This is a genomic window from Nocardia sp. CNS-044 (genome assembly GCF_059570515.1).
In genome coordinates this window covers 868,711-925,116 of record NZ_JCANSX010000005.1, presented here as the reverse complement: position 1 = coordinate 925,116, position 56,406 = coordinate 868,711, and the positions used below count along the sequence as shown (strand labels likewise).

General features: G+C 69.0%; 55 protein-coding genes and 1 pseudogene (2 of these 56 cut by a window edge). 18 read left to right on the top strand and 38 right to left on the bottom strand.

Features of this window, described 5'->3' with window-relative positions:
* The 3 genes in view from ispF to carD are tightly spaced (at most 13 nt apart) and all read right to left on the bottom strand, a layout consistent with a single transcriptional unit that may run on beyond the window.
* Positions 1–418, bottom strand: the 5' portion of a protein-coding gene (gene ispF, locus T333_RS05215) for a 2-C-methyl-D-erythritol 2,4-cyclodiphosphate synthase (protein WP_355000564.1). 50 nt of this gene lie to the left of the window's left edge; only the first 418 of its 468 coding nucleotides appear in the window; it begins with the start codon at positions 416–418; its stop codon lies off the left edge, out of view.
* A 13-nt stretch (positions 419–431) separates the two neighbouring features.
* Positions 432–1,124, bottom strand: coding sequence for a 2-C-methyl-D-erythritol 4-phosphate cytidylyltransferase (gene ispD / locus T333_RS05210; protein WP_496423792.1), 693 nt, complete (start codon positions 1,122–1,124; stop codon positions 432–434).
* 2 nt (positions 1,125–1,126) lie between these two features.
* Entirely contained in the window at positions 1,127–1,615 is a 489-nt protein-coding gene (carD, locus tag T333_RS05205; RefSeq protein WP_011206964.1) for an RNA polymerase-binding transcription factor CarD, read from the bottom strand.
* Positions 1,616–2,036: 421 nt separating this feature from the next.
* Between carD and T333_RS05200 the strand changes: the two genes are divergently transcribed.
* The 3 genes from T333_RS05200 to disA all read left to right on the top strand — a co-directional run bounded on the left by T333_RS05200 (position 2,037) and on the right by disA (position 5,538).
* Positions 2,037–2,678 (top strand): copper chaperone PCu(A)C domain-containing protein, encoded by a 642-nt coding sequence (locus tag T333_RS05200; protein ID WP_496423791.1) that lies wholly within the window; start codon positions 2,037–2,039, stop codon positions 2,676–2,678.
* 101 nt (positions 2,679–2,779) lie between these two features.
* Positions 2,780–4,180 carry a DNA repair protein RadA gene (radA, locus tag T333_RS05195; protein WP_355000449.1) on the top strand — a complete coding sequence of 467 codons (1,401 nt, stop codon included), beginning with the start codon at positions 2,780–2,782 and terminating at the stop codon, positions 4,178–4,180.
* 89 nt (positions 4,181–4,269) lie between these two features.
* Complete coding sequence (gene disA, locus T333_RS05190; RefSeq protein WP_496424147.1) at positions 4,270–5,538, top strand: DNA integrity scanning diadenylate cyclase DisA; 1,269 nt, start codon at positions 4,270–4,272, stop codon at positions 5,536–5,538.
* A 9-nt stretch (positions 5,539–5,547) separates the two neighbouring features.
* Here the strand turns inward: disA and T333_RS05185 are convergent, their stop codons facing one another.
* Entirely contained in the window at positions 5,548–6,210 is a 663-nt protein-coding gene (locus T333_RS05185) for a DUF7974 family protein (RefSeq protein WP_496423790.1), read from the bottom strand.
* A 124-nt stretch (positions 6,211–6,334) separates the two neighbouring features.
* Positions 6,335–6,958 carry a carbonic anhydrase gene (locus T333_RS05180; protein WP_355000451.1) on the bottom strand — a complete coding sequence of 208 codons (624 nt, stop codon included), beginning with the start codon at positions 6,956–6,958 and terminating at the stop codon, positions 6,335–6,337.
* Between the two features lie 99 nt (positions 6,959–7,057).
* Here T333_RS05180 and T333_RS05175 point away from each other — a divergent pair, with 99 nt between their 5' ends.
* Positions 7,058–7,984 (top strand): HhH-GPD family protein, encoded by a 927-nt coding sequence (locus T333_RS05175; RefSeq protein ID WP_355000452.1) that lies wholly within the window; start codon positions 7,058–7,060, stop codon positions 7,982–7,984.
* Between the two features lie 27 nt (positions 7,985–8,011).
* Here T333_RS05175 and T333_RS05170 read toward each other — a convergent pair whose 3' ends face one another.
* On the bottom strand, positions 8,012–8,755 hold the full coding sequence (locus T333_RS05170; protein WP_355000453.1) for an alpha/beta fold hydrolase: 744 nt from the start codon (positions 8,753–8,755) through the stop codon (positions 8,012–8,014).
* 71 nt (positions 8,756–8,826) lie between these two features.
* On the opposite strand from T333_RS05170, the gene mhuD reads away from it, so the two are divergent.
* From mhuD to T333_RS05155, 3 genes are all read left to right on the top strand, one after another.
* Complete coding sequence (gene mhuD, locus T333_RS05165; RefSeq protein WP_141807677.1) at positions 8,827–9,144, top strand: mycobilin-forming heme oxygenase MhuD; 318 nt, start codon at positions 8,827–8,829, stop codon at positions 9,142–9,144.
* A gap of 307 nt (positions 9,145–9,451) precedes the next feature.
* A complete protein-coding gene (locus T333_RS05160) occupies positions 9,452–9,646 on the top strand; it encodes a CbtB domain-containing protein (RefSeq protein ID WP_067790036.1) in 195 nt (64 codons plus the stop codon).
* Complete coding sequence (locus T333_RS05155; RefSeq protein ID WP_357246554.1) at positions 9,637–10,455, top strand: CbtA family protein; 819 nt, start codon at positions 9,637–9,639, stop codon at positions 10,453–10,455. The genes T333_RS05160 and T333_RS05155 overlap by 10 nt, the downstream gene beginning before the upstream one ends.
* Before the next feature lie 67 nt (positions 10,456–10,522).
* Here the strand turns inward: T333_RS05155 and T333_RS05150 are convergent, their stop codons facing one another.
* From T333_RS05150 to T333_RS05135, 4 genes are all read right to left on the bottom strand, one after another.
* Complete coding sequence (locus tag T333_RS05150; protein ID WP_496423789.1) at positions 10,523–10,963, bottom strand: OsmC family peroxiredoxin; 441 nt, start codon at positions 10,961–10,963, stop codon at positions 10,523–10,525.
* Between the two features lie 90 nt (positions 10,964–11,053).
* Positions 11,054–11,509 (bottom strand): SRPBCC family protein, encoded by a 456-nt coding sequence (locus tag T333_RS05145; protein WP_355000455.1) that lies wholly within the window; start codon positions 11,507–11,509, stop codon positions 11,054–11,056.
* Positions 11,510–11,569: 60 nt separating this feature from the next.
* Positions 11,570–11,890, bottom strand: coding sequence for a DMT family transporter (locus T333_RS05140; protein ID WP_355000456.1), 321 nt, complete (start codon positions 11,888–11,890; stop codon positions 11,570–11,572).
* Positions 11,891–12,116: 226 nt separating this feature from the next.
* Positions 12,117–12,764, bottom strand: coding sequence for an FMN-dependent NADH-azoreductase (locus tag T333_RS05135; protein WP_496423788.1), 648 nt, complete (start codon positions 12,762–12,764; stop codon positions 12,117–12,119).
* A gap of 177 nt (positions 12,765–12,941) precedes the next feature.
* On the opposite strand from T333_RS05135, the gene T333_RS05130 reads away from it, so the two are divergent.
* The 3 genes from T333_RS05130 to T333_RS05120 all read left to right on the top strand — a co-directional run bounded on the left by T333_RS05130 (position 12,942) and on the right by T333_RS05120 (position 16,603).
* Positions 12,942–13,550, top strand: coding sequence for a TetR/AcrR family transcriptional regulator (locus T333_RS05130; protein WP_496423787.1), 609 nt, complete (start codon positions 12,942–12,944; stop codon positions 13,548–13,550).
* Between the two features lie 386 nt (positions 13,551–13,936).
* Entirely contained in the window at positions 13,937–15,943 is a 2,007-nt protein-coding gene (locus tag T333_RS05125) for a sensor histidine kinase (protein ID WP_496423786.1), read from the top strand.
* A gap of 198 nt (positions 15,944–16,141) precedes the next feature.
* The gene (locus tag T333_RS05120) at positions 16,142–16,603 is read left to right on the top strand and encodes a YfbM family protein (RefSeq protein ID WP_357257209.1); all 462 of its coding nucleotides are present in this window, start codon (positions 16,142–16,144) and stop codon (positions 16,601–16,603) included.
* A gap of 61 nt (positions 16,604–16,664) precedes the next feature.
* On the opposite strand, the gene T333_RS05115 is transcribed toward T333_RS05120, so the two are convergent.
* From T333_RS05115 to ftsH, 19 genes are all read right to left on the bottom strand, one after another.
* Positions 16,665–19,223: an ATP-dependent Clp protease ATP-binding subunit gene (locus T333_RS05115; RefSeq protein WP_355000461.1), complete on the bottom strand. Its 2,559-nt coding sequence runs from the start codon at positions 19,221–19,223 to the stop codon at positions 16,665–16,667.
* A 392-nt stretch (positions 19,224–19,615) separates the two neighbouring features.
* The gene (locus T333_RS05110; protein ID WP_496423785.1) at positions 19,616–20,560 is read right to left on the bottom strand and encodes an esterase/lipase family protein; all 945 of its coding nucleotides are present in this window, start codon (positions 20,558–20,560) and stop codon (positions 19,616–19,618) included.
* A gap of 107 nt (positions 20,561–20,667) precedes the next feature.
* A complete protein-coding gene (locus T333_RS05105) occupies positions 20,668–21,282 on the bottom strand; it encodes an anthrone oxygenase family protein (RefSeq protein WP_496423784.1) in 615 nt (204 codons plus the stop codon).
* A 130-nt stretch (positions 21,283–21,412) separates the two neighbouring features.
* Positions 21,413–21,973 (bottom strand): FHA domain-containing protein, encoded by a 561-nt coding sequence (locus tag T333_RS05100; protein ID WP_245910550.1) that lies wholly within the window; start codon positions 21,971–21,973, stop codon positions 21,413–21,415.
* Between the two features lie 316 nt (positions 21,974–22,289).
* Positions 22,290–22,649, bottom strand: a complete 360-nt coding sequence (locus tag T333_RS05095) for a histone-like nucleoid-structuring protein Lsr2 (RefSeq protein ID WP_355000464.1) — start codon at positions 22,647–22,649, stop codon at positions 22,290–22,292.
* 155 nt (positions 22,650–22,804) lie between these two features.
* Positions 22,805–24,310, bottom strand: a complete 1,506-nt coding sequence (gene lysS, locus T333_RS05090) for a lysine--tRNA ligase (protein WP_496424146.1) — start codon at positions 24,308–24,310, stop codon at positions 22,805–22,807.
* A gap of 415 nt (positions 24,311–24,725) precedes the next feature.
* Positions 24,726–25,148, bottom strand: a complete 423-nt coding sequence (locus T333_RS05085) for a rhodanese-like domain-containing protein (RefSeq protein WP_141811520.1) — start codon at positions 25,146–25,148, stop codon at positions 24,726–24,728.
* An 8-nt stretch (positions 25,149–25,156) separates the two neighbouring features.
* Positions 25,157–25,753 (bottom strand): cysteine dioxygenase, encoded by a 597-nt coding sequence (locus tag T333_RS05080; RefSeq protein WP_496423783.1) that lies wholly within the window; start codon positions 25,751–25,753, stop codon positions 25,157–25,159.
* Positions 25,754–25,941: 188 nt separating this feature from the next.
* On the bottom strand, positions 25,942–26,736 hold the full coding sequence (locus T333_RS05075; protein ID WP_067790002.1) for a type III pantothenate kinase: 795 nt from the start codon (positions 26,734–26,736) through the stop codon (positions 25,942–25,944).
* A 29-nt stretch (positions 26,737–26,765) separates the two neighbouring features.
* On the bottom strand, positions 26,766–27,185 hold the full coding sequence (gene panD, locus T333_RS05070) for an aspartate 1-decarboxylase (RefSeq protein WP_355000466.1): 420 nt from the start codon (positions 27,183–27,185) through the stop codon (positions 26,766–26,768).
* Positions 27,186–27,201: 16 nt separating this feature from the next.
* Positions 27,202–28,128 carry a pantoate--beta-alanine ligase gene (panC, locus tag T333_RS05065; RefSeq protein ID WP_496423782.1) on the bottom strand — a complete coding sequence of 309 codons (927 nt, stop codon included), beginning with the start codon at positions 28,126–28,128 and terminating at the stop codon, positions 27,202–27,204.
* Positions 28,128–29,060 (bottom strand): Rossmann-like and DUF2520 domain-containing protein, encoded by a 933-nt coding sequence (locus T333_RS05060; protein WP_496423781.1) that lies wholly within the window; start codon positions 29,058–29,060, stop codon positions 28,128–28,130. Before T333_RS05060 ends, panC begins: the two co-directional genes overlap by 1 nt.
* 310 nt (positions 29,061–29,370) lie before the next feature.
* Positions 29,371–30,411 (bottom strand): DUF6779 domain-containing protein, encoded by a 1,041-nt coding sequence (locus T333_RS05055; protein ID WP_496423780.1) that lies wholly within the window; start codon positions 30,409–30,411, stop codon positions 29,371–29,373.
* Between the two features lie 70 nt (positions 30,412–30,481).
* On the bottom strand, positions 30,482–30,937 hold the full coding sequence (locus tag T333_RS05050; protein ID WP_355000568.1) for a DUF3180 domain-containing protein: 456 nt from the start codon (positions 30,935–30,937) through the stop codon (positions 30,482–30,484).
* 17 nt (positions 30,938–30,954) lie between these two features.
* Positions 30,955–31,503, bottom strand: a complete 549-nt coding sequence (folK, locus tag T333_RS05045; RefSeq protein ID WP_355000470.1) for a 2-amino-4-hydroxy-6-hydroxymethyldihydropteridine diphosphokinase — start codon at positions 31,501–31,503, stop codon at positions 30,955–30,957.
* A complete protein-coding gene (folB, locus tag T333_RS05040; protein ID WP_355000471.1) occupies positions 31,500–31,937 on the bottom strand; it encodes a dihydroneopterin aldolase in 438 nt (145 codons plus the stop codon). Before folB ends, folK begins: the two co-directional genes overlap by 4 nt.
* A complete protein-coding gene (folP, locus tag T333_RS05035) occupies positions 31,934–32,761 on the bottom strand; it encodes a dihydropteroate synthase (protein WP_496424145.1) in 828 nt (275 codons plus the stop codon). Before folP ends, folB begins: the two co-directional genes overlap by 4 nt.
* A gap of 56 nt (positions 32,762–32,817) precedes the next feature.
* Positions 32,818–33,432: a GTP cyclohydrolase I FolE gene (folE, locus tag T333_RS05030; RefSeq protein WP_355000570.1), complete on the bottom strand. Its 615-nt coding sequence runs from the start codon at positions 33,430–33,432 to the stop codon at positions 32,818–32,820.
* 143 nt (positions 33,433–33,575) lie between these two features.
* A complete protein-coding gene (ftsH, locus tag T333_RS05025; protein WP_357256590.1) occupies positions 33,576–35,984 on the bottom strand; it encodes an ATP-dependent zinc metalloprotease FtsH in 2,409 nt (802 codons plus the stop codon).
* Positions 35,985–36,540: 556 nt separating this feature from the next.
* Here ftsH and T333_RS05020 point away from each other — a divergent pair.
* On the top strand, positions 36,541–37,458 hold the full coding sequence (locus T333_RS05020; protein ID WP_496423779.1) for a hypothetical protein: 918 nt from the start codon (positions 36,541–36,543) through the stop codon (positions 37,456–37,458).
* Between the two features lie 37 nt (positions 37,459–37,495).
* Here T333_RS05020 and T333_RS05015 read toward each other — a convergent pair whose 3' ends face one another.
* Positions 37,496–38,332: a DUF1266 domain-containing protein gene (locus T333_RS05015; RefSeq protein WP_357256587.1), complete on the bottom strand. Its 837-nt coding sequence runs from the start codon at positions 38,330–38,332 to the stop codon at positions 37,496–37,498.
* 132 nt (positions 38,333–38,464) lie between these two features.
* On the opposite strand from T333_RS05015, the gene T333_RS05010 reads away from it, so the two are divergent.
* Entirely contained in the window at positions 38,465–38,713 is a 249-nt protein-coding gene (locus tag T333_RS05010; protein WP_355000475.1) for a DUF2277 domain-containing protein, read from the top strand.
* A 6-nt stretch (positions 38,714–38,719) separates the two neighbouring features.
* Here T333_RS05010 and T333_RS05005 read toward each other — a convergent pair whose 3' ends face one another.
* Positions 38,720–40,018 carry a PucR family transcriptional regulator gene (locus T333_RS05005; RefSeq protein ID WP_496423778.1) on the bottom strand — a complete coding sequence of 433 codons (1,299 nt, stop codon included), beginning with the start codon at positions 40,016–40,018 and terminating at the stop codon, positions 38,720–38,722.
* 145 nt (positions 40,019–40,163) lie between these two features.
* Between T333_RS05005 and T333_RS05000 the strand changes: the two genes are divergently transcribed.
* Complete coding sequence (locus tag T333_RS05000; protein WP_357256584.1) at positions 40,164–41,771, top strand: aldehyde dehydrogenase family protein; 1,608 nt, start codon at positions 40,164–40,166, stop codon at positions 41,769–41,771.
* The gene (locus tag T333_RS04995) at positions 41,768–42,601 is read left to right on the top strand and encodes an SDR family oxidoreductase (RefSeq protein ID WP_355000478.1); all 834 of its coding nucleotides are present in this window, start codon (positions 41,768–41,770) and stop codon (positions 42,599–42,601) included. Before T333_RS05000 ends, T333_RS04995 begins: the two co-directional genes overlap by 4 nt.
* Position 42,602: 1 nt before the next feature.
* Here T333_RS04995 and T333_RS04990 read toward each other — a convergent pair whose 3' ends face one another.
* From T333_RS04990 to T333_RS04980, 3 genes and pseudogenes are all read right to left on the bottom strand, one after another.
* Positions 42,603–43,646 carry an FAD-dependent oxidoreductase gene (locus T333_RS04990; protein WP_496424144.1) on the bottom strand — a complete coding sequence of 348 codons (1,044 nt, stop codon included), beginning with the start codon at positions 43,644–43,646 and terminating at the stop codon, positions 42,603–42,605.
* Between the two features lie 153 nt (positions 43,647–43,799).
* Positions 43,800–43,979, bottom strand: a pseudogene (locus tag T333_RS04985) (4Fe-4S dicluster domain-containing protein); the annotation flags it as partial.
* A 13-nt stretch (positions 43,980–43,992) separates the two neighbouring features.
* A complete protein-coding gene (locus tag T333_RS04980; RefSeq protein ID WP_496423777.1) occupies positions 43,993–44,874 on the bottom strand; it encodes an AurF N-oxygenase family protein in 882 nt (293 codons plus the stop codon).
* Positions 44,875–45,658: 784 nt separating this feature from the next.
* Between T333_RS04980 and T333_RS04975 the strand changes: the two genes are divergently transcribed.
* Positions 45,659–46,549: a LysR family transcriptional regulator gene (locus T333_RS04975; protein ID WP_355000480.1), complete on the top strand. Its 891-nt coding sequence runs from the start codon at positions 45,659–45,661 to the stop codon at positions 46,547–46,549.
* Positions 46,550–46,568: 19 nt separating this feature from the next.
* On the opposite strand, the gene T333_RS04970 is transcribed toward T333_RS04975, so the two are convergent.
* Positions 46,569–47,888, bottom strand: a complete 1,320-nt coding sequence (locus tag T333_RS04970) for an amidase (RefSeq protein WP_496423776.1) — start codon at positions 47,886–47,888, stop codon at positions 46,569–46,571.
* Positions 47,889–48,225: 337 nt separating this feature from the next.
* Here T333_RS04970 and T333_RS04965 point away from each other — a divergent pair, with 337 nt between their 5' ends.
* From T333_RS04965 to T333_RS04955, 3 genes are read left to right on the top strand one after another with little or no spacing between them, the layout of a single operon-like run.
* Positions 48,226–50,925, top strand: a complete 2,700-nt coding sequence (locus T333_RS04965; protein ID WP_496423775.1) for a serine/threonine-protein kinase — start codon at positions 48,226–48,228, stop codon at positions 50,923–50,925.
* Complete coding sequence (locus tag T333_RS04960; protein WP_496423774.1) at positions 50,922–53,165, top strand: protein kinase domain-containing protein; 2,244 nt, start codon at positions 50,922–50,924, stop codon at positions 53,163–53,165. The genes T333_RS04965 and T333_RS04960 overlap by 4 nt, the downstream gene beginning before the upstream one ends.
* Before the next feature lie 54 nt (positions 53,166–53,219).
* Complete coding sequence (locus T333_RS04955) at positions 53,220–53,927, top strand: cyclase family protein (protein WP_496423773.1); 708 nt, start codon at positions 53,220–53,222, stop codon at positions 53,925–53,927.
* Positions 53,928–54,030: 103 nt separating this feature from the next.
* Here the strand turns inward: T333_RS04955 and hpt are convergent, their stop codons facing one another.
* The 3 genes from hpt to T333_RS04940 all read right to left on the bottom strand — a co-directional run.
* Entirely contained in the window at positions 54,031–54,588 is a 558-nt protein-coding gene (gene hpt / locus T333_RS04950) for a hypoxanthine phosphoribosyltransferase (RefSeq protein WP_355000485.1), read from the bottom strand.
* 54 nt (positions 54,589–54,642) lie between these two features.
* The gene (tilS, locus tag T333_RS04945) at positions 54,643–55,749 is read right to left on the bottom strand and encodes a tRNA lysidine(34) synthetase TilS (RefSeq protein ID WP_496423772.1); all 1,107 of its coding nucleotides are present in this window, start codon (positions 55,747–55,749) and stop codon (positions 54,643–54,645) included.
* A gap of 235 nt (positions 55,750–55,984) precedes the next feature.
* Positions 55,985–56,406: the 3' portion of a zinc-dependent metalloprotease gene (locus T333_RS04940; RefSeq protein ID WP_355000487.1), read on the bottom strand. It continues 694 nt past the right edge of the window; only the last 422 of its 1,116 coding nucleotides appear in the window; the start codon falls outside the window, past its right edge; the stop codon is at positions 55,985–55,987.

Genomic DNA, 56,406 nt, shown 5'->3' with positions numbered 1-56,406 from the left:
CGCGACCCGTGAGACCCAGTCCGTCGGTGGTGGTTCCGGACACCGAGACCGGCGCTCCGAGCAGCTCGCCGAGCACCTTCTGCGCCTCCGCGCGGCGCGGCCCGATCTTGGGTCGATTGCCGATGACCTGCACCGCGGCGTTGACGATGTCGAATCCGGCCTCGTCGAGCAACCGGCGGACCTCGGTCAGCATCGCGGCGCCCGAGACGTCCTTCCACTCGGGGCGGCCGGTGCCGAACACCGCGCCGACATCGCCGAGCCCGGCCGCCGACAGCAGTGCGTCGCACAGTGCGTGCGCGGCCACGTCGCCGTCGGAATGGCCGGAGCAGCCGTCGTCACCGTCGAAGAGCAGTCCCGCCATCCAGCACGGACGACCGGGTTCGATGGGATGCACGTCGCTGCCGATACCAACTCGCATGGTCACGACGTTCTCATACGCTCCGCGCCGCGTTGCACACCGTCTCGGCGAGCATCAGGTCCAGCGGAGTGGTGATCTTGAAGGCCATCGGGTCGCCGGGAATGGTGTGCACATCGGCGCCGAGCCGCTCGACGAGTCCGGCGTCGTCGGTGGCGAGCACGTTCGTCTCGTAGGCGGCGCGCAGGAGATCGGCCGCGAAGCCTTGCGGTGTCTGGATCGCGCGAAGCGCCGCGCGGTCGGGGGTGCCGGTCACCACGCCGTGCGCGTCGACGGACTTGACGGTGTCGACCACCGGGAGGGCGGGAACCACCGCGCGATGACCCGCCCGCAACTCGGCCGCGACCCGGGCGATCAACGCGGGCGGGGTGAGCGCGCGGGCGGCGTCGTGCACCAGGTAATAGCCCGCGTCCGGCGCGGCGGCGATACCCGCCCGCACCGAATCGGTGCGTTCGGCGCCGCCGACGACCACGCGCACCGCGTCCGAGGGCGGCAGCAGGGCGACTGCGCTCTCGACCAGTTCGACGGGGACCATCACGATGATGCGGTCGACCGCCCCGGAGGCCAGCAGGCCGTCCACGGCCAGCCGGACCATGGGTGTGCCGCCGACCGCGACGAACGCCTTGGGCGTGTTCTCACCCAAACGGACGCCGCGACCGGCGGCAGGAACCAAGGCAACGACAGGACTGTCGCTGTCAGAGTTGTTCACGGTCAGGAAGCCGCTGCGAGGACCTCGTCGAGCAGCGTCTCGGCCTTGCCGTCGTCGGTACCCTCGGCGAGTGCGAGTTCACCGACCAGGATCTGGCGAGCCTTGGCCAGCATGCGCTTCTCACCGGCGGACAGCCCACGATCCTGCTCCCGACGCCACAGGTCGCGGACGACCTCGGCAACCTTGTTCACATCGCCGGAGGCGAGCTTCTCCAGGTTGGCCTTGTAGCGGCGAGACCAGTTGGTCGGCTCCTCGGTGTGCGGCGCGCGCAGCACCTGAAAGACCCGGTCGAGACCCTCCTGGCCCACGACGTCGCGCACGCCGACGTATTCGGCGTTTTCCGCGGGTACGCGAACGGTCAGATCGCCTTGGGCGACCTTCAGGACCAGATACTCTTTTTGCTCACCCTTGATGGTGCGAGTCTCGATTGCTTCGATCAGCGCCGCTCCGTGGTGGGGGTAAACGACGGTGTCTCCGACCTTAAAAATCATGTGTCCCGTGCCCCTTTCGATGTTCACAGTTTAACATGCGACTCGGTAACGGCGCGATCAACTGTGCAGGTCAGGGCCACAACGAGCGGACCGAGGGGGTTGACAGAACCCGGACGGTGTGCATTACGTTGTGCCAGAACGAGTTATCCGACGGCGCCACCTCGCCCGTGTCCCGCGAGGTACCGCGGCACTCGGCCCGCAACCGCACCCCCGGGCCACCGAACCGTTATGCAACGGTTGCCGACCGACAGCGGTGTCGCGGGGCGGACACCCCGGCCCGACCGACGGGTCCCCGGTGTCGACTACTACGCTGCCTAGTTACTACTCTCCGTAGCGGAGTGATCCCGGTCGACATGGAGGACAACCCGTGACTGCCCTGAATGCTGTGACCGCCTCGTCGGGGGCGCGGAAGCCACGTCTCATGGTGACTGTTGCCGCACTCGCCGCGGGCGCCGCGCTCGCGCTGTCCGGCTGCAGCGCGGGGCAGGTCTCCCAGACCGCGAACCAGGCTCCGGCCATCAACGGCAACAACGCCGAGGTCGAGGACATCTCGCTGCGCAACGTGCACATCGTGTACCCGTCCGAGGGCTACACCAATGTGCAGGGCGGCAAGGCGCTGATCGCGCTGTCCATCGTGAACAACAGCGAGACCGTCACCGACGAGCTCACCAGCGTCACCACCGACCTCGGCCAGGTGAAGATCACCCCGCCGTCCGGCGCGTCCTCGGTGAAGCTCGCGCCGCAGCAGACCGTCGTCGCGGCGGGCAAGCAGGGCGGCGGCTCGACCGACTCGCACGGCGGCGACAGCCACGGCGACGACAGCCACGGCTCGCAGCCGACCAAGCAGCAGACCGCCGACCCGGAGGCAAAGCCGGCCACCCTCGAGATCACCGGCCTCACCAAGGACATCACCCCCGGCCTGACCTACACCGTCTCGTTCAACTTCAAGGAGAACGGCACCGTGCAGGTCCAGGTGCCGGTCGACGCGGGCACCGAGGCCGAGCGCCACGAGTCCGATCTGTCGGGCCCGGCCGCCGGTGGCGGTCACGGCGGCGGCCACTGAGCCCGAGTCCGTCGCGGACCGAGAACGAAGGCTGTCGCACTCGGTGCGGCAGCCTTTTCCATATGCGGGGTTCTGTCGGGCCCGGTACGTAAGGTGCGCCTGTGGCAAAGAACAAGCCGATCTTCCGGTGCTCCGCCTGCTCGCACGAGGTCGCGAAGTGGGTGGGCAAGTGCCCGGACTGCGGGGCGTGGGGCACGGTCGACGAGGTGGCCGTCTCGGCCGTGTCGGCCGCCGCGCCGGGTAGGCGCGCGATGCTGCCGAGCACCGCGGCGGCCCCGATCTCCACGATCGATTCGCAGGTCACCAAGGCCAGGCCGACCGGTGTCGGCGAGCTGGACCGGGTGCTGGGCGGCGGCGTGGTCGCGGGCTCGGTGGTGCTGCTCTCCGGTGAGCCGGGCGTTGGCAAGTCGACGCTGCTGCTCGAGGTCGCGCACCGGTGGGCCAAGCAGCGCGACGAGAAAGCGCTCTATGTGACCGCCGAGGAGTCGGCGGGTCAGGTCCGGCTGCGCGCGGACCGCACCGGCGCGGTGCACGAGCGGGTGTACCTGGCGGCGGAGTCGGATCTGTCGATCGTGCTCGGGCACGTCGAGCAGGTGCGGCCGACGCTGCTCGTCGTCGACTCGGTGCAGACCATGCTCGCGCCGGACGTGGACGGCGTGATCGGCGGCGTCACCCAAGTCCGCGCGGTGACGGCGGCGCTCACCTCGCTGGCCAAGGCGAGCGGGATCGCCGTGCTGCTGGTCGGCCATGTCACCAAGGACGGCAACGTGGCGGGGCCGCGCACCCTCGAACACTTGGTGGACGTGGTGCTGCAGTTCGAGGGCGACAAGAACTCCACGCTGCGCATGGTGCGCGGCATCAAGAACCGGTTCGGCAGTGCCGACGAGGTGGGCTGTTTCGAGCTGCACGAGGAAGGCATCGCGGGCGTCGACGACCCGTCCGGGCTGTTCCTGCACCACCGCACCGATTCGGTGCCCGGCACCGCGGTCACCGTCGCGATGGACGGCAAACGGCCGCTGGTCGGCGAGGTGCAGGGCCTGACGGTGAAGACCGAGATCCCCGCGCCGCGCCGCGCGGTCAGCGGGCTCGACTACAACCGGGTCGCCATGGTGCTCGCGGTGTTGCAGAGCCGCGGCCGCGTCTTCCTCGGCAAGCACGACGTCTACGCGGCGACGGTCGGCGGCATGCGCCTCGTCGAACCCGCGGCGGACCTGGCCATCGCGCTCGCCATCGCCAGCGCCGAATCCGATACCGCGCTGCCGCCGGGCTGGGTGATCCTCGGCGAGGTCGGCCTCGCGGGCGAAGTGCGGAAGGTGACCGGCGTGGCACGTAGGCTGGCCGAAGCGCAGCGGCTCGGCTTCACCACCGCGCTGGTGCCGCCGGGGCTGGATCGAGTGAAGGGCGGGGGCATGAAGATTCACGAGGTGACCGACGTCGGTTCCGCGCTGCGGATCAGCGGCCTGCGCGCGCGGCGGGCGGCGCGGAGCGAGGCGGCCGAGTGATACCCGGGCGGTGGGCGGCGTATCTGCTAGGCAGACCGGCCCCCGTCGCGCCGAGTACGCCCGCCCCGTCGACGACCGCGCGGAACAGGCTGCCCGAGATCGTCACCCGGCTGGCTCCCGGCACGCCGCTACGAGACGGGCTGGAACGCATCCAGCGCGGTCGCACCGGCGGCCTGATCGTGCTCGGCTACGACGCGGACGTCGAGCGGATCTGCGACGGTGGATTCGAGCTGGACGTCGAATTCGCGCCGACCCGGCTGCGCGAGCTGTCGAAGATGGACGGCGCGGTGGTGCTCTCCACCGACGGTGCCCGCATCCTGCGCGCCAACGTGCACCTGGTGCCCGATCCGAACCTGCCCAGCGCGGAATCCGGCACCAGGCATCGCGCCGCCGAACGGACCGCCGCCCAGACCGGCTACCCGGTGATCGCGGTGAGCAAGTCGATGCGCACGATGACGCTGTACATCGATGAGGTCCGCCACCTGGTCGAGCCGTCGGCCACCATACTGGCCAGGGCGAACCAAGCGCTGGGCACGTTGGAACGCTACAAGGCGCGGCTGGATCAGGTGTGCGAGCAGTTGTCGGAGAGCGAGCTCGAGGACGTCGTCACCCTGCGTGACGCTTTATCGGCGGCCCAGCGCCTGGAACTGGTGCGGCGTCTGGCCAAGGAGATCGAGCAGAGCGTGCTGGAACTCGGCGCCGACGGTCGCCAGCTCGCGCTGCAACTGGAGGATCTGGTCGGCGACAGCGCCTGGCTGCGCGAGTTGCTCGTCCGCGACTACCTCGCCTGCGAGCCGGCGGGGGCGGGTGTACCTGCTGATGGTGTGGTTCTCCGCACGAGTACCCCGCAACGGGAGAACACGGCCTGCTCGTGCGCCGACCGCCGACATGTGAATGGGTCAGAGGCGGCGGGGGCGGGTGTGGCTGATCATGGGGTGGTTCTCCGCGCGGGTAACAGGCAACGGGAGAACACGGCCTGCTCGTGCGCCGGCCGCCGACATGTGGATGGTTCAGAGGTCGAGCGCGCGATGGCGGGGCTGGACCTGCTCACCGATGCCGAACTGCTCGACCTCACCAATCTGGCCGCGCCACTCGGCTATCCGGGCACCATCGAGGCGCTGGACCTGCCGATGCGCCCGCGCGGCTACCGGGTGCTCACCCGGATACCCCGGCTGCGCTTCACCCACATCGAATCGCTGGTCGACTCGTTCGGCTCGCTACAAGGACTGCTGGTCGCGACAACGAGCGAGCTACAGGCCGTCGACGGGATCGGCGTGCCGACGGCGCGGCAGATTCGCGACGGGCTGACCCGCCTCGCCGAAGCGGGCGCGGACAACCCGTTCGAACGGGATCGATGAAGCGGCGGCTCAGGCGATGTTGAACGGCTCGGCCGCGCTGCGCACCGAACCGAGTTGCGCGACAACCGAATACGCGCCGGGCGGGACCGGGACGCGCTCGCCCGCGCAATTCGGCTGAGATGTCGAGCCGGACCAGGTGACCTGGAAAGCGGCCTGCTCACCGCGATTCAGATTGCGCACATCGGGCTGACCGTCCGGATAGCAGTCGGTGCTCGACCACAGCTTGCGGGTGCCGTCGAGGGTGTAGACCGAGATCTGCTGCAATCCGGAGCCGACGTCGCGGGCGCAGGTCACCGAGGAGATGTTGGTGATCACGATGCCGAACACCGGCTGCTCGCCCGCCTTGTAGGTGGGTTGCTCGACGGTCACCTTCACCGCCAGCGACTGATCGGGGCACTGCCCGGACGCCACCGGAGCCGGACTTGCCGCCGGGGTCACCGACGGTTTGGGTGCGTCCGCGCTGGCGGATGACTTCGGCGTGTCGCCCGACTTCTTCACCGACGAGGTCGAACTCGACGCGGCCACCTTGGCGTCACCGGGCGAGCCGCCACCGCGCACGACCATCACCACGAGCCAAATCACCAGCGCGAGCGCCAAGACCAGGATTCCGATGGCGAAAACGCGACGACGCCAGTAGATCTCCGGAGGCAGCGGTCCAGTCGGTTCCAGCACGATTCAAACTTACGGGCAGCACCGGGCGCGGTGTCTCAGGACCTCGGCGTGTCGAACTGGACGACGCCATGGTGCCGGGTGCGTCGCACCCGGCACGCTGGGGAAACTCCGCTCCGAGAACGGGTCAGGCGACCTCGCCGATGTTGCCGATGGCACTGTGCAGTTTCATCTGACCCTCGGCCAGCTTGTAGGTGACGCACGCGATGGCGAGTTCGCCTGCCTTCACCCGCTCGGCGATGATCGACGAACGCTCCATGAGCAGTTTGCTGGTCTCGACCACGTGCCTGGCCTCGAGCTCGTCCACGTCGGACAGGCCCTCCCTGCGGCCGATCAGGATGGACGGCGACACCTTCTCCACCACGCTGCGGATGAATCCGCCGGGCACCTCGCCGCCGTCGAGCGCGTCGACGGTGGCCTTCACCGCGCCGCAGCTGTCGTGTCCGAGCACCACGATCAGCGGCACGTTCAGCACGTGCACGCCGTATTCGATCGAACCGAGCACCGAGCTGTCCACCACGTGGCCCGCGGTGCGCACGACGAACATGTCGCCGAGACCCTGATCGAAGATCAACTCCGCGGCCACGCGCGAGTCGCCGCAGCCGAAGAGGATGGCCGAAGGATGCTGACCGCCGACGAGCTTCGCCCGGTCGGCGGCGCCCTGATTAGGATGCATGAGGGTGCCGTTGACGAAACGCTCGTTGCCTTGGCGGAGAGATTTCCACGCGCTGATCGGGTTGGAATCAGACATACCGACCATTGTGCACAAGGCATTCGCTACCAGCGAGTCAGGTTCGTTACGTGTCGGCAAATATCGACTGGCCGCCGGGTGGCGGGGACGGTGAGGGTAATGCGTAGCGGGACAGGTCGGATCACACCGGCCCTGCCACAGATCGGTGATCGCGGCATCGACGCCGATGTGTTGCTGGACTGGTACGCCGAGACCGCCCGCGACCTGCCGTGGCGGCACCCCGGCGTGACCGCGTGGCAGATCCTGATGAGCGAGATCATGCTCCAGCAGACCCCTGTCGTTCGGGTGCAGCCTGTCTGGCTGGAGTGGGTGGCGCGCTGGCCGGTGCCCTCGGCGATGGCCGCGTCCTCCCAGGCCGAGGTGCTGCGCGCGTGGGGCAAACTCGGCTATCCGCGGCGCGCGCTGCGGCTGCACGAGTGCGCGCGGGTGCTCGCCGAGGAGCACGGCGACGAGGTCCCCACCGACGTGGACGTGCTGCTCGGGCTGCCCGGCATCGGCGCTTACACCGCGCGTGCGGTCGCCTGCTTCGCCTACGGCCAACGCGTGCCGGTGGTGGACACCAACGTGCGCCGGGTCGTCGCGCGCGCCGTGCACGGTCGCGCCGAAGCGGGCAATCCGGCCGCGCGCGACCTCGCCGAGACCGAGGCGCTACTGCCCGCGAAGATCGACCGCGCGGCGCGGTTTTCCGCCGCGCTGATGGAGCTCGGCGCGACGGTCTGCACCGCGCGCACGCCCGACTGCGCGCGCTGCCCGCTGCCGGCTTGCGCCTGGGTGACCGCGGGTCGTCCGGTGTCGGAGGTGGTGCGCCGCACCCAGAAGTACGAGGGCACCGACCGCCAGGCCCGCGGCCGCCTGCTCGACGTGCTGCGCGCCGCGACCGGGCCGGTGGAGCGGGTGCGCCTGGACCTGGCCTGGACCCGAGATCCCGGCCAGCGCGATCGGGCGCTGGACTCGCTGCTGGTCGACGGGCTGATCGAGCAGACGGCGGATGGATTGTTCGCCCTCGCGGGTGAGGGCGATCGCTGACAGCCGGATGAAGGGGCCTTCGGTCGATCAGGCGAGGACCCGGTGCAGAAATCGTTCCACTTCGGCGCGATAGCGCTCGGGCTGATCGTCGTGCACCAGATGTCCCGCGTCCGGGATCAGCACGTACTCCGCATTCGCGTTGGTCTCGGCCATTTCCCGCATCTGCCCGGCCGGGGTGATGGTGTGCTCGCCCTCGATGAGCAGCACCGGGACGCGCACCGCCCGCCACTGCTCCCAGAAATGGCGGGTGCCCCACTCCTCGGAGATGTCGCGGAAGGTCGCGACCGAGCCGTGCAGCCGATAGCCGTCCGGGCCGTGCTCGAAGGAGTTCAGGAAGTAGCGACCCGCGACGGGGCCGAAGTACTCGAGCACCGAGTCGGCGTCGGGGAACGGCTGCGGCCACGACTCGATCATGGCCGCCCAGTCCGCGGCGGTGCGTCCGGTGAAGTCGGGGGCGATGTCCTCCACCACCAGCGCGCGCACCCGCTCCGGATACTGCGCGGCGAAGACCCAGCCGTGCAGCGCCCCCATGGAATGGCCGATCACGACCATCGGCTCGGTGAGGTGCGCGGTGGCCTCGGCGAGATCGGCGACGAAGGCCTCGGTGGTCAACTCCGGCGGGGCCGGGCGGCCGTGGCCCGCGGCGTCGTAGGTGTAGACGTGCCCGTGCGCCCGCAGCCAGTCCAGCTGGTCGCCCCAGGTGCGCGCGCTGCCCATCAAACCGTGCAGCAGCAGGATCGGCACGCCTGCTCCGCCTTCGTCGTACCACATCGGGACGATTGTGCCCCCGGGCTCGTCCGGGCGCGCGCCCGCCCGCGCGCGGGCGACGTATTGTCGAGTTCATGGCTGTCGTGAAGATCAACGCGATCGAGGTCCCCGAAGGCGCAGGGCCCGAGCTGGAGAAGCGGTTCGCGCACCGCGCGCACGCGGTGGAGAACTCGCCCGGCTTCCTCGGCTTCCAGCTGCTGCGTCCGGTCGCGGGCGAGAACCGCTACTTCGTGGTGACCCAATGGGATTCCGAGGAATCCTTCGCCGCTTGGCGGGACGGTCCCGCCCGTGCCGCGCACGCCGGCAGCGGGGACAAGAAGCCGGTCTCGACCGGGGCGTCGCTGCTCGAATTCGAGGTCGTGCTCGACGTCGCGGCCAAGCCCGCGTCCTAGCATCCGGCGGGTAACGACTCGCCCACACCGTGGTCAACAGGTGTCGACCGTGTTGACGACGGGCGCGCCGTGGTGTCACAGTTCGAGGTGACCAAGCGAGGGTGATGCGGTAATTCCGGTGTGATTCCGGAGCGGTCGCGCCACTGTGTTCCAAGCATCGAGTCCGATCTCCGCCGAGCAGGCGGGGGCCAGGCGAGGTGCCGGAAAGCCAGACACCGGCACCCTCCGCACCACCCATCTCACGGGACGCGACAACGCCCTGCCGGGACCGAGAATCCGGTCGGGACGTATCCCTAGGAGGACTCGAATGGCCATCGCGCATTCACCGAGCCAGGCGACCGATTCCCTGGCGACCGTGCTCGTCACGGTAGGTGTCGTTCTTCTCGCACTGCTCACGCTGTACCTGGTCGGCTTCGATCAGGGCGCCATCTCGCGCAGCGGGATGTTCATGCACGAGCTCATGCATGACGGACGTCATCTGCTGGGTGTTCCGTGCCACTGAACCCACCCACGACGACTCCGGTCCCCCTGGCCGGAACCTTGAAAACCCTGCTGCTGCGCGGCCTGCTCGCCGGTTTGATCGCCGGTCTGCTGGCCGCCACGGTGGGCTATTTCGTCGGCGAACCGAAGGTCGACGCGGCGATCGCCATCGAAGAGGCGAACGCGGCCACCGAAGAGTCGCACCACACGCCGGAGGAACCCGCCACGGGTCATTCCCACGGCGACGAGGAAGAGCCGCTGGTCAGCAGGCCCGGACAGAAGTTCGGGCAGTTCCTGGCTCTCGGCCTCAGCGGTCTCGCCTTCGGCGCGATCTTCGCCTCGGTCGCGCATTTCGCGCGGCGTCACACCGCACTGTCCGGTCCCAAGCTGGCGATCGGGCTCGGTGTCGCAGGGTGGGCCGCGATAGTCGCGGTGCCGTTCTTCAAGTACCCGGCGAACCCACCAGCGGTGGGTGATCCGGAGACCATCAACGATCGCACCCTGCTCTGGGTGGCCTCGGTGCTGCTCGGCCTCGCGGCCGTCGGCGCGGGGGTGTACGTGTACAAACTGCTGCGCGGGCAGCTGGACACCGTCCGGCTGATCGCTGGCGTCGCGGTGTTCGTGCTGATCACCACGCTGGGCTACGTCCTGCTGCCCGGCGTCGACGAGGTGTCCGCCGACTTCCCGCCGAGCCTGCTGTGGCAGTTCCGTGTCGCGTCGCTCGCCGTCTCCGCCACGCTGTGGGCGGCGCTCGGTCTCGGCTTCGCGGCGCTCACCGAGTTCGCGGGACGTAACACCCAGGCGCGGAGCGAGGTCGCTACCGCGGGGTGACTCGCGTTCGAAAGATCAGGGGCAGTGTCGGTCTCATGACCGGCACTGCCCCTTTTCGGTCGAGCGGTCAGGCCAGCGCGGCGTCCAGGCTGATGGTGTCGACACCGGCCAGCGCCTTGGAGACCGGGCAGCCGGCCTTGGCGGCCTCGGCGGCGGCGAGGAAGCCGTCGGCGTCCATCCCGGACACCCGGCCGCGGACGGTCAGTGCGATCGCAGTGATGCGGAAGCCGCCCGCCGGGTCCGGGCCGAGGGTGACGTCGGCGGTGACGTCCAGGCTCTCGGGTGTGGCGCCCGCGTTGCCGATCTGCGCCGAGAGCGCCATGGCGTAGCAGGAGGAGTGCGCGGCCGCGATCAGTTCCTCGGGGCTGGTGGTGCCGTCGGCTTCCTCCGCGGAACGCTTGGGGAACGACACGTCGTACTTGCCGACGCCCGAACTGGTCAGCTCGACCTGGCCGGAGCCGTCCTGCAGACCTCCGGTCCAAGCGGTGCGCGCGGTACGTGTTGGCATCATTGTCCTTTCACGAAGTGAGCCGAACTCGTGCAGGCTAGAACCTACCCGCACAGCCGAACCGTGCGCACCGCTTCCGCGGGCGAGCCGTCAGCTCGCCGCGCCGAGCTTCCCGTCGAGCTGCTCGAGTATCCGGGGCCACGCCGCACGGTGCCGGTCTCTGGCCGCCTCGCTCGCGAACCCCGAGTGCCGCAGGCGAAGCCGGATGCCGCGCGGCTGCTTGACGAACTGCACGCTCACCACCGTCTCGGCGCCCTCGGTGCCGCTCTCGCCGGTGACCCAGGTGAGCTCGACGAGGCGCTCCGGCTCCAGCCGCAGAAACCGGCCGTAGTGCGGGTTGCGCTTGCCCTCGAACTCGGTCTCGAAGAAGAACGGCTCGTTCACCGCAGGCTTCATCCGCACCGAATCCGGGGCGGCTAACCAGATGTCGAACCCCTGTGTCCATGCGGCGTAGAGCAAGCTGGGCGGTGCTTTCATCACCCGCTCCACGGTGAGGTCGTAGGGCCGTGCGGACAGATCCGGGAGACGAACTGACTGGTCGACCATCACCGGACCATACCCGCGCGCCCGAAGCCCCCACAGCATTTGCCCCGACGTGATCGGCTGTCACTCGGGATTGGTCACCCGGGCGAGCACGATGCCGCCGAGGATCAGCGCGAGCGCGAGCAACCGCCCCGCGCTGAACGGATCCCGGTGCACCACGATCCCGAGGGCGATCGCGCCCACCGCGCCGATGCCGGTGAAGACGGCGTAGGCGGTGCCGACGGGCAGCGTCTGCATGGCTCTGGACAGCAGGTATACCGCGAGGCTGCCCAGCACGAAGCACACGAGGGTGGGCAGCGGGCGGGTGAAGTTCTCGGTCGGTTTGATGCTCTGCGACCAGACGATCTCGACGAGGCCCGCGAGACCTAGTACGAGCCAGTTCATTTCGGTGCTCCGCTCATTCAGGGCTCCACTCGTTCAGGGGCTCCGCTCATTTCAGGAGCGCGAGTCGTTCAGGGGCGAGAGTCGTTTGCGTGCGCGTTCGCTGGGGTGCTCGAGTCGTTCACGTGCTCTAGGCCCTGCCTCGAAGTTCCATCCGGCGCCTCAGCCCGGACTTCGAGACAGGGCCTAGTCGTTCGCGCTCGAGTCGTTCGGGCGCGTCCGTTCTCGTTCAGTACTGCGTCGCGAGGGAGCGGGCGGTTTCGATGGCCTTGGCGTAGGAGTCGTCGTGTTCGGCTCGGCGATCGGCGAGCGCCGGATCCTGGCGGGAGTTGGCCAGTTCGGCGTGCACGAAAACCGTGTCGGTTACGGCGAAGTGGCCCGCGAAGAAGTCGCGCAGGTAGCGCTCCTGGTAGTCGAAGGCCGCCTTCGGCGCGCCGGGCGAATAGCTGCCGCCGCGCGCGGAGGTGACGACGAAACGGCGGTGCCCCAACGACATTCGGGGAAAGGTGATCTGGTCCAGCCAGGCCTTCAGCACGGCCGGAATCGAGTAGTTGTACATCGGGGTGCCGATCAGGATCACGTCGGCGGCGAGCACCTCGTCCAACAGGGGGCGCAGGACGGCCAGCGCCGCGGTCTGGGCCGGAGTCGTCGCCAGGCCGTCGAGGCCAGCGGGGTCGAAGGCGCCGCGCGCGAGGACCGCGTCGCACAGCTCGGTCCACGGCTCGCCCACGAAGGGCACGGGCCGCGCCGCAAGGTCTCGGTACAGGTACTCGCCGTTCGGATTCCCGGCGCGCCAGGCGGCGGCGAACTCCGCGCTCAGTTCCCGGCTGATGGAGCGGCGCCGGGCGCTCGCGTCGAGGTGCAACAAGGTGCTCATGCCTGCGCCTCGCCAATGCTCGGCTCCAGCACGCGCACCGCGCGCTGGCAAGTGATTCGCTCACTGCGTTCGCTCATGATTCGACCCTTCGATTAAGCGGACATATTGTCCGGTTCGACGTTAGCAGCAAATCGGACACACTGTCCACTTATTCCGAACTCCGCTAGAGTCGCTGTCATGGATGTCCGCTCGGATCTGCTCACCGGCGCACCGCTCGATCGACCGCCGAGCGAACGCGCGGACGCGGCACGCAACCGCGCCAAGGTCCTCGCGGCCGCGGCGGAACTCTTCGCCGAGCGGGATCCACGCGCGGTGACCATGGACGACATCGCCAAGGCAGCGGGCGTCGGCCGCGGCACGCTGTACCGCCGCTACCCGGACACGAATTCGATCGCCGTCGCGCTCCTCGACGAGCACGAACGCGCCCTCCAAGAGCGCCTGCTGCACGGCGAACCACCCCTCGGCCCAGGCGCGTCCCCGGCAGACCGGCTGGCCGCCTTCTACGAGGCGATGGTCGAACTCCTCGACAGCCACGCGCACCTGGCACTCGGCGCGGAGACCGGCGGCGCCCGCTTCACGACCGGGGCATACGGGTTCTGGTACGCCCACGTCCGAGCGTTGCTGGTGGCGGCGGACATCCGTGACCCGGACGCGCTGGTCGATTCCCTGCTCGCACCGTTGGCCGCGGAGGTCTACACCGCACAACGCGAACGCGGGCTCAGCCCATCGACCATCACCCGAGGACTGGATCGGATCGCCCACGCCCTGCTCGGCAAACCCCAATAGGCACCGCCCCTATCACCGTTCCACACGCCGTTCACACGCCTGACGAAGCAGACCAGGCCGAGGCCCAATGCGAGCGCCGGACCGCGAGCGGCGCCCACCAACGAGCTCGCGAGTGTCCAGATGCCGAGAATGCCTGTGCCGGTGATGAATCCGACGAAGCCGCGGGCCGGGCTCGGCAACGGCGTTTGGTCAGCCGCCGAATACCTGCGCTTACGAAGGTCGATCGACGGTCGGCCTCGTGGGGCACTGCCGGGCGCAATCCGCCCAAAGTCCGCGCATGGCCGGAGCGAAGGCGAAGGTTCGCACCAGAGACACAGCCGGGCGCAGTCCACCCGAAAACCGCGCATGGCCGGAGCGAAGGCGGAGGTACGCCTTAGGCTGCAAGGGTGAGTGCGCCAGGCATAGCGAATCGTGGCTCGGTCGTATGGGACTGGGGCCTCGCGTTGATCGTCGCGGTAGTCCAGGTGGCCGGGGGTCGCGGCGCCGATATGCACCAGACCGGCACGCAGTCACTGGATGTGCTCGGTTATCTGCTGCTGCTCGCGGGGCCGGTCGCGCTGGCTTTCCGGCGCGTTCAGCCGCTGCCGGTGCTGGTGATCGCGCTCGCCGCGTGCGGCATCTACCTGGCGCTCGACTACGGGTACGGCCCCATCTTCCTCTCGCTGGTGATCGCCTTCCTCACCGCGGGGACGATCGGATCTCGCTGGTGGACATACCCACTCGTGCCGATCGGCTACGTGCTCTTCGTGTGGCCGCTGCCCGCGTTGCTCGGCGAATCGGTGAACGGCTGGCAGATCGTCGCGCTGATGGCGTGGTCGGCCGTGCTCATCTGCGCGGCCGAAGGGTTGCGCCAGCGCCAGGCGACGCTGGAGGCCCGTGAGCAGCGCGCGGAGGCCGCCCGCCGCGATGAGCAGGCGCAGCGGGAACGCCGCGCGACCGAGGAGCGGCTGGCCATCGCCAGGGAGCTGCACGACGTTCTCGCCCACAGTCTTTCGCTGATCAACGTGCAGTCCTCGGTGGCGCTGGAACTGTTCGACAAGCGGCCGCAGCAGGCCAGGACGGCGCTCGCCGCGATCAAGGCGGCGAGCAAGGAATCACTGGCCGAGGTGCACACCCTGCTCCAGACCATCCGCATGGGCGCGACCCTGGCCGACCCCGAAACCGCGCCGGTGCAGCGTGATTCGACCGAGAGGTCTCGCCCCACCCGCGGCCTCCGTGGTCTGCGGCGGGCCACACCGAGCCAGCGGCGGGCATCCGGTGCGGCCGAGCCGGACAAGCAGCCGGAGGAGTTGCGCGCCGATCGGGAGCCGCGCACCGAACCGCGCCCGGCCGAGCCGCCGAAGAAGCAGGAGGCGCCGCGCGCGCCCGCGCCGAGCATCGGCGATCTGGACTCGCTGTTGCAGCGGCCGCGCGAGGCGGGACTGACTGTCGAGACACGCGTCATCGGCGAACCGCGGAAACTGCCCGGCGAGATCGACGCGGCGGCGGCCCGGATCATCCACGAATCCCTGACCAACGTGGCGCGCCACGCTCCTGGCGCGAGCGCCACGATCACCGTCCGCTACGCGACCGGCTCCGTCGACCTGACCATCGACAACTCCCGCCCCACCGCCCCCGCGGCCCGGTCCGGTTCCGGCGCCCGCAACGGCATCATCGGGATGCGCGAGCGGGCACACGCCCTCGGCGGAGCCCTGACCGCCGGTCCACGACCGAGCGGCGGGTTCCGCGTCGCGGCCCGGCTACCCAGCGAGATAGTCCCGGTGCGACAACGCCCGGCGGCCCGTCCCACCGAACCCGCGCCGAAGAACGGCAACGAGGTCGGGAATAGGGTCGGCGCCGAGCCGAACGATGTGACGGAGGGGCGAAACGGGTCCGCAGCGGATCTCTCCGTCAACTCGACCGCACCGGGAACGCACACCGCCCTGGCGACCGAGTCGGCCGAGCCGAACGCACAGAGCGGCACGGAGTCGGCGTTCACCAGTACCCCGGACGCCGCGAGCGACGATCGCAACGGCGCCGCGTCGACATCAACCGGCGGCCCGGACACCGTCAGCTCGCACGACAGCTCCGCATCCACACCTTCCGGCGGCTCGGACGCCGCGACAGCCAACCGGAATACGCACGGCGACATCCCGCCCAACACCGGCAGCTCGGACGCCGAGACCGGCGATCGTCAGCCCCGCAACGGGAGCGCGTCGACATCCACCGGCAGCCCGGACACCGTCGGCCCACACGACAGCTCCGCGGCCGCACCACCCGGCGACTCCAGCACCACGACAGCCGACCCGAACACGCACGGCGGTGCCTCGTCCGACACCAACGGCCTGGTTCCCGCGACCGGTGATCACCAAGTCCGCAACGGCACCGCCTCCGGCTCGCCTTCGTCGCCGTAATTGGTCTGGATCGCAACCACTTCCGTCAACCCACCGACATCAACGCCCGGCGCCGACGTTTCGTAGGCAGCGAGATCACCGAGCCACGGTCACGACTCTGTCAGTAGGCCCGGCTACATTCCGTCTCGATCAACAAAGGCACACAGTCGGATCGGAATTCGGCGCCGACATCCGTATTTCGAGGGAGCGGGGAAACCAATGGGCGTGATCCTGTCGTTCAAAAAGGTCACGAGCGAGCGGTTGGCGGGGTTGGTGGCCGCCGGAGCGCAAGCGCAAGAAGACCTTTGGAATATCGAGCGCGCGAAGGGCGATCCCGAGGGCTACCTCGACAAGTCGTGGGACGGGCTGCGCTATCTGCTCGAAGCGGCCCGGTCGGGTGTGGACCTGTTCTTCGGCGGCGAGCTCATCGACGACGAGTACTACGCGTGGCCGGTCGATCTCGTCCAGACGACGGCGGAGCAGCTGCGCGCCACGCCGTTCGCCGCGCTCGCCGCCCACTACGACCCCGGCGCCATGGACGAGGCGAACGTCTATCCGGGCATTTGGACCAGGGACGGCGACCAAGCACTCGACTACCTGCGCTACCACTACGAGATCCTCGTGGCGTTCTTCGCCGACGCCGCGAAGACCGGCTCCGCGGCGGTCATGCACTTCGGCTGAGCGCATACGAAAAAGGCCCGCCCCCAACGGATCTGTTGGGGGCGGGCCCTTTCGTTGCGGCTTACTCGCCGGACGCGGCCTCCGTGGTGGAGCCCTCGCCCGCGCCGGTCAGCACGACCTCGGGCTTCTCCTCGACGGGCGTCTTGGTCAGCTTCGCCTTGCCGGTGAAGGTGAACTTGGCGTCCTCGCCGGAGCCCTCGCCGTCCCAGCCTTCCACATCCACGAAGATCGTCTGGCCGGGGCCGATCTCGCCGAAGAGGATCTTCTCCGACAGCTGGTCCTCGATCTCGCGCTGGATGGTGCGGCGCAGCGGCCGGGCGCCGAGCACCGGGTCGAAGCCGCGCTTGGCCAGCAGCGCCTTGCCCTGCTCGGACAGCTCGATCTCCATGTCCTTGTTCTTCAGCTGCTTGGCGACGCGGCCGATCATCAGGTCCACCATCTGCACGATCTGTTCGGTCGTGAGCTGGTGGAAGACGATCACGTCATCGATGCGGTTGAGGAACTCGGGCCGGAAGTGCTTCTTCAGCTCGTCGTTGACCTTGAGCTTCATCCGCTCGTAGTTCGAGCCCTCGCTGTTGGACTGCGAGAAGCCCAGGCCGACGGCCTTCGAAATGTCCGAGGTGCCGAGGTTCGAGGTGAAGATCAGCACCGTGTTCTTGAAGTCCACGGTCCGGCCCTGGCCGTCGGTCAGGCGGCCGTCCTCGAGGACCTGCAACAGGGTGTTGTAGATCTCCTGGTGGGCCTTCTCGATCTCGTCGAACAGCACGACCGAGAACGGCTTGCGGCGCACCTTCTCGGTGAGCTGGCCGCCCTCCTCGTAGCCGACGTAGCCCGGAGGGGCGCCGAAGAGCCGCGAGGCGGTGAAGCGGTCGTGGAACTCGCCCATGTCGATCTGGATGAGCGCGTCGTCGTCGCCGAACAGGAAGTTCGCCAGCGCCTTGGACAGCTCGGTCTTACCGACGCCGGACGGACCGGCGAAGATGAACGAGCCGGACGGACGCTTCGGATCCTTCAGACCGGCGCGAGTACGGCGGATCGCCTTGGAGACGGCCTTGACGGCGTCCTCCTGGCCGATGATCCGCTTGTGCAGCTCGTCCTCCATGCGGAGCAGACGGGTGGTCTCCTCCTCGGTGAGCTTGAACACCGGGATACCGGTCCAGTTGGCCAGCACCTCCGCGATCTGCTCGTCGTCGACCTCGGCCACGACGTCCAGATCACCGGACCGCCACTGCTTCTCCCGCTCGGCGCGCTTGGCGACGAGCTGCTTCTCCTTGTCGCGCAGCCGCGCGGCCTTCTCGAAGTCCTGCGCGTCGATCGCGGACTCCTTCTCCCGGCGCGCGTCGGCGATCTTGTCGTCGAATTCGCGCAGGTCCGGCGGAGCCGTCATGCGACGGATGCGCATGCGCGCGCCCGCCTCGTCGATCAGGTCGATCGCCTTGTCCGGCAGGAACCGGTCGTTGATGTAGCGGTCGGCCAGCGTCGCGGCGGCGACCAGCGCGCCGTCGGTGATGGACACCCGGTGGTGCGCCTCGTAGCGGTCGCGCAGCCCCTTGAGGATGTTGATGGTGTGCTCGACGGTCGGCTCGCCCACCTGGACCGGCTGGAAGCGGCGCTCCAGGGCGGCGTCCTTCTCGATGTACTTGCGGTACTCGTCGAGGGTGGTCGCGCCGATGGTCTGCAGCTCGCCGCGGGCCAGCTTCGGCTTCAGGATCGAGGCCGCGTCGATGGCGCCTTCGGCCGCGCCCGCACCGACCAGCGTGTGCAGCTCGTCGATGAACAGGATGATGTCGCCGCGGGTGTTGATCTCCTTGAGCACCTTCTTCAGGCGCTCTTCGAAGTCACCGCGGTAGCGGCTGCCCGCGACCAGCGAACCGAGGTCGAGGGTGTAGAGCTGCTTGTCCTTCAGCGTCTCGGGGACCTCGCCGTTGACGATGGCCTGCGCCAGACCCTCGACGACGGCGGTCTTACCGACACCGGGCTCGCCGATCAGCACCGGGTTGTTCTTGGTGCGGCGGCTGAGCACCTGCATGACCCGCTCGATCTCCTTCGAGCGGCCGATGACCGGGTCGAGCTTGCCCTCGAGCGCGGCCTGGGTCAGATTGCGACCGAACTGGTCGAGCACCAGCGAGGTGGACGGGGTCCCGGCCTCGCCGCGGGCGCCGGATTCCACCGGCTCCTTGCCCTGGTACCCGGACAGCAGCTGGATGACCTGCTGGCGGACCCGGTTGAGGTCGGCGCCGAGCTTGACCAACACCTGCGCCGCAACGCCCTCGCCCTCGCGAATGAGGCCGAGCAGGATGTGCTCGGTGCCGATGTAGTTGTGGCCGAGCTGCAGCGCCTCGCGCAAGCTCAGCTCCAGCACCTTCTTGGCGCGCGGGGTGAACGGGATGTGCCCGGACGGGGCCTGCTGGCCCTGGCCGATGATCTCCTCCACCTGGCTGCGCACACCCTCCAGCGAAATGCCAAGGGACTCCAGCGACTTCGCCGCTACACCCTCACCCTCGTGGATGAGGCCAAGCAGGATGTGCTCGGTGCCGATGTAGTTGTGGTTGAGCATCCGGGCCTCTTCCTGGGCCAGGACAACGACACGCCTCGCGCGGTCGGTGAACCTCTCGAACATCGCTCCCTCACTCTCCTGCTCAGACCTTCATAGGCGTCCGACGCTTCAGTGCTGTGGTCAACCTTCGGTCGTCAGCCTGCCATGAAGCCCGGGGGTTGCGGCCCCCGCCATCCACTCTAGTTGGCGGGGGTCCGGGCCGCCTCCAGTCCACCCTATTGGGGACCAGCGACAGCACGGTCATTCACTCATAACGTGAGCGTTTCGGGTTTCGTTTCCGATGCGGTTTTGCCGACAGCGAACACCCTCTGATCGGGCGATCTCGCCCCGATCCACGGGCCATCGTCGCCCCGTTGACGCCCCTGCCAGTGCAAACGACCGAATCGCTCCCGGTGTTCCCGGCAACCCCCGATTTTCGAATCGTTGCGGCGGCCGGGCGGCCGCCACTCCCGCGCTCAGCCCGTGAACGGTGCGGCGAACTGGCACGGTACCGGCCGCTGATGGGCCGGGTCCAGTGCGTTCATGACGAATCCTGCCGCCCGCGCGGTGCCCGCGATGCCCGCGTGCTCGGAGTAGTCCTGCGCGCAACCGTCCTGAACCACGACATTGGTGACGTTCGGGCCGGGCACCAGGCCCGCGGTATACGGGATGACGGCCTCGTCGAGCCGGGTGGCGATGTTCGTATAGGTGATGTCGGGGTGATAGACGCCGTCGGCGTTGAGCGCCTCGAGGAACGGCGAGCCCGCGATGAGCTGGCGGCAGGCGTGGCACATCGTGGCGCCGACCGCCATGTCGAAGGCGGGTCCCGCGCCGAGGCGAGCGGCGAAGGCGGCGGCGGCGCCGAGGCCCCCCGCGTTGGTGCCGAGCCAGGGCGGGGCGAGGCCGACGAGCTTGTCCACCTTGTCCGCGCCGCCGAGCCGCTTGACGTAGTAGTTGCCGATGAAATTGCCCTGCGAGTGCCCGACGATGTCCACCTTCGCGGCGCCGGTCGCGGCGAGCACGCGGTCGACGAAGGCGGCGAGCTCCGAGCCGCTCTGCTCCATCGGCCGCATGCCGCCGATCGCGGACAGCGGCCAGGGCAGCGCGTGGGCGCCGTAGGTCAGCGCGTAGACGCAGTAGCCCTCATTGGCCAGCAGCGGCACGTACACGCCCCAATTGGTCTGTGCGCCACCGCCGGTGCCGTGCGCGAGGACCACCGGGTTGGGATGCTCCGCGCTCGGCCGGCAGGACCAGTCGTTGGAGCCTGGCAGCGAGCCGCCGGGCTCGACCAGCTCGGACGGGATGCCGGAGAAGAAGTTGTAGACGACCGGGTAGCGCTGCGCGTGCGCGGAACCCGCCGCGCCGATCCACAGCGCGGCGAGCACGAAGGCCACCACGAACGGAACTGGGACACGTCGCATGGAGCCTCCGATTCTGGAACTTGTTCCAGAAGAAGCTACCGAGGACGTGTCCCAGATAGCGCCGATACCGGCGAGTAACTTATGTAACCCGTTCTACCGTCGGCGAATCAGCCGAGCCGGGGCGCTGCCGGGTACTGCGGACCGTATCCGGCGGGCGCGGCGTAGGCCGTCACGCCCTGGGCGGGACCCGTGGCGCCATGGGCGGGACCCGCGGCTTCGCTCTTGCCCTGCTGGACGCCCGCCGCGAACAGCGCGCCGCACAGCACCAGGAAGGCCAGGGTGTGCACCACCGCGCGGATCACGTTGTAGCGCACCCAGTCGGCCTCGTAGTTCGCGCGAACCGCCGCCATATCCGCGATCTGCCCTGGATCGCCCGCGGCGGCCAGTTGATCGTTGAGCGGGACGTTGAATCCCGCGGTCACCGCGAACGCGATCACGTTGAGCGCAACGGCGATCGCGATCCAGACCAGCGTCGCGCGGTGCTCCCGGCCCAGGTGCAGCACCGCGGCGAGAATGCCGAACGCGACGGTGCCCATGAAGGCGATCATGAACCAGGGATTGATGATGACCACGTTGATCTTCTGCATCACGTCGACGATGGTCCGGTCGTCGCTGCGGTTCAGCGCGGGCATCACCGAGATGGCGTAGGCGTAGAACACACCGGCGGTCAGACCCGTAGCCAGCACGGCCGCCACCAGCGCGGCGATTCTCAGCGCGAACATTCGATTTCTCCTGCCTCACAGTCCCGGTCCGAATCGTCTCGGTCCGGCGACGAGTACAAGTCAATCGTGAACGGGCCCGCGCTTCCATGGTCGAGACGCTCGCCCGCTTAAGCGGGCGTCCACACGCGGGTCAGAGATCCCGGTCGGAGATGATGCCGCTCTGCATGGCCAGTGCCGCCAGGCGCACCCGCTTCTGGTTCTGCGGCAGGCTTTCCACGCCGAACTTGGCGAACAGCGCGCGCAGGTGGGTCTTGATGGCGTCGACGCTGAGGAACAGCTCCTCGGCGATCTGCTGGTTGGAGGCCGGGGTCGCGAAGCCCGCGCCGTTCTTGTACGGGCGGCACAGCGCGACGAGCACCGCGCGCTGGGTCTCGGTGAGCGAACGCAGGGTGGGAATCGAGCCGGTGGAGGTGCGGGTGGCGTCATCGGCGACCGCGCCGAAATCGTGGAAGGAGACCAGCGAGGTGCCGACCCGGATCTTGTCCCCCGCCATCAGGCGGCGCCTGCCGACCAGTCGCTCGCCGTTGACGAAGGTGCCGTTGCGGGAAAGTCCGTCGTCGACGATCGTCCAGTGCGCGCCCAGATATTCGACGGCCGCGTGCAGGCGCGAGACCTCCGCGTCCCAGCGCAACGCGAGATCGGCATGGGGCGAACGGCCGATCGTGACTCGCTGCTGATCCGGGCTCAGCATCAGCTCCTGCTGGCGGCCCGAGTCATCGGTGAATCGCAACAATGATCCGACGAATCCAGTCACTGCGCCGATACCTCATCTCTCCATACCGCCAGTGACGACCTTCGCACAGTTTCCATGGTGCCGCTTCGGGGTACCACGAGCAAGATCGTGCCGGTCCGGTCGATGGTCGGCGTCGAGTCCGAAGCCCGACGCGGTCGAACGAAGTCCTTCCATGTCCCGCACGCCCGAAGTGGAGGCGAACGTGCACAGGTCACAAATGCTGCTGCCGCCCGGGCGTCGCACGATTCGCCCAGGCGGCAGCGGTGGAAAAGTACTAGCCCTTCGCGGCCTTGTTGTACGCGTCGGTGATGTCGGCGGAGATACGTCCGCGAGCGGAGACCTTGTGGCCATTCCGCCGTGCCCACTCGCGAATTGCCGCACTTTGTTCCCGGTCGATGGAGACCCGGCTCTTCGGGGTGGCGGCGGCACCGGCGGCGGCCTTCACGCGGCGACGGCCGCTCACCCGGCGCGCACTGGAAACCCACTGCTCCAGCCCGTCACGCAGCTTCGCGGCATTTGCCGACGACAGGTCGATCTCGTACGACACACCGTCGATCGCAAACTCGATGGTCTCGTCCGCGATGGACTCACCGTCGACATCGTCGATCAGGCTAACGGTGACCTTCTTTGCCATGAGATGAACGTCCTCTCGAAATCGTGCGACCCGCATACTAGGCCGATTACCCGAGGCAAGAATACCTCGAATTCAGAAAATTCCAAGACGAGACTTCGGCTATCGAAACGCACCCGACTCTGTTTGATTTGCGATGTTCGCCGACCGGTGTCTGGTTACGCTCCGGCGCCGCCTGCGGACCAGTCGCCCGAGGCTCGCTGAGTGACCGGACGCACAATTGGGAACAGTATCGTTTCGCGGATTCCCAATCCCGTGAGTGCCATCAACAACCGATCGATTCCCATACCGGTTCCAGTTGTCGGCGGCATGCCGTGCTCCATCGCGGCAAGGAAGTCCTCGTCCAGCGCCATTGCCTCGTCATCGCCCTGCGCGGCGAGCCGAGCCTGGTCCACGAAACGCTCGCGCTGGATCACCGGATCCACCAACTCCGAATAGCCGGTGGCCAACTCGAAGCCGCGGACATACAGATCCCACTTCTCGGTAACTCCAGGCTTGCTGCGGTGCTGACGAGTCAGCGGTGAGGTCTCGATCGGGAAGTCGCGCACGAATGTCGGCGCATAGAGCTTGTCGCCGTACTCGTGCTCCCACAGTTCTTCGACCAGTTTGCCGTGGCCGTAGCCCTTGCCCTCCGGAATTTCCAGTCCGACCCGATCGGCGAGTGCCAGCAATTCCTCGACCGATGTTTCCGGGGTGACCGAGACACCGAGCGCATCGGACAACGAAGGGTACATCTCGACGGTTGCCCACTCGCCCCGAAGATCGTATTCGGTACCGTCCGCGAGGGTCACCACCTGGGTGCCGAAAGCCTCTTGCGCGACTTCCTGCACCAATTCCCGGATCATCTTCGCGGAGTCGTCGTACGTGCCATAGGCCTCATACGTTTCCAACATTGCGAACTCGGGCGAATGGGTCGAGTCGGCGCCTTCGTTCCGGAAGTTCCGGTTGATCTCGAAGACCTTCTCCAAACCGCCGACCACGCACCGCTTCAGGAACAGTTCCGGCGCAATGCGCAGGTAGAGGTCCATATCGAGGGCGTTGGAACGGGTGACGAACGGCCGGGCCGCCGCGCCGCCGTGCAGCGTCTGCAGCATCGGCGTCTCCACCTCGAGGAAGCCGCGGCGCTCCAGCGCGGCGCGCAGCGCACGAACCACCGCGACCCTGGTCCGCGCCATTTCCCTGGCCTCGGGACGCACGATCAGGTCGACATAGCGCTGCCGGACCCTGGACTCCTCGTTCATCTCCTTGTGCGCCACCGGAAGCGGCCGCAGCGCCTTGGCCGACATGGACCAGGAATCGGCCATGACGCTCAATTCCCCGGTGCGCGAGGCGATGACCTCACCGTGCACGAAAACGAAGTCACCGAGGTCCACGTCGGACTTCCAGGCCGCCAGCGCGTCCGCTCCGACGCCGTTGAGGCTGATCATGGCCTGCAGCTTGGTGCCATCGCCCTCCTGGAGCGTGGCGAAGCAGAGCTTGCCGGTATTGCGCAGAAAAATGACGCGGCCGACGACGCCGGCCAGTTGCCCGGTCTGGGTATCGGCGGCAAGATCCGGAAAGGCGGCCCGAATTTCGGCCAGCGAGTGCGTGCGCGGCACCACAACGGGATACGCCTCGGCGCCCTGCGCTAGCAGCCGCTCACGCTTCTCCCGGCGAATCCGCATCTGCTCCGGGACGTCGTCGACTTCCGGGGCGGGTCGGCGGGATTGCGCCGCAGGAACCGAACCCGCGGAGCGACCGGACGAGGGCGTGTTCGGGGTGCTCACATCGGACAACCCTAGCGTGCACCGGAAATCCTTTTGCGGGCCGCCCGGGCTCCGCCCGATAGTAACGAATCGGCATCGGCTTCCGGCGCCTGATGGCCTTTCGTTCCGAAGGCCGTCTGCCGAAACGCGAGCAGGTTTCACCGCCCCTGACAGGTGTTCTTGCGCGGAGACGGCACACGAGCAGGCCCTGCCTTTTCCGTTGGCAGGTACTCACCCGGAGAACCGCACCACAAGCAGGTACGCCTGCCTCCGCTGGAATACCGAAATCGATTGCCCTACCTACTATTTCGAGATAGAAGCATCTCGTACCGAATTACAACGAGGCGAGCGCGGTGACCTCGCGGGCGAAGTGCGGCGCCCGGCTCGCGATGGTGAGCAGGCCCGCCGCCTTGAGCGCTTGGTAACCACCGATCAGATCGGTGGCCCGGTGCAGCCCGAGTTGTTGCAACGAGGCGGCGGCCAAGCTGGAGGTGTAGCCCTCGGAGCAGACGACGATCCATTCCACGTCGTGATCGGCGGCCAGCGCCAAACGCGCGGAACTGGTCGGGTCGAGCCGCCATTCCAGCACATTCCGCTCGATCACCAGGGCGCCCGGCAATGTGCCCTCCCGATCGCGCTGCGCCTGCGGGCGGATGTCCACCAGAATGGCGCCCCTGGCGAGCGCGGCGGGCAATTCGAACGCGTAGATCCGGTCGAGTTGCTCGCGCGCGTTGTCGAGCATCTGGTCGATGGTCAAGGGGGCCATCACATATCACCTTCGGGCTGGTCGGTGAGAACGGTTCGGGTACGCCGCAGGGTGCCGTGGCCGGTCACCTCGTAGTAGGACATGGCGGTCAGCGGCGGGGAATAGGCGTGCACGCTCAACGTCGGATCGAGCGGGCCCGCGGATTCGGCGGCGGCCGGTGCGCGCATCACGTCGTGCACCCAGCCGATGGGGAAGGAAGCCTGATCGCCCGCGGTCAGCGTCCGCCTGCGCAATTCCGTGCCGTTCCAACGGAATTCCGAAAGCGCCCCGCTGAGCACGGTGAGCGCGCCCAGCGATCCGGCGTGGTCGTGCAGCTCGGTGGCTTTGCCCGGCGTCCAGCTGATCAGCCAGACGTCGACCTCGTCGTCGGAGAGCAGCCGGGTAGCCCAGCGCTCCTCGACGGGCCAGACGCCGCCCGCGGGAAGCAGGTGGTCGTAGCGTCCCGCGAGCACGTCCTCGGCGCCTTCGTCGGTCAGCCGCAGCAGATCGGCGGGACGCAGCCTGGTCGGGAGCGCGGGCGCGATGGCACGGTCCACCGGCGGCTTGGCCGACAGGCTGTCACGTGCGGAAGAAAGGGAAAGAACAGAGGAACGCATGAGCGAAACTCCAGGAGGTGGGGATCGGTCGAGGGACTCGCGGTCGGCCTCGATCGGTCGAGGCCGGAATCAGCCTCGACAACACTCCTGGGTGCTCACGCGGAAAGACACGTCGGCGAGTCTAGCAGCGCTCTTCGACAGAAGAACAGACCCACCCGGGGTGATTCACACCCCACCCCGGGGCACGGTCAGGATTTGCGGCGCTGCTGGTTGCGTTCGTAGACCAGGCGCAGGCCGGTCAGGGTCAGGTGCGGCTCGTGATGGTCGATGGTCTCCGATTCCGGCACGATCAGCGGCGCGCTGATGCCGGTGGCGACCACGGCGACGTCGTCGCCCGCGAACGCGTCGAACTCGTCGCGGATGCGGTCGATCAGACCGTCCACCAGCCCGGCGAAACCGAAGACCGCCCCGGACTGAATCGCCTCGACGGTGTTCTTGCCGACCACCGAACGCGGGCGCGCCAGCTCGACGCGGCGCAGCGCCGCTCGCTCGATGAGCGCCTCACTGGAGATGGCGACGCCCGGCGCGATGACGCCGCCGAGGAACTCGCCCTTGGACGAGACCAGGTCCACGGTGGTCGCGGTGCCGAAGTCGACGACGATCGCGGCCGAGCCGAAGCGCTGCTGGGCGGCGAGCGCGTTCACGATCCGGTCCGCGCCGATCTCCTTCGGATTGTCGACGAGCAGCGGAATGCCGGTCCGCACACCGGGTTCCACCACCACGTGCGGCACGTGCGACCAGTACCGCTCCAGCATGGCGCGCAGCTCGTGCAGCACCGGCGGCACCGTGGACAGGGCCGCGACGCCCATCACCTCGTCCAGCTGGGCCCCGACGAGGCCGCGCACCTGCATGGCGAACTCGTCGGCGGTCAGCAGCGGATTGGTGTGCATCCGCCAGTGCCGCACCAGCTTGGCGTGCGAGCCGCTGCCGGAGAACAGGCCGAGCTCGATGCTGGTGTTGCGGACGTCGATGGTCAGCAGCATTGCTCACCCGACTTTCGAATCAGTGGCCGTCAGGCGAAAGTGAGCGAGCGCGGGGAGGTCAGGCCGGAACCCTCGGGGGCGTGCGCCGGGTCGGAGCCGAGCTCGATCGGGCGGTTGCGCTCGTCGACGAAGACGACCTTGGGGTCGTATTCGGCGATCTCCTGCTCGTTCATCATCCCGTAGGCGATCAGGATGACGAGGTCGCCGGGATGCACCAGGTGCGCGGCGGCGCCGTTGATGCCGATGACGCCGGAACCGCGCTCGCCCGCGATCACGTAGGTCTCCAGGCGGGCGCCGTTGTCGATGTCGACGATGCAGACCTGCTCGCCCTCGAGCAGATCGGCCGCGTCCAGCAGATCCTGGTCCACCGTCACCGAACCGACGTAGTGCAGGTCGGCGTGGGTCACGGTGGCGCGGTGGATCTTGGACTTCATCATGGTGCGCAACATCTTCGTCGTCGCCTTTCTAGAAAGCTGCCGGTGCCGGCTGGGATTCGAGATTCGGATGGCCGTCGATCGGAGCGCCGAGGGTGACGGCGATGTTGTCGATGAGCCGGGTGGCGCCGACCTTCGCGGCCACGAGCAACCGGGCGTTGCCGGAGGCCGGGACCGGGCCGAGGGTCGAGGAGCGCAGTTCGAGGTAATCGACGTCGACGCCGGTCGCGGCATCGAGCACGGCGCGGGCGGCGGCGAGCACCCCATCGGCGCCGAGACCGCCCGCATGCCTGCCCGCCGACAGCGCCGCGGAGAGGGCGAGCGCGGCCTCCCGCTGCGCCGGATCCAGGTAGCGGTTGCGCGAGGAGAGCGCGAGACCATCCTGCTCGCGCACGGTCGGCACCGCGACGATCTTCACGTCGAAGTTCAAGTCGCGCACCATCTGCCGGATCAGCGTGAGCTGCTGGTAGTCCTTCTCGCCGAAGAACGCCTCGCTGGGACGGGCGATCTGGAGCAGCTTGGCCACCACGGTCAGCATGCCCGCGAAATGCGTCGGACGGCTCGCGCCCTCCAGCTCCGCGCCGACCGGCCCGGGATGCACCGTGGTGCGCGGACCGTCGGGGTACATGTCGGACACGCTCGGGGCGAACACCAGGTCGACGCCCTCGGCGCGCAGCAGCTCCACGTCGGCGTCCAAGGTGCGCGGGTACTTGTCCAGATCCTCGTTCGCGCCGAACTGCAGCGGGTTCACGAAAATCGAGACGACGACCACCTGGTTGGTCCGCTTCGCGCGGCGCACGATCTCCAGGTGGCCCTCGTGCAGCGCGCCCATGGTCGGCACCAGGCCGATGGTGCGGCCGACGCCGCGCAAGGCCTTCGCGACGGCGGCGACCACGGTCGGATCGTGGTGCACGGTGAGTTCGCCCGGCTTGTAGGCGCCGCGCAATTTCGGATCCATCAACGGCGTCCTTCCAGGAGCTCGATCAGGGCGGGGTTGGTCTTGGCGCGCTCGGCGGTGCGCAGCGACATGGCTCGATAGCCGGCGGCGAGCCGCTCGTCGGTGGCCTCGAGCGCCGCGAGATGCGTCGCGACGGCGTCGGCGTCGCCGCGGGCGACGGGGCCGGTCAGCGCGGACTGGCCGCGCCGCAGCGCGTTGTCCAGCGCGGCCGACGCGAGCGGGGCGAGCAGGCGCTCGGCGAGTCCGTTGGGCTGGTCGTCCACGATCTGCTGACCGAGCAGCCCCGGACCGGACAGCGCCTCGCGCAACGCTTCCACCGCGTCCAGAACCACGGTCACCAGATGGTTGCTGCCGTGCGCGAGCGCCGCGTGGTACAGCGTGCGGTTCTCCTCGGAGACCCGCACCGGTTCGCCGCCCATCTCGATCACCAGCGACTGCGCGATCGCGTAGCCGATGTCGTCGGCGGCGGTGATGCCGAAGCAGGCGTTGCCCAGCCTGCTGACGTCCTCGTCGTGGCCGGTGAAGGTCATCGCGGGGTGGATGGCCAGCGGCAGCGCGCCGATCTCGACCAGCGGCGCGAGCACGCCGACGCCGTTCGCGCCCGAAGTGTGCACCACGATGGCGCCCGGGCGGACCACGCCCGCGCTCGCCAAGCCGCGCACCAGTCCGGCCAACTCGCTGTCGGGCACCGCGAGCAGCAACAACTCGCTGCGCGCTGCGACCTCCTCGGTCGGCAGGATCTCGGAATCGGGCAGCCGGAGCCGAGCCCGATGCTTGGAGGCGTCGGAAATGGCGGCGACGCCGAACACCACGTGCCCGGCTCGCTCGAGCGCGGCGCCGAGCGCGGAACCCACGCGTCCCGCCGAGACGATTCCCACCGTCAGGCGTGCGGGCGCAGGGTCGAAGCCCGAAGCCGCGTTGTCAGAAGTCACGCTTCTCGAGGTCAACACTGTCCTCTCGATGTCGTTCCAGTCCCGCACCGCGGGTACCAGACGTTACGAGGTCGAGGATATCGGCCCGAAGTTTGCCGATGCCATGGCCCCGGGACGTGATTTAACGAACAGTGTCTTTGGCGCGCTGGCGCGCGCGGGTTCGCGGCCCCTTATGTCTCGCTTCCGAGCGGTCGAGACTCGCGCGGGGCGCATGCGTCTCGACCGCTCGGAAGCGAGACGGCCGCGAACGGCTCGTAAGACTCGCCTGGGGGTGGTGGCTAGGGCCTGGAGCCTGCGTTCGAGCCGGGGTTTAGCCGTGACCGTTTTGTTCGGATTGCAAGTTGGCCATGATCTCGGCGACCGATAGTCGGCGGGAGGCGTTGCCCGAGTCGGTGTCGGTGTCGACGCGGCGGCGACGGCGGGAGCTGGCGGTGCCGACGGTCGGTGTCGGGTGCGGGGCGGGTAGGGGCGGAACGGTCGGGCGCGGGGCGGCGTCCTCGTCCAGCGGCGGCAGGCGGAGCGGGACGGATGGCTCGGCTCGAGGCTCTACGCGTTCGGCCGGGTCGGTGAAGGCGTCCGACCAGCCCGCGGGGGCACTCGGCGGGTCGGTGGGGTAGTCGTCGGCGACCGCGTCTTCCGCGTATTGGGCGTTCGCGTACTCGGCGTCCGCGTAGTCGTCGTAGTCCTCGGGGTAGTCGTCGGGCGAGACGATCGCGGTCTCCGCGGTGACGGGCTCGTCGAAGGGGCTCGCGAAGACCGGGGGCTCCGGATGATCGGGAACGAAGACCGGGGTGACCGCGCTGCGCGGTTGCTGTCCAAGCGGACCGACCCACCCGTCGGCATTCGCGGAGCTATCGTTCGCCGGATCGCCGTACGCGCTCGGCAACTCCTGGATTCGGGTGGCGTCGGCGCGCAGCGCGGGCCGATCCATCGGCAGATCGCCGTCGAAGAGGCGCTGCAGACTCTGCCGCAACACCGTCAGCTCGGCGCGCAACGCGGCCAGTTCCGCGGCGTCGGCGCCGACTTCCTCGCGCACCCTCGACTCGACGCCGAGCTCGTATTCGCGGCGCGCGGTGATCTCCCGCTCGAGCTGAAGTTCGTAGACCGTCTGCAGGTCACGCACCTTCGCCTTGTCCACATCGGCGTCTTTGCGGTACTTGGTCGCGGCGAGCGCGCCGATCGCGGCGGCCCACAGTGCGGCGATCAGACCGATCCTGGTGAACTGCAAGCTGTTGCTGAAGACCAGGAAAACACTGGCAATCAGACCGAGCAGAATCAAAGCGCCGACGAACAATTTTCCCGCCTGATCCCGCCGTGGACGGGAAGTGCTGCTACGGGAGGGTGAAACCATGCACGCCAGGGTAGCGGGGTTGGCGCGGTACGCCCAGAAAACGGTCCACTGCTTCCATTCAGAAGATTTGCTATGTAGTAGCTGATTCGTCCGGCGGCTCCTCGGGAGCCCGGCAGCAATACTCGAGCCACAGCGCGGCGGCGACCAGCGCCACCCCCGCGAACATGCCGACGACCGCGCCCGGCGAATCGGCGGCGGCCGCCCGCAGGGTGCCGCGCTGTGGGAAGACCCAGCACAGGAAGCCGAGCCAGACGCCGGCGGCGATCGAGCCCACTTGCAGCGAGGCCTTCGCCAAAGCGACCGCGCGGGCGGCGGTGATCGGATGCAGCTGATTGCTTCCGTCGCCGATCTGGTGGTCGCTGACCCTGGCCCGGATGAGGAAGGCAAGCACCACCTCGATGGCGGCCACCGGATACAGGGAGGCGCCCGCGTAGATCGAGATCGGGGGAAAATTCGCGTAGGCGATCCTGGTGGCGATCCACGCGACTACCGCCGCGATCAGCACGTTGGCCCCGAGGTCGAGCATCCGGGTCGGTTTGAGCTTCACGATGTGGCTCCCCCTGCGGTCCGGTGCAGCGACAGCTCGGTCCGGTGCACACCGGCCCGCTCGTCGGCGTCGAGCGCGGCGAGCCATTCCCGGATCGGCCGGTCGTCCCCCGCGACCGACAGTCGCGCCTCGGGTTCCACGTCCAGCCACGGGATCAGCACGAAGGCCCGGTTGTGCGCCTGCGGGTGCGGCAGCGTCAGCTCCGGATCGGCGCTGACGCACGGGACGAGCCCCGACGGACCGGGTTCGGCGCACCACACCACGTCCACATCGAGTGTTCGTGCGCCCCAGCGCACTTCGCGGACCCGGTGCGCGGCCCGCTCGAATTCCTGGCCCGTGCGCAACCAGCCGCGACAATCCAGCTCCGGATCGTCCACCAGCACAACAGCATTGAGGAAATCATCCTGATCGACACCGCCCCACGGCGCGGTCGAGTACACCGCCGACACCGCGACGACCCGCTGCTCGAGCCCGTCCACGACGCTGCGCAGGTGCGCCAGACGATCCCCGATGTTCGAGCCGATCGACAGGACGGCGCGACTCATTCGGCGCCCTCGCGCACGCGTGCGGTCACCACGCGGACATCGGCGAAGGTGTGCGGAATCGGCGCGGACGGCTTGTGCACCACCACTTCCACAGCGCGGATGCGCGGATCGGTCATCACGTCGTCGGCGATCTCGGAGACCACCGTCTCGATCAGATTGCGCGGCGGGCCCTGCACGATCCGCACCGCGCGTTCGGCCAGCGCGCCGTAGTCCACCGTCGCGGCCAAGTCGTCGGAGGCCGCGGCCGTCGCGAAATCCACCCAGACAGTGAGATCGACGACGAACTCCTGGCCGTCGCGGCGCTCGTGTTCGAAGACCCCGTGGTTCCCGAAGGCGCGCAGCCCGCGTAGTTCGATCCGGTCGGGACCGGACGGCAGGCCGCGGTGCTCCCCCGGTCGGCCCTCGTGGGTCACCGGCGCCGTGGACGGATTCATTCCTGCGCTCCTCGCGGATTCGGCCGGGCGGCGCGCTGCCAGGCGTCGGTGACGGCGATCGCGTCCAAGGAGGCGCGCACGTCGTGCACGCGAACACCCCAGGCGCCGTGCAATGCGGCCAACGCGGAGACCGTGGCGGTGGCGACCTCCCTGCCGTCCGGCGGCCGCGGACCGTCGGTGTCGGCGAGCAGGGCGCCGAGGAAGCGTTTGCGCGAGGCCCCGATCAGCACCGGAAGTCCGTCGGCGACGAAGTCGGGCAACGCGCCGAGCAGCGCCCAGTTGTGGTCGGCGTTCTTGGCGAAGCCGAGGCCGGGGTCCAAAATCAGCCGGCACGGGTCGACGCCCGCGGCGACGGCGGTCTCGACTTGCGCGTTCAGTTCGGCGCGCACCTCGGTGACGACGTCGTCGTAGTGATCGGCCGGACCGGTGTGCCGGTAGTCGGCGCCCGCCCGCCAGTGCATGAGAATCCACGGAACTTGCGCTGCGGCAACGACTTTCACCATATCGGGATCGGCACGCCCGCCGGATACGTCGTTGATCACCGACACGCCGGCGCCGAGCGCGGCCTCGGCGACGCTCGCTCGCATGGTGTCCACGCTGGTCGGCACGCCGGCCGCGACCAGCCCGCGGATGACCGGCGCGACCCTGGCCGCCTCGGTCTCCGGATCGACGCGATCCGCGCCGGGCCTGGTCGACTCGCCGCCGACGTCGATGATGTCGGCGCCGGCCCGGTACAGCTGGACGCCGTGCTCGATGGCAAGCCCGGGATCGAGGTAGCGGCCGCCGTCGGAGAACGAATCGCTGGTGACGTTCACGACGCCCATCACCACGCAGCGACGACCGTCGCGTGCGATGACGTGACCGGACACCGCGTCCTCCCTCACCCGCGCAGGATCAGATCGAGTGCCTCGGCGCGCGAGGCGGCGTTGGTCTGCAACAGTCCGCGCACGGCCGAGGTGGTGGTGCTCGCGCCCGGCTTGCGGATGCCGCGCATCGCCATGCACAGGTGCTCGGCCTCCACCACGACGATCGCGCCGCGTGGTTCCAGTTTGCGCATGATCGCGTCGGCGATCTGGCTGGTCAGTCGCTCCTGCACCTGCGGGCGCTTGGCGTAGAGGTCGACCAGTCTGGCGAGCTTGGACAACCCGGTGACCCGGCCGTGCTCGCCGGGGATGTACCCGACGTGGGCGACGCCGTGGAAGGACACCAGGTGATGCTCGCAGGTGGAGTACATCGGGATGTCGCGCACCAGCACGAGTTCCTGGTGCCCCTCGTCGAACGTGGTGTTCAGCACCGCGTCCGGCTCCTGGTAGAGCCCGGCGAAGGTCTCCCGGTAGGCCCGGGCCACGCGGGCGGGCGTCTCGATCAGACCGGGGCGGTCCGGGTCCTCGCCGATCGCTATCAGCAATTCCCGGACCGCGGCTTCGGCCCGATCCTGGTCGAACGGCCGACCCGTCTCCAGCGCGCGCAGTTCAGGCCGAGTCGACGCAGGCACGGAACCGTTGCGCTCGACCTCGTCGCGACCATTGAGCGCCGAGCCGACGGCATGATGATTGGCCGACAATCGAGGACACCTCCAAAATCTCGGGCGCCGGCAATCACTCGGCACCCCGATGGTCGAGCGTAATCGGCGCCCGCTCAGCGCCGTCCGTTCGGTCCATCCCACTCGTGGTTCTCGCCCTCGCCGCGCTGGCTCGGGCGACCCGGCTCCTCGTAGCCGCCGTTGTCGTAGCCGCCGTGCTCCTGGCCGGAACCGCCCTGCTGCGGGCTGCTCCACGGCTGGTAGCCGTGCCGGGACTCGCCCTGGCCGCTCCAACCGCCGCCGTAGCCGGACTGTCCGGCGGGCTGCTGCGGTTCCTCCCGCGGCGGCCAGCCCGGCGCCGACCAACCGGCCGGGGCGCCGTAGTCCGGGCGCGAGCCGTGCGTGCCGCCCTGGCGCGGGTACGCCTGGGTCGGCGCGTGCGGACTCGGGTAGCCGCCGGTCGCGGGCTGGCTGGGGTAGCCGTACTGCGGCTCGGCCTGGCGGTCACCCTGTTGCGGATAACCGTTGGCGGGCACGGCCTCTCGCGTGGCGGCGGCCAGCGAGGGCTGCACCGGCTCCGGCGGCCAGGCCTCGCCGCGCTCGGCGGCCAGCTCGCCCGGCGTCTTCACCGGTGGCTTGTCCGAGGGGACGCGCTCGCCGAAGTCGTTGAACGCGGTGATCCTCGGGCGCTTCTCCACCGCGGCCAGGAGCTCCTCGAGATCCTTGCGGTGCAGGGTCTCGCGCTCCAGCAGCGCGGTGGCCAGCACGTCGAGCACGTCGCGGTACTCGTTCAGAATCGCCCACGCCTCGGTGTGCGCGGCCTCGATGAGGTTGCGCACCTCCTCGTCGATCTCGCGGGCGACCTCGTGCGAGTAGTCCGAGCCCATGCCCATGGACCGGCCGAGGAACGGGTCGCCCTGCTCCTGGCCGTAGCGGACCGCGCCGAGGCGCGCGCTCATGCCGTACTCGGTGACCATCGCGCGAGCGATCTTGGTGGCCTGGTCGATATCGGAGGACGCGCCGGTGGTCGGCTCGTGGAAAACCAGCTCCTCGGCCGCGCGGCCGCCCATCGCCATGACCAGGCGGGCGATCATCTCCGAGCGGGTCATCAGGCCCTTGTCGTCCTCGGGCACCGTCATGGCGTGGCCGCCGGTGCGACCGCGGGCCAGGATGGTGACCTTGTAGACCGGCTCGATGTCGGGCATCGCCCAGGCCGCCAGGGTGTGGCCGCCCTCGTGGTAGGCGGTGATCTTCTTCTCGTGCTCGCTGATGATGCGGCTCTTGCGGCGCGGGCCGCCGATCACGCGATCGACCGACTCTTCCAGCGCTTCACCCGTGATGACCGCGCCGTTCTCGCGCGCGGTGAGCAGCGCGGCCTCGTTGATGACGTTCGCCAGATCCGCGCCGGACATGCCGACGGTGCGCTTGGCGAGACCGTCCAGATCGGCCTCGGTGGAGATCGGCTTGCCCTGTGAGTGCACCCGCAGGATCGCGCGGCGGCCGGCCAGGTCGGGGTTGCCGACCGGGATCTGCCGGTCGAAGCGGCCGGGGCGCAGCAGCGCGGGGTCGAGGATGTCGGGGCGGTTGGTCGCGGCGATCAGGATGATGCCGGTGCGGTCGCCGAAGCCGTCCATCTCGACGAGCAGCTGGTTCAGCGTCTGCTCGCGCTCGTCGTGACCGCCGCCGAGGCCCGCGCCGCGCTGGCGGCCGACCGCGTCGATCTCGTCGACGAAGATGATGCAGGGGCTGTTCTGCTTGGCCTGCTCGAACAGGTCGCGCACGCGGGAGGCGCCGACGCCGACGAACATCTCGACGAAGTCCGAGCCGGAAATGGTGAAGAAGGGCACACCCGCCTCGCCAGCGACTGCGCGCGCGAGCAGCGTCTTACCGGTGCCGGGCGGACCGTAGAGCAGAACGCCCTTGGGGATCTTCGCGCCCAGCGTCTGGTAGCGCACCGGGTTCTGCAGGAAGTCCTTGATCTCGTAGAGCTCTTCGACGGCCTCGTCGGCGCCCGCGACGTCCGCGAACGTGGTTTTGGGCATGTCCTTGGACAGCTGCTTGGCCTTCGATTTGCCGAAGCCCATCATGCCGCCGCGGCCACCGCCCTGCATACGGGCCATCACGAAGATGAACAAGCCGAGCAGGATCACCATCGGCAGCACGAACAGCAGGATCTGGGTGAACCAGCTCTCCTGCTTGACCACCGTGTTGTACGGAGCGCCCGACTTCTGCACGGCGGCGAAGATCTGCGCCGAGGTCTCACTGCCGCCCGGGTACTTCGCGAGGATCTTGTTCTGGCCGTCGGTCGCGTCGTTACCGTTGTTCAGCTCGATCCGCAGCTGCTGCTCGCGGTCGTCGATCTGGACGTTCTTGACGTTGCCCTTGTCGTCCAGCTGGCTCAACGCCACCGAGGTGTCGACGCTCTTCCAGCCGCGCGTGTCATTGCCGAAATAGCTGAACGCATAGATCACGAGCAAGATGCCCGAGACTATGGCCAGGGTGCGGAACACTGTCTTGCGGTTCATAGAGCGTAGGCCGGGCGGCCAGTCCTTTCCGGTGTCTCCGGTTCTGCCTAGCGAAACGTCGGGCGCGTCGTGTTGCATTCCGCCCGGTCCTACCCGATTCCGGGAGGGTTCGGATGCGGACAAGCCACGTTACCGCGTACGGTCTACTCGATACATCGCGCAGTTCGGCAGTTGGTGCAGTTCGACAAGTAAACGGTCGGAGGACCACGGTGGTTCCCGATTCCTCGCTCCGGTTTCCCTCGAGTGGTCACAATCATGGCATGTTCGGCCTATCGTGAGCGACGACACAACATCCGGCGCGAACGAGAGGCCGCGGAGGCGAGCCCTCGCGAGCACCGGACAACTGGGCAAGACAACGCGAGCCGACAGGCAACGAGGCAGTGGCTCGCGTCACCACGACACGAACGCGGCGCGCGAGCTCACGGCACCGAGGTGACGGCTCGCGGAACCGAGAAGGATCACGGGAAAGCCGCACTTCGGACCCGTGGGTAACCCGCACATCGGACAGAGCGCAGGGGGTATGGACATAGTCGAGCTACGGACACCCACAGCGATTGTGCGCCACGGTCGCGGACGGCTGATCGTCTTGCGTCCGGGCAGCGAGGGCGAGCGCGTTCTCGACGTGCCGGTCACCGATCTGCTCAAGGTCCGGCTCAGCCGGCGAGCGGACGACGCCGTCGTCATCGAGATCTACTTGCGTTATCCCACCCCGGTGCTGACCGGCGTGCCCGCCGACCGCACCCCGCTTCCGGTGCTGATCGCCGAGCACGACGTGCCCGCGGCGAGCGAGATCGTGGAGCGGATCAACGACCAGATCATGGCGGCCCAGCGCATCGATGTCGCGGCGCCCGATCTGAACCCGCCCGCGCCGACCTGGACGAAGACCGGCCCGACGCGCGCGGACGTGGAGCGAGCGGTGCGCAGGATGGCGCCGCGCCGCGAGGCCAGGTCGGCGATAGGCGCTCTGCATCGTTACGTGACGGCCGACGAATACGTCCTGGAGACCGCGGTCACCGTGGCGCACCCGCCCGCGGGCACCGGGGCCGGACTGCTCGCCGTCACCACCGGTCGCCTGCTGTTCGTCTCGATCGGCCCCGGCGAGCGGTACGCGCACGAGCTGCCGATCCCCGCGGTGCTGTGGGCCAGGTCCACCGAGGGCGCGCCGACCGCGCCCGGCGAGATCGGCGCGCGCGGCGAGACCAGCGTGGAAGTGCACGACGGCAACATCACCCTGCGTTTCACCGGCACCGATCGCGCCGACATCGAGCGGGTCGCCTGCGCGGTGAACTTCGCGGTCCGCCGCGATTCCGCGGACGGCGCGGCCGGACCCGCGGATCCCGGTGTGGCACAGCTGTATTCGGAGTGGGAGCTGCTCGTCGAGCGACATTCGCTCGGCATGGTCGACGACGGCCAGTTCCAGCGCTACGGGCGCGGGATTCTGCGCTCGCTGCCGGATTCCGTCGCGACTCCCTAGCCTCGCGCGGCGGCGGGAGGCCGAGGAGTCGGATCGGTCAGCCCTGATCCGGGGCCTTCTCGTTCAGCGCGATGCGGCGCCACGGGCTGGTGGGACGGGTCCAGAGGCGGAGCAGTTCCATGCGCCGGTCGACGCCGCCGTTCTTGAGTTCGGCGAGGTCTTCGCAGGCCTGCCAGTAGGTCCAGCCGGCGAGGTAGGCGTCGCCGAACTGACGCCAGTTCCGGTACTTGCGCTGGGCCAGCGGCAGCGCGCGCATGAGATAACCCCAGGCCACGTCGGCTTCCAGATAACCTGCAGTGAAGGCCATCCTCGCGACCGCGACGACGCGGGCCAGGTCCCAGGCGTGGATATCGGTCGGCAACGGGCGGGCCAGGTGGTCGGTGAAGCCGATCTTGATGGCCTGCGACCAGATGTCGTAGTCGCGGACCAGCGCCTCCGGGTTGTCCATGCCGCGGAACGCGCCGACCTGGCGCAGGAACGCGCGGTGCCGGTCGGCGCGCTCGCCGAAGCGGTCGCGCTCGCTGGCGTTGATCGAGGCCATGACGAGCGGGTGCACCATCGCATAAAGGGGGGCGTGCATGCCGTCCAGCAACTGCTCCATCGAGGCCTGCGCCTCGGTGCCGTCGGTGATGCCCCACGCTCCGGTCAGGGTGTCGATGGCCAGCTCCCTGCGGTCGCCGAGCGGATGTTCCCGCTCGGGCCCGAGCAGCAGGGCGTCGTGGAAAGCGTCCCAGCGGGCCGAGTAGAAGCCGCCGAGCGCGAGAGCGCGCAGCTCGTCGTCGGATATCGCGGCCCCGGACCAGTGGTCCTCTTCCCGCTTGTCGAGCTCTTCGTAGGGGAAGGTCGTCAACGTTGGTATACCGCGGGCAGGCATGCCTCCGATTGTTCCCCATGGAGCGACCCGCGGCCGTGCTTATCGCCGACGCGCCCACGAGTAGACGGGCGATTTTCAGTTCCCTTGTTTCTTGGCCTGCCGCATCGGCGGGTGGAGGGCTAATGTGCACGCATGTGTAAGAGCATCACCGTCCTGCGTGGCCTGGAGCCTGCCGCTACCGAGCAGGAAATCTATGCTGCCGCACTGCAGTACGTGCGCAAGGTCGGTGGGGTGTCCGGCCTCAGCAGCACGACCAAAGCGGCCGTCGACAAGGCCGTGGCGACCATCGCGGCGGCGACGACGACCCTGCTCGACGAGCTGCCGGACACCACGATCGCGCCGTCCACCGAACCCGCGGTGCGGCGCGCCGAGGTGGACTGAGCGGATTCAGACCCCGTAGGCCTCGACGCAGGCCAGGGCCACCTCCAGCGGCAGACTGCGCTGCTCGATCGGATGGCCGAGCAGTTCCTCGATCCGCTGGATCCGGTAGCGGACGGTGTTCTTGTGCACGCCGAGCAGCTTCGCCGTGGCCTCCGGGCTGCGGTGGCTTGCCAGGTAGGCGTGCAGAGTCCGGCGTAATCGGACGGCGTTGGCGTCGGCGCCGGCCAGCTCGCGCAGTTCGCGGCGGATCAGGCCGCGCATGGCCGTCTCGTCGGTTCCGGCGAGATAGGCGATCTCGACATCGCGATAGGCGGTGACGCGCGAACCGCCGCCGGGGGCGAGCTCGGCGACGTGCCGCGCCGCGACCGCCTCGCGGTGGCTCGCACGGAAGCCGCCCGCCCGCGCCGCGGGCACCCCGAAAGCGACCCGCACCGGCGCGTCGACGTGCGCGGCGAGCAATCGCTCCAGCCTGCCGGGCACGGCGAGGTCGGCGGCCTGCGCCGCGTCCTCGAGGCCGAGCCACGCCCACATCCCGCTCGCTCCGGACGGCACGGTGAGCAGCCTGGCGCCGCCGAGTTCGGCGGCCACCCGCGCGGCCGCGCGGTCGAGCAGCCCGGTCGACTCGCCGTCGGCGCCGGGTTCGGACGCGTCGGTCCACAGCACGAAGGCGAGGTGCTGCTGCGCGAGCCGGTAGCCGAGCCGGATCGAGGCCTGGTCGCCGTCCATCTCCTCGCCGGACAGCAGCGCGTGCACCGTCTCGGTGCGGCGGTTCAGCGCGGCGCGCAGCACTCGCTCGCGCTCTTCCATATAGGTGTCGGTGAGCAGTTCCACCGACATGCTGACCCATTTCGTCGACCGATCGAACAGCCGGAGCATGACGGCGCGCTCGATCTCCTGCGGCACGTCGCGCTGCTCGACGGCGTCGGTCATGTAGTCGAGCACCGCCTCCATGCCCACGTGGTAGGTGCGCAGCAGCAGGCGCAGGTCGAAGCCGCGGCGCGCGATGGTGCGCGCGAAGGCGTGCGCCTCCTCGGGTAGCGCCAGTTCGAAGGTGTCGCTGGTCAATCCGCTCAGCATGGTCCTGGCGTGGGCGCGGGTGCTGGCGGCGAGGTCGCGGCTCATGTCGCGATCGGCCAATTCGGGCACGCGCGCGACGATCGCGTTGTCGAGCCGCTCCACCACCTGCTCCAGCGTCTCGGTGCGCATCGTCTCGAAGACGTAGTCGGCCAGCCAGTCGCGCACCACCGCGCTGTTCGGTCCGATGCGGACCGCCGATTCGGCCGCGCCGCTTTGTACTTTCGACACAATCAGACCCGATCCAGTTGACAAAATAGGCCAAGAAACTCCCCGGTCATTGTGTCACGATCATAGTTCAGTGAGCTGATTCACAGCGCCGACGCGGCTCGGCAGCGAGCACCGCGACGCGCACGAGGGCAGTGGGAGAACAGCAGTGACCAACACCGAGTCCGCGCCGAGCGCGGCGAAGAAGGCGTCCGCGCGCAAACCGGCCGCCAAGAAGGACGCGCCGACCGTCATCGAGGTGCGCAATCCCGGCACCGGCCAGATCGTCGGCACGGTGCCGGCGCAGAGCGCCGACGAGGTCGCGGCCACGGTGCGCGAATTGCGGCTCTACCAGCCGGAGTGGGAGGCCATCGGCCCCGACGGCCGTAAGGAATGGCTGCTGAAACTGCAGGACTGGCTGATCGACAACACCGAGCACCTCGCCGACGTGCTCCAGTCGGAGACCTCCAAGCCGCGCGCCGACGCCCTCATCGATCCGTCCTTCGGCGCCGACCTGATCGGCTACTACGCCCGCCGCGCGGCCAAGTTCCTCGCCGACGACCACCCCTCGCCGCACAGCCCGCTGGCCCGGGTCAAGAAGCTGACCACCGCGTACCGCCCGTACCCGGTGGTCGGCGTGATCACCCCGTGGAACTTCCCGCTGGCCATGCCGGTGATGGACGTGATCCCGGCGCTGGCCGCGGGCGCGGCGGTGGTTCTCAAGCCGTCCGAGGTGACCCCGTTGTCCGCGCTCGAATTGGCAAGGGGCTGGCGGGAAATCGGCGCGCCACCGGTGTTCGCCGTCGTCACCGGCGCGGGTGAGACCGGCGCGGCGGTGGTCGGCAATGCCGATTACATCCAGTTCACCGGGTCCACCGCCACCGGCCGCAAGATCGCGGCGGCGTGCGTGGAGCGGATGATCCCGTACAGCCTCGAGCTCGGCGGCAAGGATCCGGCCATCGTGCTCGCCGACGCCGACATCGATCGCGCGGCGCACGGCATCGCGTTCGGCGGCATGTTCAACGCGGGTCAGGTCTGCATCTCGGTGGAGCGGGTGTACGTCGAGGCGCCGGTCTACGACGAGTTCGTCGCCAAGCTCACGGCCAATGTCAAGGCGCTGCGCCAGGGCATCGACGGCCGCGAGCTGAAGCACGACGTGGGCGCGCTGGCCAACGAGAACCAGGTGAACATCGTGCAGCGCCACGTCGAGGAGGCGGTCGCGGCGGGCGCCAAGGTGCTCACCGGCGGCAAGCGCACCGGCCAGGGCACGTTCTTCGAGCCGACGGTGCTCGTCGACGTGGACCACAGCATGTCGTGCGTCGCCGAGGAGACCTTCGGCCCGACGCTGCCCGTGATGAAGGTGGCCGACGAGGCCGAGGCGATCCGGCTGGCCAACGACTCCGTATACGGTCTCTCGGCCTCGGTGTGGACCGGCGACAAGGACCGCGGCGAGCGCATCGCCCGCCAGTTGAACGCGGGCGCGGTCAACATCAACGACGTCTTCGCCAACCTGTTCAGCTACGCGCTGCCGATGGGCGGCTGGGGCCTTTCCGGTGTCGGCGCGCGCTGGGGCGGCGCCAACGGCGTGCGCAAGTACTGCCGCCAGCAGGCGATCACCAAGCCGATGGTGCCGACCCTGCAGAAGGAACTGTTCTGGTACCCGTACCAGAACTCCAAACTGCTCACCGCGCTCGGCGCCATGCGCGCCGCGGGTGCGCGCGGCCTGCGCCGTATCGACATCCCCGCACTGCTGAAACTCAAGGGAGACAACAAGTGACCGACCCGGCGAAGATCCGAGGCAAAGTCGTCGTCATCACCGGCGGCGCCCGCGGCATCGGCCTGGCCACCGCCACCGCGTTGCAGGCGCTCGGCGCCAAGATCGCGATCGGCGACGTCGACGAGACCACCGTCAAGGAGTCCGGATCGGCCCGCGACTTCGAGCTGTACGGCAAGCTCGACGTCACCGACGCGACCTCGTTCGAGTCCTTCCTCGACGAGGTCGAGCGCACCGTCGGCCCGATCGACGTGCTGATCAACAACGCGGGCATCATGCCGACCGGCAGGCTGGTCGACGAGCCGGATCAGATCACCCGCCGGATCCTGGACATCAACGTCTACGGCGTGATCCTCGGCTCCAAGCTGGCACTGGCCAGGATGCTGCCGCGCCGCAGCGGGCACGTCATCAACATCGCCTCGCTCGCCGGTGAGACGCACATCCCCGGCCTGGCCACCTACAACGCGAGCAAGCACGCGGTGCTCGGCTTCACCGACACCCTGCGCGAGGAGTACCGCGACTCCGGCGTGCGCTTCTCCTCGGTGCTGCCGACGCTGACCAACACCGAGCTCGGCTCCGGCGTGACGGCGCCGAAGCTGCTGCGTCCCGCCGAGCCGGAGGAGATCGCCGACGCGATCGTCGGGCTGATCGAGACGCCGCGCTCGAAGGTCAGGGTCACCGCGGTGGCCGGGATCGTCTCCCAGGTCGTCGGCCTGCTTCCGCAGGCGATCGGCGACGGCATCGCGCGGGCGCTCGGCGCGAGCCACGCGTTCCTCGACGACGTCGACGCGGAGAAGCGCAAGGCCTACGAGGAGCGCGCCAGAAGCGTGTAGATCACGGGGCCTGCGCAGCTTCCGCGCCGAGCAAGTCGGCGACGAGCCGGTCGACGGTCTCGGCGGCACATCGCCGGTTGTCCCCGACACCGCCGCGGGCGCCACGTTTCGCCCAGCCGACTACGTACAAGCCCTCGATCGGCGCATCGGTATCGGGTGCGACGACTCTGCCGTGCCGGTTGGCGACCACGCCGCCATCACCGAGCCGGATACCGGCGGGCGGGGCGACGGTGAAGCCGGTGGCGCACACGACCGAGTCGGCGGTGAAGGTTCGCCCCGCCCCGGTCGCCACCCGAATGCGGTCACCGTCGGCGCGAACGGAGGTGACCTCGTGACCGAACGACAGGACGATCGACAGTGCCCGTCGCCCCTCCGCCGACCTGGCGGGACGGTGCGCCAGATCGGCCAGCAGGCGCTGGACCGGGTCGGAGGCGTCGCCGAGTTCCGAGGCGGGCGCGACGGTCACGGTGGCGTCCAGCTCGGCCAGTTCGTAGAGCGCGGACAACGTGAACGACGGGCGTCCGACCGGGGACCGCGCGACGACCGTTACCTGGGTGACCGGCCCGCCGGAACGAGTGAGAACGCGCCCCCTCGCGATGGCCGCCACGACGTCCAACGCGACGTTGCCGCCACCTACGACAACCGTCGCCGGACCGCGGAGCGGCAACACCGGTGTGCCTGGCCGGGCGCTGTTGACCGCCGACAGCAGCGACAGCGCCTGGTGTACGTCCGGGATTCGCCCGGCTCCGATCTCCCGCGGCCGCGACGCCCCGACGGCCAGGACCACCGCGTCGAACTGGCGTCGAAGCGTGGGAATCGAGATGTCGACACCCACACGGACGTTCAACCGTACGGTCACCCTGTCGTCGCCGAACGGGATGTCGAAGAGTCGGACCATGTCTCGGATCCCGTCATGCTGCCGCGACACCGCGGTACGCAACAACCCGCCGATCTCCGCACGTTGCTCGAAGACGGTGATCCGCACAGTGCTGGATCGTTGCAGCAGCTCACGCACGGTGTACATGGCGGCGGCACCGGCACCCACGACGGCGATCCGCAACGGCGTCGCGGTTCGGGGGAGAGCCTGCGGGAGTCCGAGCCCTGCGAAGTGCCCCGCGGGGCCGATCGCCGCGAAGGACTCGGCTGCCCGACGGGCGTAGTCGCGTTCCGAATCACTCAGCGCGCCTTCACTTTTGATCGCTCCCGCCGGACAGGCCGGGACGCACGCCGAACAGTCGATGCAGCTGTTCGGGTCGATATAGAGGTGTTCGACCGATTCGAACTGCGGGTCCCCCGGTACGGGACGGATGCAGTCGCGAGGGCACACCTCGACACAGGACGCGTCCTTGCAACAGTGTCCCAGAATGACATGGCTCATCCGTGCCCGCCGATCACAGGAGGTGGGATTTGCGATAGATCCATCGCGCGGGTCCGTTCAGCAACTTCTCTCGGTCGAGGAACGCGACCAGTGGCGACGCCGCGCGGCGGAACATCATCCGGTGGTGTTCGTTCCGGCTGATCTCGGCGCGCACGGTCGACCAGTCCAGGCCGACACTGCGGTAGATCCGCTTGTTGATCATGCCTTTGGCGATGATGTGGGCGCCGATCGCGATGACGATCGTGCCGACAAAACGTCTCGGCCGCGACACCCGCACCAGATGGTCGCGAATCTTCTGACGCGCGAACGACATATGCCGTGACTCTTCGACGACGTGCACGTACGACGTCCGGCGCACCGTATCGGCGACTCTGTCGTCGCGCATCCAATCACGCTGCATGACGTCGAAGACCTCCTCACCCGCCAGCACGATCGCGTAGGCGATCTCGTCCCAGGCGAAGGTGCGAAACAGCCACCCGGCGAGGACCATCGAACGGTCCAGGCGATAGTGGCCGGTCCCCAGCCGCTCGATGGCCTCGGCGAACATCAGCGAGTGCAGGTTCTCGTCGGCGCATTCGTTGAACAGGAATTTCACATCGGCTCTTGTCGGGTCCACGTTGTGGACGCGCCGCAGCAGCACGATCTGCAACGCGACCTCCAGCCAGATCGCGACGCCGAGAAAGTGCGAGGCCTCGCACCTGGTCAGATGTTTTCTGGCCGATTCGGTCAGGTCCGTCCAGGACGGCGTACCGAAGAGCGGAGACCACTCCGGACTCATCCCGTAGCGATCCTGATCGGCGGCATCGACTTCGGCCTCCCGCAGATCGAACGACAGACGTCGCGCCGAGTCGAGAAGGCGGTCGTAGACGGCGGCAGGATGGTCGGGACCGGTCATGCGGTCGGTGCCAGTCGCCGTCGCAGCGACTGTTGCGCCCTGGAGAGGATGCACTTCATTGTTCTCCTCGAATCATGTTGCTTGTCAGAGAATTCGCGGCACGGGGGGCCTCCGGATCGCTCGAGCCCGCGCCTGCCGGGCGCAAGCTCCAAAAAACGTGTGCTGACGGCCACTTTCACCGCGGCCGCCAGCAAAGCGGGACCGGCTCCGCCGATCCGTGATGTCCGATCACTCGGAGGCTCACTACACCGCATCGCTGGACGGCGATGCCGCGTTAGTCACCGTCGACTCCACGGGCACACTCCCACTGCTCCGGAACCCCCGGGCGGTCCGGAGACGCGCTGTGATCGCGGTTTGCCGTCGATCACAGCGCCTCCGCCGTATGTGCCGGATGTCGCACCGCGCGGGCGCCTGGTGGCAACCGCCGTCACTCCGGCTATACCAACAACCCGGCAATTTGTGATCAATATCACTCTTTTCGGCCGTAACAGGGTCCGGCCGCTCAGCGAGGGGTTTCTGTCCGGTCACTGAGTTCGCGGAGCACACCGCGAGCCCGGTCCGCAGATCACGAGTCTGTAACATAAGCGCTGGTCAAACGACCAAAGAATGTGCGACGCAGCCTAGCCGCGGCGCGTGCCGGAAATTCGCCGAGCCGGTGGTGCAGATGACCATGCCAGGCAATATGCTGTCCCTAACAAACCTGCCGACTGTTTCGGTGCCCGTATCCAAACTTTTCGGCCTGATAAGGCTGGAAATTGAGGACTGATTCTGATAGCAAGGGGCTATGGACCCGCATTTGCGCGACCTGCGGTATTTCGTCGCCGTCGCTGAGGAACTGCATTTCACCAACGCCGCTCAGCGGCTGCACATCGCTCAACCCACCCTGTCGCGTCAGATCCGCCAGCTGGAACGCCAGCTCGACGTGGTCCTGTTCGACCGCAACCAGCGCAGCGTCGCGCTGACCGTCGCGGGCAAGGAGTTGCTCGAAGGCGCCCGCAAGATCCTGGAGCTCTGGGAGGTCACCAACGTCTCCCTGCAGGAGGCGGGCGAGGTGCTGCGCGTCGGCATCCAGTCCGCGCTCGGCCGCGGACTGCTCAACGATCTGGAGAGCGCGAGCGGCCACCGCTTGGCACTGCACGCCGCCTCCTGGACCGACCCGTCCAGCGGTCTCGCGGGCAGGCAGGCCGATCTGGCGCTGGTGTGGCTGCCGCTGCCGGACCCGAACCGGTACCGCTGGGAGGTCCTGCGCACCGAGCCGCGCTGGGTGCTGCTACCCGAGAACCACCCGCTGGCCGATCAGGACAGCATCGATTTCGCCGATCTGCTCGACGAGCCGTTCATCGCGCTGCCCTCGGAAGCGGGCGCGGTGCGCGACTTCTGGCTCGGCAACGACGCGCGCAACGGCCGTCAGCCCAAGATCGGCGCGGAAGCGGCGACGCCCGAGGACAAGCTGGAGGCCGTGAGCCTCGGCCTCGGGGTCTGCCTGCTCGCCGAGAACAATGTGCCGATGTACCGCTGGCCCGGTCTCACCGCGCGGCCACTGACCGGACTCGCGCCGTGCGAGCTCGCCGTCGCGTGGCGGGCCGACGACACCCGACCGACAATCCTGGAGTTCGCGGCCCGCGCCGTCGAGGGTGGCTTCTCCTCCACCCAGCAGCAGCCGCTGGCCAGCTGAGCGGTTTCCCGGCGCACCGTCAGCGCACGGTGCGCCGCCAGGGGTGCAGCTGTTCGAGTTGCGCGGAAAGCCGCAGCAGGGTGGTTTCGCTGCCGGGCAGGCCTGCCAGCTGAGCGGCGACCGGAGTGCCGGAGTGGGGGTGCGTGCCCATCGGCACGGAGGCGGCGGGCCAGCCGACCAGGTTCCAGATCGGCGTGAACGGGGAGAACCGGAAGCCGGTCAGCACATTGGCGAACCAGCCCCTGCGGTGCCAGGCGCGCGCCCGCGGCGGCGGAGTGGCCAACGTGGGCGTGATCACCACGTCGTAGCTTTCGAAGAATTCGAGCAACCGGGCTTCGATCCGGTCGACCTGTGCGGCTCGGACCAGCTCGAGCCGCTGGACGAAGCGGCCCAGCGCCAGATGACGGCGGGTACGCGGTTGCAGATGTTCGGGACGAGCGAGGGTGGCGGCCTCGGGCAGCGCCACCGTCAGCCAACGGAGCAGGAGTGCGAGGACGGCGTTGCCGTAGGGCAGCGCGGTCGTCTCCACCTGGTGACCGGCCGCGGCGGCGACGGCCGCCGCCTTGTTCGCGGCTTCGGCCCAGTGCGGGTCGACGCGGACGAACCGGGAAGGCGGGGCGATGGCCACCGCGATGCGTAGTCGGCCCGGCGGTTCCAGCTCGGCTAGGTCGGGGCGGGCGGCCATGACCGATAGCGCGAGCGCGGCGTCGCCGACGGTCGTCGCCAGCACGCCGTTCTCCACCATGCCGCCCCAGGAGTCCAGGCCGACCTCCGAGGGCACGGTGTGCCTGCCGGGTTTGATGCCGTAGACGCCGCAGGCGGCCGCCGGAATGCGCACCGAGCCGAGTCCGTCGTTGCCGTGCGCCACGGGGACCAACCCGGCCGCGACCGCCGCGGCGGCGCCGCCGGAGGAGCCGCCCGCGCTGCGCTTGACGTTCCACGGATTCCTGGTGATGCGGTGCTGATCGTCGGTCATCGCCCAGAGTCCCAGCTCCGGCACGGTGGTGAGCCCGACGACGACCGCGCCCGCGTCGCGCAGCCTGCGCACCACCGGGTGGTCGGCCGTGGCCTGGCCGGTGTCGGTCGCCGCCGAACCGCACAGCACGGTCTCGCCGGTCACCGGGATGTTGTGCTTGATCGCCACCGGCACACCCGCCATCGGCAGCACGTCCAGATCCGACCGCTGTTCCAGCGCGATGGCCTCGGCGACCGCGCGCTCGACGCGCACCACGCTGAACGCGTTGGTCGTCGCGTCCTCGGCGGCGATGAGTGCGAGGGTCGCGTCGACGACCTCGGTCGGTGTCAGCGAGCCCTCGCGGACGCCTGCGGCGATGGTCACCGCGGGACCCCGCGGCGACTCCCTTTGCCCCTCGGCGTACGGCCCCCCTCGCTCGCTATCGCCCACGGGTGCCTCCCGGGCGGACAATGGTTCGGTGCTCGTGGTTTCGGTGATCGCGGCCAAGCCTTCCGCCACCGCCGTAGCCTTGTTGTGCATGTGCTGATTCGCCCCCGTCGCATCGTTGTCGAAATCGGGTGATCCGCTGTTGTGGCGCAAGTTATCATTCCCGATACTGCTCGGGGGACGATGACGTCGGGTGTGGCGGATTTTATCCGGTGCAGCCACCCACCGACCAGTGCGGATTTCCCGAACTCCGCCACAGCTAGTAGGTCCGAGAATGAGTGCCGACTCCGATAGAAATACCCGTCCGGATACGGCTTCCGACTCCGAGTCCGGCGGCCAGTTGCTCCGATCCGAGCTCGTCGCGGTGCAGGCCTTCACCGCGGCGTGGGCCGCCGCGATCAACATCGCCCCAGATGAGGGCCCCGGAACACTACCGGAGATCACCGCGTTCCTGCCCGACGCGCGCACCCTGCGCCGTGAGGCGCTCATCGCACTGATCCGGGTGGATATGCGGCACCGGTGGCTGCGAAAGCCCGCGCTCGGAGCGCGCCGCCAGGAAACGCCGCCGCCCGCGCCGCGGCGCAAACGACTGGCCGAATACTGCGCCGATTTCCCCGAGCTCGAACGCAAGAACATACCGGCCAGTTTGGTGTACGAGGAATTCGTCGTCCGGCGCCAGAGCGGCGAGCGCGTCGACCCGCGGGAATGCTTGCGCGAATATCCGAACCAGGCGGCCGAGTTACGCGGTCTGCTGAATGCCGACGACGTCGACCAGAGCACCCGCCGAACCCCGCCGGAGGCCCTCGACGACTCCACCCGACCGCCGATCGACGAGACCGACACGGCCGCACTCGACGAGACGCGCCAGTCCCCGATCGACGAATCCACCCGCGCCGCGTTCGACGGAACCATGCCCGCGACCGGCCCCGACCAGAGCTCCGCGCTGAACCGAACCACCACGTCCGTTCGTGGTACGGAGGTGAACCACACGGCGGAGGCTACGAGGGCCGCCGATCTAGGCGGAACAGAAACCGCGATCGGCACCACGATGGGTACCGGACCGGGTCGTCTCGACCCGCTGGACCGCATCGAGGTCGGTCAGCGCGTCGACGACTTCGACCTGCTGACCGGTCTCGGCAGCGGCGCCTTCGCCCGGGTCTTCCTGGCCAGGCAGCGGTCCATGCAGCGACTGGTCGCGGTGAAGATCTCCGCCGACCACGGCACCGAGCCGCAGACCTTGGCCCAGCTGGATCACGACTACATCGTGCGGGTCTTCGATCAGCGCCTGCTCGACGCGGGCGAGGCGGGCGAGACCGCGCGACGGTTGCGCCTGCTCTACATGCAATTCCTGCCCGGCGGCACGCTGCTCGGCGTGCTGCGTTGGGTGCGCGCCACCCCGCCGGAGGAACGCAGCGGCCAGCTGCTGCTCGACGCGGTGGACGCGGCGATGGAGGAGAAGGGCGAGATCCGGCCGACCGATTCCAGCGTGCGCGCCGAGATCGCCGCGCTGAGCTGGCCGGAGACCGTCGCCTGGCTGGGCCGCAGGCTGGCCGAGGCGCTCGACTACGCCTCCGCGCACGGCGTGCTGCACCGCGACGTGAAACCAGCCAACGTGCTGCTCACCGCGGAGGCCGTGCCGAAGCTGGCCGATTTCAACATCAGCTTCAGCCGCAATGTCGAGGGCACGAGCCCGGTCGCCTACTTCGGCGGCTCGCTGGCCTACATGTCGCCCGAACAGCTGGAGGCCTGCCACCCCGGCCGCACCCGCTCCGCCGCCGACCTCGACACCCGCTCGGACATCTTCTCGCTCGGCGTGGTGCTGTGGGAGCTGCTCACCGGCGCGAAGCCCTACGACGACAACACCGCGGGCGCGGGCCAGCGCGGCGACGACACCACGCTGGAAGCCATGCTGGAGCGGCGCTGCGTCGGCGTCGACGCCGCGGCGCTGGCCCGGGTACCGAAGGACTGCCCCGCCGCGCTGCGCCGCGTGCTGCTGACCTGCCTGCGACCGGAGCGCGACGAGCGCTGGTCCAACGGCGCGACGCTGGCCAAACAGCTCGACCTCTGCCTGGACGAGCGAGCGCGCGGGTTGGTCGACCCGACACCGGGCAGCTGGCGGGAGCGGCTGCAGCCCTACATCCTCCCGGTGATGGTGGTGGCCATCGCCGTGCCGAACATGCTCGCCTCGCTCTACAACATCCAGCACAACCAGAACCTCATCGTCGACCGAATGCCCGAGGACGCGCAACACACGTTCCTGATCCTCACCGGCGCGGTGAACGCGGTGTTCTTCCCGATCGGGTTCTTCACGATCATCTACTCGATGCGCTACATGCTGCGGGTGACCAAGGGACTGCGCAAGGGCAGACGGTACGACCCTGACACGCTGACCCGCGCCAGAACCGACACGCTGCTGCTCGGCGAGCGGGCGGTGGCCATCCCGTTCATGTTGTGGGTGCTCGCCGCGCTGACCTTCCCCGCCGTGATGCAGCTGTCCACCGGCGACGTCACCGGGCGCGACGTCGTGCACTTCATGGCCTCGCTGGTGGTCTGCGGCGCCATCGCCGGGTCGTATCCGTTCTTCCTGGCGACCTTCTACCTGATCCGCTGCATCTATCCGATCTTCCTGCGGCACGGGAACATCAGCGCCGAGGACGCTGGCAGATTGCGCGCGCTCGACCGGCGCTGCAACCTATACCTCGCGATCGCGGCCTCGGTGCCACTACTCGCGGTAGCCGGGGTGACCTTCCTCCCGCCCGAGGACATCCCCATGGTGATCGTCGCGGTTCGCGTGCTCTGCGTGGGCGCCATCATCGCGTTCGTCGGGTCGTATTTGCTGTTCCGCGCGCTCGAGGCCGACCTGCGCGCGCTGGAGCGAGTGGTGGCGCCGAGCGGGGAGCCCGGCGCGGCGACCGCGCAAGGCGGCTCCGCCCGGTACGACAACCGCCCGCGCGCGGCCGCGGAGCGTCCATGACCGTCACGCACGTCGATCCGGTCGGACGCTTCACCGCCGCTTGGCGGCACTGCCTGCATGCCGCCAGCGAAAGCCCGCCGCACCTGGCCGACTACGTGCCCGACGGCACCGAGGTGCGGACCGCCGTGCTCACCGACCTGGTCCGCATCGACCTGCGGCACCGCTGGAGCGGACGCGGGCCGGTCAAGCGCATCGCGGAGTATCGCGAGGAGTTTCCCGAGGTCGACGCCAGCCCGCAGCTGGCCGACCTGATCTGCGAGGAGTTCACCGCCCGGCGCGGACGCGGCCCACTGCCGCTGGAGGAATTCCTCGCGGAGTACCCCGAACTGGCCGACACCGTGCGCGCCCGGCTCACCGGCGAGCAGGGCCACGCCGGGGTTGTGCACGTCGACCGCGATCCCGCCGACCTCGCCCCCGGCCAGCGGGTCGACGACTTCGACCTGCGGACCGAACTCGGCAGCGGCCGCGCCGGGCGGGTGTTCCTGGCCAAGCAGTTGTCCATGCAGCGGGTGGTCGCGGTACGGATCGCGGCGGCGGGCGGTGCGGACCCGCAACCGATGGTCCAGCTCGACCACCCGAACATCGTCCGCGTCTTCGACCAGCGGGTGCTCGCGTTCGACGGTGAGATCGGCAGGCTGGTCTACATGCAGTACCTGCCGGGCGGCACCGCGGCGGAGGTGCTCGAGCGTCGCCGCGCGGCGGAATCGGCACAGCGTCGCCGCGCGGCGGAATCGGCACAGCGCCGCGGCGCGGCGGAATCGGCACAACGCCGCCGCGGCCAGGACGAGGCCATGGGCGGAGCGCTCCTACTCGACGCGCTGGACGCCGCCATCGAGGCCAAGGGCGAGATCCGGCCCGCGGACTCCCTGGTGCGCGCCGAGCTCGCCGAGCTCAGCTTGCCGGAGACGGTGGCGTGGATCGGCCGCCGCCTCGCCGACGCACTCGGTTACGCGGATCGCCACGGCATCGCCCACCACGCCATCGACCCCGCCAACGTGTTGTTCACCAGCGAAGGCACCCCCAAGCTGGCCGACTTCGCGCCCGGCGACGGCACGACAACGCCACCCGATTCACCCGCGGCGCTTCGCGAGTGGCTCGCCTACCGCTCCCCCGAACAGCTCGCCGCCGCGCTCGACTCCGACGCACCGGCCCCGGACAGCCGCAGCGATCTCTACGCGCTCGGCATCCTGCTGTGGGAATTGCTGACCGGGACAAGGCCATTCGCCGACGACCCGCCCACCGTGGAGGCGGCGCTGCGGGCCCGCCGAGCGGGCGTGCCCGCGGCGGCGCTCGCGACGCTGCCCGCCGACTGCCCGCCCGCGCTGCGCCGCGTCCTGTTGACCTGTCTGGAGCCCGACCCGCTGCGGCGCTGGCGGAACGGCGCGGTGCTGGCCGAGCAATTGGACCTGTGTCTCGACCCGCGCGCCCGCGACCTGGTCGACCCGCCCGAGCACAGCTGGCGGGTGCGGCTGCGCCCCTGGCGGGTGGTGCTGATCGCCCTGGCCATCGGGGTGCCCAACATCTTGGCCTCGATCTACAACATCGACCACAACAACATGCTGATGCACAGCAGGCAGTCCGCGCAGACGCAGCGGCAGTTCGAGATCTACTCGATCATCGTCAACGGCTTCGGCTTCGCCATCGGCACGGTGCTGCTGGTCTACCTGGCCAGATACCTGATCACGGTGCCGCACGGATTGGCCGCGGGCGTCCGCTACGACGAAGACGTGCTGCACAAGGCGCGTGCCTCGGCCGTGCGGCTCGGCGACTGGGCCGCGCTGATCATCTTCACCATGTGGCTGGTCTCCGGTCTGGTCTATCCGCTCGCGTTGCGCGGCACCCCCGACGTCGTATCCGCCAGCGACTACGCGCATTTCATGATCCTGCACACCGTCTCCGGCGTCATCGCGATGACGTATCCGTTCCTGCTGACGAACTTCTACCTCATCCGGTGCATTTACCCGATGTTCTTGGGACAGGGCGGAATCGAGCGCTCCGAGGCGAACGACCTACGCGCGCTGCGCCGCCGCAGCGGCGTGTATCTGGTGCTCGCCGCGTCCATTCCGCTCATCGCGGTCGCAGGATCGACCCTGTTGCATCCCCCGGACCTGGCCAAAATCATCGTCGCACTGCGGATAATGTGCATCGCGAGCATCGTCGCCTTCGTCGCGGTCTATCTGCTGTTCCGGGCCATGGAACAGGATCTGTACGCGCTGCGGCGGAGGCAGGTGTACCCATGATGGCGTAGCTCTCCGCGTGAGTGGCGGGTTCGTAGGCACCACCCCAGGAGCACGATGAAGCCACCGTTCGGCAGACTTGTCAGCCTGTCGCATGTGCACGATCCGGCGACGACGCCGATCTTTCCCGGCGACCCGGAATTCCGCACCGATATCGTCGCCACCGTCGCCAACGACGGGTACTACCTGCGGTACATCCAGCAGGGCGAGCACACCGGAACGCATTGGGGCGCACCGATCCACTTCCACGCCGACGGGCTGGCGGCCGACGAACTGGACCTGGCCGATCTGCTGCTGCCCGCGGTGAAGATCGACGTCCGCGAGCGGTGCGCGGCGGACCGCGATTACGCCGTTACCGTGGACGATCTGCGGCGCTGGGAGTCGCGGCACGGCCGCATCCCGGACGGCGCGGCCGTGATCGCGTGGACCGGGTGGGACGCCAAGTGGGGCGGCCCCGACTTCATCGGCGTCGATGAATCGGCCGGTCGCCAGCCCGGATTCGCGGTGGAGACGGTGGAGTGGCTGTTGCGGACGGGACGGCTCGGCAGGCGCGGCGCGCTGGGCATCGACACCTTCGGACCCGATGTGGGCGCCGACGACACCTACGCGGTGTCCAAGCTGCTCTACGGTGAGCACCGGATCAGCCTGGAGTGCCTGGCGAATCTCGCTGAGCTGCCCGCGACCGGCGCGTGGATCCTGGTCGGCGGGCCGCTCTATCGCGGTGGGTCGGGCTCGCCCGCAACGATTTTCGCGTTGCTGCCCTGAGTCGTCGTGGGCTGGTGCCCTGAGCTGTCGTGGGCTGCTGCCCTGAGCTGTCGTGCCCTGGGCTGTTGTGGGCGAGTGCCCCGAGCTGTTCGGGCTGGGTGTCCTAGGCCCCGCCGTAGACCTTCGGGTCGAGGGTGCCGATGTAGGGCAGGTCGCGGTAGCGCTCGGCGTAGTCGAGGCCGTAGCCGACGACGAACTCGTTCGGGATGTCGAAGCCCACGTGGGCCACGTCGACGTGGGTGCGCAGCGCGTCCGGCTTGCGCAGCAGGGTGACCACCTCGAGCGAGGCCGGGTTGCGGGTGGACAGGTTGCGCTTGAGCCAGGACAGGGTCAGACCGGAGTCGATGATGTCCTCGACGATCAGCACGTTGCGGCCCGCGATGTCCTTGTCCAGGTCCTTCATGATCCGCACCACGCCCGAGGAGGAGGTGGACGAGCCGTAGGAGGAGACGGCCATGAATTCCATCTGGGTCGGGATGGGCAGCGCCTTGGCCAGATCGGTCATGAAGAAGATCGCGCCCTTGAGCACGCCGACCAGCAGCAGGTCGCCCTCGGGAGCGTCGGCCGGGTAGCGCTTGGCGATCAGCTCGGCAAGCTCCTGCGTCTTGGCGGCGATCTGTTCCTCGGTGATCAGCACCGACGCGATGTCGTCCCCGTACACGTCAGTTGGTTTCCCTTCCTGTGCGCCGCTGGTTTCGATCGATCCCGCTCGGCATCAGTCACTGCGCAGACATCGGTCTTGTTCGCGCAGTGTCAGCCTGCCATGTTCGCGCGCGGCAACCAACCTCGTGTCCGGTGACCCGCCGCCGACTGCCACCCCTCCCTGCCCGCGCCACGCCGTGACCAGGGCGTCCACCGCCCGTAAATGCTTGTCGGTCAGCGCTTTCGCTCCGCCGTGCAGCAGCCAGGAGCGGATCGCCCTGCGGCGCAGCGCGGCGGGCGCAGTGGCGAGCGTCTCGATCGACAGCGCCACCTCATCATCGGCGGCGCCGGAACCCTCGACGGCGGGGCCGGGTACCTTCGCGGCCTCCAGCAACTCGTCGGCAAGCACGTCGAGCAGCGCGCCGTCCTCGCGCAGCTGTTCGGCGGTGCGGGCCAGCGCGGCCGCGACGCCGCCGCCTAGGACGTCCTCGAGCAGCGGCAACGCCTCGGTGCGCAGCCGGACCCTGGTGAATTCGGGCGACAGGTTGTGCGGGTCCTCGTGCGGGGTGCGGCCGAGGTCGGCGCACATCTGGCGGGTCGTGGCCCGCCGGACACCGAGCAGAGGCCTGCCCCACGGTTCGGCGTAGGCGGCCATGCCCTGGATCGAGCGTCCGCCGGAACCGCGGGCGAGTCCGAGCAGCACGGTCTCGGCCTGATCGTCGAGGGTGTGGCCGAGCAGAACGGGCGCGCCGTGGCGGGCGGCGTCCATCGCGCCGTATCTGGCCGTGCGCGCCGCCGCTTCCAAGCCGCCTTCGGCGCCGACCTCCACCGCGAGCACGCGGGCCGATCGGCAGCCGAGCGCGAGGGCCGCGGCGGCCGCGTCCGCCGCCACCTGTCCCGAGCCTTCTTGCAGGCGATGGTCGACGATCAACGCGTCGACGTGCCGGATCTCGATGACCGCCGCGGCCGTCAGAGCCAGTGAATCCGCCCCGCCGGACAGCCCGACCGCGACGGAAGCGCCCTGCGCCAGATACTCCCCCGCCCAGGACCGCACCGCGCGCCGGACCTCGAGCACCGCCGCAGTCTCCGGCAATTTGCGCGGCCCACTCGAACCAGCGCTGCCAGCGGTCGACCCGGTCGCCTCGCGCTGCCCGGGCGTCACTCGTACCGCACGGCCCATGGGGAGGACACTACCGAGTCGCGCCGCCTCCGAGACCGTGACGGGTTCACGGAAATCGCGGACTCGGCGCGCCGCTCGGCGCGCCGCTCGGCGCGCCGACGACCACCGTGCTCGGGCAGCGCCGCGAGCCGAGCCGTCGGCCGCACCGGACGCTGTGTGTCTCGCCGCTCCGTCGGTGCGGATAGTCCACATGCCGGGGCCGCGCGGCGATCCGCGGCCGGTCGCCGAAGTCCGCTCAGCCCAGTACGCGGGCGATCCAGCGGTCCGGGTTCTCGATCTCGTCCGGCCGGGGCAGCGTCTCGGGATTCGACCACACCACGTTGAACCGCTCCATGCCGACGCGGCCGACGACGTGGTCGACGAACGCCTTGCCGCGGACGTACTGCGCGACCTTCGCGTCCACGCCGAGCAGGGCCCGCAGAATGCGCTGCAGCGGGTTGGTCGGGCGCTTGCGGCGCTTGTCGAAGGCCGCGCGGATCTGCTCCACCGTCGGGATGACGGTGGGGCCGACGGCGTCCATCACGTGGTCGGCGTGGCCTTCGAGCAGGGTGCCGAGCATGAGCAGCCGGTCCAGGGCCTCGCGTTGCGGCGGCGCCTGGGTGGCGCGCAGCAGACCGACGACGCCGCGGGTGGCCGGATCGTCGGATGCGGTGCCGC

What these genes read in the sequence shown, in the direction of transcription:
- T333_RS05050 (WP_355000568.1), bottom strand. Translation starts at nt 30,937, where the DNA reads ATGCTCGACCTCGGGGCCAACGTGCTGATCGCGGCGGTAGTCGCGTGG.
- ftsH (WP_357256590.1), bottom strand. Translation starts at nt 35,984, where the DNA reads ATGAACCGCAAGACAGTGTTCCGCACCCTGGCCATAGTCTCGGGCATC.
- T333_RS04960 (WP_496423774.1), top strand. Translation starts at nt 50,922, where the DNA reads ATGACCGTCACGCACGTCGATCCGGTCGGACGCTTCACCGCCGCTTGG.
- T333_RS05160 (WP_067790036.1), top strand. Translation starts at nt 9,452, where the DNA reads ATGGCCATCGCGCATTCACCGAGCCAGGCGACCGATTCCCTGGCGACC.
- T333_RS05100 (WP_245910550.1), bottom strand. Translation starts at nt 21,973, where the DNA reads ATGCTGAGCCCGGATCAGCAGCGAGTCACGATCGGCCGTTCGCCCCAT.
- T333_RS04980 (WP_496423777.1), bottom strand. Translation starts at nt 44,874, where the DNA reads ATGACCGGTCCCGACCATCCTGCCGCCGTCTACGACCGCCTTCTCGAC.
- panD (WP_355000466.1), bottom strand. Translation starts at nt 27,185, where the DNA reads ATGTTGCGCACCATGATGAAGTCCAAGATCCACCGCGCCACCGTGACC.
- T333_RS05015 (WP_357256587.1), bottom strand. Translation starts at nt 38,332, where the DNA reads ATGCCTGCCCGCGGTATACCAACGTTGACGACCTTCCCCTACGAAGAG.
- T333_RS05095 (WP_355000464.1), bottom strand. Translation starts at nt 22,649, where the DNA reads ATGGCAAAGAAGGTCACCGTTAGCCTGATCGACGATGTCGACGGTGAG.
- T333_RS05115 (WP_355000461.1), bottom strand. Translation starts at nt 19,223, where the DNA reads ATGTTCGAGAGGTTCACCGACCGCGCGAGGCGTGTCGTTGTCCTGGCC.
- T333_RS05110 (WP_496423785.1), bottom strand. Translation starts at nt 20,560, where the DNA reads ATGCGACGTGTCCCAGTTCCGTTCGTGGTGGCCTTCGTGCTCGCCGCG.
- T333_RS04965 (WP_496423775.1), top strand. Translation starts at nt 48,226, where the DNA reads ATGAGTGCCGACTCCGATAGAAATACCCGTCCGGATACGGCTTCCGAC.
- carD (WP_011206964.1), bottom strand. Translation starts at nt 1,615, where the DNA reads ATGATTTTTAAGGTCGGAGACACCGTCGTTTACCCCCACCACGGAGCG.
- T333_RS05010 (WP_355000475.1), top strand. Translation starts at nt 38,465, where the DNA reads ATGTGTAAGAGCATCACCGTCCTGCGTGGCCTGGAGCCTGCCGCTACC.
- T333_RS05170 (WP_355000453.1), bottom strand. Translation starts at nt 8,755, where the DNA reads ATGTGGTACGACGAAGGCGGAGCAGGCGTGCCGATCCTGCTGCTGCAC.
- T333_RS05145 (WP_355000455.1), bottom strand. Translation starts at nt 11,509, where the DNA reads ATGGTCGACCAGTCAGTTCGTCTCCCGGATCTGTCCGCACGGCCCTAC.
- panC (WP_496423782.1), bottom strand. Translation starts at nt 28,128, where the DNA reads ATGGATCCGAAATTGCGCGGCGCCTACAAGCCGGGCGAACTCACCGTG.
- T333_RS05140 (WP_355000456.1), bottom strand. Translation starts at nt 11,890, where the DNA reads ATGAACTGGCTCGTACTAGGTCTCGCGGGCCTCGTCGAGATCGTCTGG.
- T333_RS05175 (WP_355000452.1), top strand. Translation starts at nt 7,058, where the DNA reads ATGCGTAGCGGGACAGGTCGGATCACACCGGCCCTGCCACAGATCGGT.
- folK (WP_355000470.1), bottom strand. Translation starts at nt 31,503, where the DNA reads ATGAGTCGCGCCGTCCTGTCGATCGGCTCGAACATCGGGGATCGTCTG.
- T333_RS04955 (WP_496423773.1), top strand. Translation starts at nt 53,220, where the DNA reads ATGAAGCCACCGTTCGGCAGACTTGTCAGCCTGTCGCATGTGCACGAT.
- T333_RS04975 (WP_355000480.1), top strand. Translation starts at nt 45,659, where the DNA reads ATGGACCCGCATTTGCGCGACCTGCGGTATTTCGTCGCCGTCGCTGAG.
- T333_RS05130 (WP_496423787.1), top strand. Translation starts at nt 12,942, where the DNA reads ATGGATGTCCGCTCGGATCTGCTCACCGGCGCACCGCTCGATCGACCG.
- folP (WP_496424145.1), bottom strand. Translation starts at nt 32,761, where the DNA reads ATGGGCGTCGTGAACGTCACCAGCGATTCGTTCTCCGACGGCGGCCGC.
- T333_RS05180 (WP_355000451.1), bottom strand. Translation starts at nt 6,958, where the DNA reads ATGTCTGATTCCAACCCGATCAGCGCGTGGAAATCTCTCCGCCAAGGC.
- T333_RS05200 (WP_496423791.1), top strand. Translation starts at nt 2,037, where the DNA reads ATGGTGACTGTTGCCGCACTCGCCGCGGGCGCCGCGCTCGCGCTGTCC.
- mhuD (WP_141807677.1), top strand. Translation starts at nt 8,827, where the DNA reads ATGGCTGTCGTGAAGATCAACGCGATCGAGGTCCCCGAAGGCGCAGGG.
- T333_RS05150 (WP_496423789.1), bottom strand. Translation starts at nt 10,963, where the DNA reads ATGCCAACACGTACCGCGCGCACCGCTTGGACCGGAGGTCTGCAGGAC.
- T333_RS05135 (WP_496423788.1), bottom strand. Translation starts at nt 12,764, where the DNA reads ATGAGCACCTTGTTGCACCTCGACGCGAGCGCCCGGCGCCGCTCCATC.
- T333_RS05055 (WP_496423780.1), bottom strand. Translation starts at nt 30,411, where the DNA reads ATGGTTTCACCCTCCCGTAGCAGCACTTCCCGTCCACGGCGGGATCAG.
- lysS (WP_496424146.1), bottom strand. Translation starts at nt 24,310, where the DNA reads ATGCGGATTCGCCGGGAGAAGCGTGAGCGGCTGCTAGCGCAGGGCGCC.
- tilS (WP_496423772.1), bottom strand. Translation starts at nt 55,749, where the DNA reads ATGGGCCGTGCGGTACGAGTGACGCCCGGGCAGCGCGAGGCGACCGGG.
- T333_RS05120 (WP_357257209.1), top strand. Translation starts at nt 16,142, where the DNA reads ATGGGCGTGATCCTGTCGTTCAAAAAGGTCACGAGCGAGCGGTTGGCG.
- T333_RS05080 (WP_496423783.1), bottom strand. Translation starts at nt 25,753, where the DNA reads ATGCGTTCCTCTGTTCTTTCCCTTTCTTCCGCACGTGACAGCCTGTCG.
- T333_RS05105 (WP_496423784.1), bottom strand. Translation starts at nt 21,282, where the DNA reads ATGTTCGCGCTGAGAATCGCCGCGCTGGTGGCGGCCGTGCTGGCTACG.
- T333_RS05075 (WP_067790002.1), bottom strand. Translation starts at nt 26,736, where the DNA reads ATGCTGCTGACCATCGACGTCCGCAACACCAGCATCGAGCTCGGCCTG.
- folB (WP_355000471.1), bottom strand. Translation starts at nt 31,937, where the DNA reads ATGAATCCGTCCACGGCGCCGGTGACCCACGAGGGCCGACCGGGGGAG.